General features: G+C 61.4%; 53 protein-coding genes (2 of these 53 cut by a window edge). 22 read left to right on the forward strand and 31 right to left on the reverse strand.

Translation table 11 applies throughout. The features are described 5' to 3' along the window. Together HMPREF9695_RS08125 and HMPREF9695_RS08130 are read left to right on the forward strand one after the other, a co-directional pair. Positions 1-410 carry the 3' portion of an NADPH-dependent FMN reductase gene (locus HMPREF9695_RS08125; RefSeq protein WP_006020353.1) on the forward strand. It extends 181 nt beyond the left edge of the window, so only the last 410 of its 591 coding nucleotides appear in the window; its start codon lies beyond the left edge, outside the window; the stop codon is at positions 408-410. A gap of 42 nt (positions 411-452) precedes the next feature. Next, positions 453-854 (forward strand): hypothetical protein, encoded by a 402-nt coding sequence (locus HMPREF9695_RS08130; RefSeq protein ID WP_006020354.1) that lies wholly within the window; start codon positions 453-455, stop codon positions 852-854. A gap of 95 nt (positions 855-949) precedes the next feature. Here HMPREF9695_RS08130 and HMPREF9695_RS08135 read toward each other — a convergent pair whose 3' ends face one another. Next, positions 950-2368: an MFS transporter gene (locus HMPREF9695_RS08135; protein WP_006020355.1), complete on the reverse strand. Its 1419-nt coding sequence runs from the start codon at positions 2366-2368 to the stop codon at positions 950-952. Between the two features lie 111 nt (positions 2369-2479). On the opposite strand from HMPREF9695_RS08135, the gene HMPREF9695_RS08140 reads away from it, so the two are divergent. Next, on the forward strand, positions 2480-3565 hold the full coding sequence (locus HMPREF9695_RS08140) for a DUF2336 domain-containing protein (protein ID WP_006020356.1): 1086 nt from the start codon (positions 2480-2482) through the stop codon (positions 3563-3565). A gap of 82 nt (positions 3566-3647) precedes the next feature. On the opposite strand, the gene HMPREF9695_RS08145 is transcribed toward HMPREF9695_RS08140, so the two are convergent. Both HMPREF9695_RS08145 and HMPREF9695_RS08150 read right to left on the reverse strand, forming a co-directional pair. Beyond that, a complete protein-coding gene (locus HMPREF9695_RS08145; RefSeq protein WP_006020357.1) occupies positions 3648-3863 on the reverse strand; it encodes a hypothetical protein in 216 nt (71 codons plus the stop codon). Positions 3864-3896: 33 nt separating this feature from the next. Next, positions 3897-4106, reverse strand: coding sequence for a hypothetical protein (locus tag HMPREF9695_RS08150; protein ID WP_006020358.1), 210 nt, complete (start codon positions 4104-4106; stop codon positions 3897-3899). Positions 4107-4364: 258 nt separating this feature from the next. On the opposite strand from HMPREF9695_RS08150, the gene HMPREF9695_RS08155 reads away from it, so the two are divergent. The 3 genes from HMPREF9695_RS08155 to HMPREF9695_RS08165 all read left to right on the forward strand — a co-directional run bounded on the left by HMPREF9695_RS08155 (position 4365) and on the right by HMPREF9695_RS08165 (position 6548). Next, on the forward strand, positions 4365-5021 hold the full coding sequence (locus tag HMPREF9695_RS08155) for a VOC family protein (RefSeq protein ID WP_006020359.1): 657 nt from the start codon (positions 4365-4367) through the stop codon (positions 5019-5021). 161 nt (positions 5022-5182) lie between these two features. Then, positions 5183-6037, forward strand: a complete 855-nt coding sequence (locus HMPREF9695_RS08160; protein ID WP_006020360.1) for a 3-hydroxybutyryl-CoA dehydrogenase — start codon at positions 5183-5185, stop codon at positions 6035-6037. Positions 6038-6044: 7 nt separating this feature from the next. Beyond that, entirely contained in the window at positions 6045-6548 is a 504-nt protein-coding gene (locus HMPREF9695_RS08165; RefSeq protein WP_006020361.1) for an MOSC domain-containing protein, read from the forward strand. Here HMPREF9695_RS08165 and HMPREF9695_RS08170 read toward each other — a convergent pair. Beyond that, complete coding sequence (locus HMPREF9695_RS08170; RefSeq protein ID WP_006020362.1) at positions 6545-6760, reverse strand: hypothetical protein; 216 nt, start codon at positions 6758-6760, stop codon at positions 6545-6547. The two genes, HMPREF9695_RS08165 and HMPREF9695_RS08170, sit on opposite strands and share 4 nt — an antisense overlap. Positions 6761-7101: 341 nt before the next feature. Here HMPREF9695_RS08170 and HMPREF9695_RS08175 point away from each other — a divergent pair, with 341 nt between their 5' ends. Both HMPREF9695_RS08175 and HMPREF9695_RS08180 read left to right on the forward strand, forming a co-directional pair. Beyond that, on the forward strand, positions 7102-7302 hold the full coding sequence (locus tag HMPREF9695_RS08175; protein WP_006020363.1) for a hypothetical protein: 201 nt from the start codon (positions 7102-7104) through the stop codon (positions 7300-7302). A 74-nt stretch (positions 7303-7376) separates the two neighbouring features. Then, on the forward strand, positions 7377-7799 hold the full coding sequence (locus HMPREF9695_RS08180) for a group III truncated hemoglobin (protein ID WP_006020364.1): 423 nt from the start codon (positions 7377-7379) through the stop codon (positions 7797-7799). Positions 7800-7979: 180 nt separating this feature from the next. Here the strand turns inward: HMPREF9695_RS08180 and HMPREF9695_RS08185 are convergent, their stop codons facing one another. Further along, on the reverse strand, positions 7980-8936 hold the full coding sequence (locus tag HMPREF9695_RS08185; protein WP_006020365.1) for a Bug family tripartite tricarboxylate transporter substrate binding protein: 957 nt from the start codon (positions 8934-8936) through the stop codon (positions 7980-7982). 109 nt (positions 8937-9045) lie between these two features. On the opposite strand from HMPREF9695_RS08185, the gene HMPREF9695_RS08190 reads away from it, so the two are divergent. Next, entirely contained in the window at positions 9046-9960 is a 915-nt protein-coding gene (locus HMPREF9695_RS08190; RefSeq protein ID WP_006020366.1) for a LysR substrate-binding domain-containing protein, read from the forward strand. Here the strand turns inward: HMPREF9695_RS08190 and HMPREF9695_RS08195 are convergent, their stop codons facing one another. Then, on the reverse strand, positions 9961-10935 hold the full coding sequence (locus HMPREF9695_RS08195) for a tripartite tricarboxylate transporter substrate binding protein (protein WP_006020367.1): 975 nt from the start codon (positions 10933-10935) through the stop codon (positions 9961-9963). It lies immediately after the preceding gene. A gap of 210 nt (positions 10936-11145) precedes the next feature. Between HMPREF9695_RS08195 and HMPREF9695_RS27145 the strand changes: the two genes are divergently transcribed. Beyond that, positions 11146-11280 (forward strand): GIY-YIG nuclease family protein, encoded by a 135-nt coding sequence (locus tag HMPREF9695_RS27145; protein ID WP_006020368.1) that lies wholly within the window; start codon positions 11146-11148, stop codon positions 11278-11280. A 227-nt stretch (positions 11281-11507) separates the two neighbouring features. Here HMPREF9695_RS27145 and HMPREF9695_RS26605 read toward each other — a convergent pair whose 3' ends face one another. From HMPREF9695_RS26605 to HMPREF9695_RS08220, 9 genes are all read right to left on the reverse strand, one after another. Beyond that, positions 11508-11669 carry a hypothetical protein gene (locus HMPREF9695_RS26605; RefSeq protein ID WP_006020369.1) on the reverse strand — a complete coding sequence of 54 codons (162 nt, stop codon included), beginning with the start codon at positions 11667-11669 and terminating at the stop codon, positions 11508-11510. Between the two features lie 201 nt (positions 11670-11870). Beyond that, positions 11871-12035: a hypothetical protein gene (locus tag HMPREF9695_RS26610; RefSeq protein WP_006020370.1), complete on the reverse strand. Its 165-nt coding sequence runs from the start codon at positions 12033-12035 to the stop codon at positions 11871-11873. 94 nt (positions 12036-12129) lie between these two features. Further along, positions 12130-12330 (reverse strand): hypothetical protein, encoded by a 201-nt coding sequence (locus tag HMPREF9695_RS08205; protein WP_006020371.1) that lies wholly within the window; start codon positions 12328-12330, stop codon positions 12130-12132. A gap of 58 nt (positions 12331-12388) precedes the next feature. Next, complete coding sequence (locus HMPREF9695_RS08210; protein ID WP_006020372.1) at positions 12389-12673, reverse strand: DUF1488 family protein; 285 nt, start codon at positions 12671-12673, stop codon at positions 12389-12391. 185 nt (positions 12674-12858) lie between these two features. Further along, positions 12859-13881 (reverse strand): LLM class flavin-dependent oxidoreductase, encoded by a 1023-nt coding sequence (locus tag HMPREF9695_RS08215; RefSeq protein ID WP_006020373.1) that lies wholly within the window; start codon positions 13879-13881, stop codon positions 12859-12861. A 102-nt stretch (positions 13882-13983) separates the two neighbouring features. Continuing rightward, entirely contained in the window at positions 13984-14346 is a 363-nt protein-coding gene (locus HMPREF9695_RS25690) for a DUF4160 domain-containing protein (protein WP_083875169.1), read from the reverse strand. Between the two features lie 16 nt (positions 14347-14362). Beyond that, positions 14363-15073 (reverse strand): toll/interleukin-1 receptor domain-containing protein, encoded by a 711-nt coding sequence (locus HMPREF9695_RS25695; protein ID WP_006020374.1) that lies wholly within the window; start codon positions 15071-15073, stop codon positions 14363-14365. Between the two features lie 41 nt (positions 15074-15114). Beyond that, the gene (locus tag HMPREF9695_RS26615; RefSeq protein ID WP_006020375.1) at positions 15115-15288 is read right to left on the reverse strand and encodes a hypothetical protein; all 174 of its coding nucleotides are present in this window, start codon (positions 15286-15288) and stop codon (positions 15115-15117) included. Between the two features lie 97 nt (positions 15289-15385). Further along, positions 15386-19135, reverse strand: a complete 3750-nt coding sequence (locus tag HMPREF9695_RS08220) for a vitamin B12-dependent ribonucleotide reductase (protein WP_006020376.1) — start codon at positions 19133-19135, stop codon at positions 15386-15388. Between the two features lie 773 nt (positions 19136-19908). Between HMPREF9695_RS08220 and HMPREF9695_RS08225 the strand changes: the two genes are divergently transcribed. Then, a complete protein-coding gene (locus HMPREF9695_RS08225) occupies positions 19909-20808 on the forward strand; it encodes a DMT family transporter (RefSeq protein WP_041712015.1) in 900 nt (299 codons plus the stop codon). A gap of 153 nt (positions 20809-20961) precedes the next feature. After that, complete coding sequence (locus HMPREF9695_RS08230) at positions 20962-23502, forward strand: autotransporter outer membrane beta-barrel domain-containing protein (protein ID WP_245258730.1); 2541 nt, start codon at positions 20962-20964, stop codon at positions 23500-23502. A gap of 91 nt (positions 23503-23593) precedes the next feature. Here HMPREF9695_RS08230 and HMPREF9695_RS08235 read toward each other — a convergent pair whose 3' ends face one another. The 3 genes from HMPREF9695_RS08235 to HMPREF9695_RS08245 all read right to left on the reverse strand — a co-directional run bounded on the left by HMPREF9695_RS08235 (position 23594) and on the right by HMPREF9695_RS08245 (position 26134). Then, a complete protein-coding gene (locus HMPREF9695_RS08235) occupies positions 23594-24043 on the reverse strand; it encodes a BA14K family protein (protein ID WP_006020379.1) in 450 nt (149 codons plus the stop codon). 164 nt (positions 24044-24207) lie between these two features. After that, a complete protein-coding gene (locus HMPREF9695_RS08240) occupies positions 24208-24849 on the reverse strand; it encodes a BA14K family protein (protein WP_006020380.1) in 642 nt (213 codons plus the stop codon). 139 nt (positions 24850-24988) lie between these two features. Next, positions 24989-26134, reverse strand: coding sequence for a mechanosensitive ion channel family protein (locus HMPREF9695_RS08245; protein ID WP_006020381.1), 1146 nt, complete (start codon positions 26132-26134; stop codon positions 24989-24991). A 162-nt stretch (positions 26135-26296) separates the two neighbouring features. Here HMPREF9695_RS08245 and HMPREF9695_RS08250 point away from each other — a divergent pair, with 162 nt between their 5' ends. Then, a complete protein-coding gene (locus tag HMPREF9695_RS08250) occupies positions 26297-26707 on the forward strand; it encodes an NADH:ubiquinone oxidoreductase subunit NDUFA12 (protein WP_006020382.1) in 411 nt (136 codons plus the stop codon). A gap of 255 nt (positions 26708-26962) precedes the next feature. Then, the gene (locus HMPREF9695_RS08255) at positions 26963-27871 is read left to right on the forward strand and encodes a DUF2155 domain-containing protein (protein ID WP_024919143.1); all 909 of its coding nucleotides are present in this window, start codon (positions 26963-26965) and stop codon (positions 27869-27871) included. A 4-nt stretch (positions 27872-27875) separates the two neighbouring features. On the opposite strand, the gene aat is transcribed toward HMPREF9695_RS08255, so the two are convergent. From aat to HMPREF9695_RS08300, 9 genes are all read right to left on the reverse strand, one after another. Then, a complete protein-coding gene (gene aat, locus HMPREF9695_RS08260) occupies positions 27876-28550 on the reverse strand; it encodes a leucyl/phenylalanyl-tRNA--protein transferase (RefSeq protein ID WP_006020384.1) in 675 nt (224 codons plus the stop codon). Positions 28551-28587: 37 nt separating this feature from the next. Further along, positions 28588-29676, reverse strand: a complete 1089-nt coding sequence (locus HMPREF9695_RS08265) for a sensor histidine kinase (protein WP_006020385.1) — start codon at positions 29674-29676, stop codon at positions 28588-28590. Then, a complete protein-coding gene (locus tag HMPREF9695_RS08270) occupies positions 29673-30113 on the reverse strand; it encodes a response regulator (protein WP_006020386.1) in 441 nt (146 codons plus the stop codon). The genes HMPREF9695_RS08265 and HMPREF9695_RS08270 overlap by 4 nt, the downstream gene beginning before the upstream one ends. Continuing rightward, positions 30110-31648 (reverse strand): sensor histidine kinase, encoded by a 1539-nt coding sequence (locus tag HMPREF9695_RS08275; protein ID WP_006020387.1) that lies wholly within the window; start codon positions 31646-31648, stop codon positions 30110-30112. The genes HMPREF9695_RS08270 and HMPREF9695_RS08275 overlap by 4 nt, the downstream gene beginning before the upstream one ends. Before the next feature lie 147 nt (positions 31649-31795). Next, positions 31796-33151 (reverse strand): acetyl-CoA carboxylase biotin carboxylase subunit, encoded by a 1356-nt coding sequence (gene accC / locus HMPREF9695_RS08280; protein WP_006020388.1) that lies wholly within the window; start codon positions 33149-33151, stop codon positions 31796-31798. Positions 33152-33269: 118 nt separating this feature from the next. Continuing rightward, positions 33270-33767, reverse strand: a complete 498-nt coding sequence (gene accB, locus HMPREF9695_RS08285) for an acetyl-CoA carboxylase biotin carboxyl carrier protein (protein ID WP_006020389.1) — start codon at positions 33765-33767, stop codon at positions 33270-33272. Between the two features lie 41 nt (positions 33768-33808). Then, positions 33809-34264 (reverse strand): type II 3-dehydroquinate dehydratase, encoded by a 456-nt coding sequence (gene aroQ / locus HMPREF9695_RS08290; protein WP_006020390.1) that lies wholly within the window; start codon positions 34262-34264, stop codon positions 33809-33811. A 221-nt stretch (positions 34265-34485) separates the two neighbouring features. Next, a complete protein-coding gene (locus HMPREF9695_RS08295) occupies positions 34486-35250 on the reverse strand; it encodes a DsbA family protein (protein ID WP_006020391.1) in 765 nt (254 codons plus the stop codon). A 41-nt stretch (positions 35251-35291) separates the two neighbouring features. Continuing rightward, on the reverse strand, positions 35292-36710 hold the full coding sequence (locus HMPREF9695_RS08300; protein WP_006020392.1) for a M48 family metalloprotease: 1419 nt from the start codon (positions 36708-36710) through the stop codon (positions 35292-35294). A gap of 317 nt (positions 36711-37027) precedes the next feature. Between HMPREF9695_RS08300 and HMPREF9695_RS08305 the strand changes: the two genes are divergently transcribed. Further along, positions 37028-38209 carry a pyridoxal phosphate-dependent aminotransferase gene (locus tag HMPREF9695_RS08305; protein WP_041712018.1) on the forward strand — a complete coding sequence of 394 codons (1182 nt, stop codon included), beginning with the start codon at positions 37028-37030 and terminating at the stop codon, positions 38207-38209. A gap of 75 nt (positions 38210-38284) precedes the next feature. Here the strand turns inward: HMPREF9695_RS08305 and HMPREF9695_RS08310 are convergent, their stop codons facing one another. Then, a complete protein-coding gene (locus HMPREF9695_RS08310) occupies positions 38285-41266 on the reverse strand; it encodes an Rne/Rng family ribonuclease (protein ID WP_041712020.1) in 2982 nt (993 codons plus the stop codon). Positions 41267-41975: 709 nt separating this feature from the next. Here HMPREF9695_RS08310 and HMPREF9695_RS08315 point away from each other — a divergent pair. From HMPREF9695_RS08315 to HMPREF9695_RS08330, 4 genes are all read left to right on the forward strand, one after another. Beyond that, the gene (locus HMPREF9695_RS08315; protein WP_006020395.1) at positions 41976-43262 is read left to right on the forward strand and encodes an N-acetylmuramoyl-L-alanine amidase; all 1287 of its coding nucleotides are present in this window, start codon (positions 41976-41978) and stop codon (positions 43260-43262) included. 192 nt (positions 43263-43454) lie between these two features. Continuing rightward, positions 43455-45947, forward strand: a complete 2493-nt coding sequence (locus HMPREF9695_RS08320) for a penicillin-binding protein 1A (RefSeq protein WP_006020396.1) — start codon at positions 43455-43457, stop codon at positions 45945-45947. 88 nt (positions 45948-46035) lie between these two features. Continuing rightward, positions 46036-47167 (forward strand): peptide chain release factor 2 gene (gene prfB, locus HMPREF9695_RS08325; RefSeq protein ID WP_152544108.1). Its coding sequence is split into 2 segments (ribosomal slippage): positions 46036-46104 and positions 46106-47167, totalling 1131 coding nucleotides; the frame shifts between segments, so codons are not numbered across the junction. A gap of 168 nt (positions 47168-47335) precedes the next feature. Continuing rightward, on the forward strand, positions 47336-48235 hold the full coding sequence (locus HMPREF9695_RS08330) for a DMT family transporter (protein WP_244434436.1): 900 nt from the start codon (positions 47336-47338) through the stop codon (positions 48233-48235). Here HMPREF9695_RS08330 and HMPREF9695_RS08335 read toward each other — a convergent pair. Both HMPREF9695_RS08335 and HMPREF9695_RS25700 read right to left on the reverse strand, forming a co-directional pair. Then, positions 48232-49590 (reverse strand): peptidoglycan DD-metalloendopeptidase family protein, encoded by a 1359-nt coding sequence (locus HMPREF9695_RS08335; RefSeq protein WP_006020399.1) that lies wholly within the window; start codon positions 49588-49590, stop codon positions 48232-48234. The genes HMPREF9695_RS08330 and HMPREF9695_RS08335 overlap by 4 nt on opposite strands. 97 nt (positions 49591-49687) lie before the next feature. Next, the gene (locus HMPREF9695_RS25700; RefSeq protein WP_006020400.1) at positions 49688-50425 is read right to left on the reverse strand and encodes a peroxiredoxin; all 738 of its coding nucleotides are present in this window, start codon (positions 50423-50425) and stop codon (positions 49688-49690) included. Between the two features lie 287 nt (positions 50426-50712). Here HMPREF9695_RS25700 and HMPREF9695_RS08345 point away from each other — a divergent pair, with 287 nt between their 5' ends. After that, complete coding sequence (locus HMPREF9695_RS08345) at positions 50713-54339, forward strand: YhdP family protein (RefSeq protein WP_006020401.1); 3627 nt, start codon at positions 50713-50715, stop codon at positions 54337-54339. Beyond that, positions 54336-54779, forward strand: a complete 444-nt coding sequence (locus tag HMPREF9695_RS08350; RefSeq protein ID WP_006020402.1) for a PaaI family thioesterase — start codon at positions 54336-54338, stop codon at positions 54777-54779. The genes HMPREF9695_RS08345 and HMPREF9695_RS08350 overlap by 4 nt, the downstream gene beginning before the upstream one ends. A gap of 14 nt (positions 54780-54793) precedes the next feature. Here the strand turns inward: HMPREF9695_RS08350 and tyrS are convergent, their stop codons facing one another. Continuing rightward, complete coding sequence (tyrS, locus tag HMPREF9695_RS08355; RefSeq protein ID WP_006020403.1) at positions 54794-56047, reverse strand: tyrosine--tRNA ligase; 1254 nt, start codon at positions 56045-56047, stop codon at positions 54794-54796. 136 nt (positions 56048-56183) lie between these two features. On the opposite strand from tyrS, the gene HMPREF9695_RS08360 reads away from it, so the two are divergent. Continuing rightward, positions 56184-56476, forward strand: the beginning of a protein-coding gene (locus HMPREF9695_RS08360; RefSeq protein ID WP_006020404.1) for an anhydro-N-acetylmuramic acid kinase. Its footprint extends 805 nt past the window's final position; only the first 293 of its 1098 coding nucleotides appear in the window; the start codon lies at positions 56184-56186; its stop codon lies off the right edge, out of view.

A 56476-nucleotide genomic window follows, 5' to 3' on the forward strand; every position in this document is an offset into this window, starting at 1 on the left:
TGCCTGCGGCACTGGAGGAGCTTGGACAGAAGATCATCGCCGCCGACGGCTTCGTGTTCGTCACCGGCGAATACAACTGGGGACTTCAGCCGGGCCTGAAGAATCTCACCGATCATTTTCTGGAGGAATGGTTCTGGCGGCCTGCCGCCATTGCCAGCTATTCAGCCGGACGGTTCTCCGGCGCGCGAGCTGCGCTGGCGTGGCACGGCACGCTGTCGGAGATGGGCATGGTGGTGACCTCTTCTACCATCGCGGTCGGGCCGATCGGACAATCGCTGTCTGAGACAGGCGAGCCGACAGGGCCGGGCGGCGAGGCGCTCAAAAAATCCTTCCCGCGTTTCGCCGATGACCTGATGTGGTGGGTCGAGGCCGCCAAGACCCAGCGCGCGAAGAAAGCGCCACCGTATTAGGGCGCGGAGGCGGGATCTAACCCATCGAAGGAGTCATCCGCCATGCATATCATTCGAAAACTTCGTGAGTCAGGCGACGCCACCGTGGCTGACTACGAAAAGATTCTCGCCGCAAATGTTGTTTTTCACAGCCCGGTGTTGATACGGACCATTGAAGGTCGTGAGGTCCTTGCAAAGATCTTCGCGACTTCCACCACGCTACGAGAAGGTGCCTATACAGGTGAGTGGAAGCTGGACGACCGAAGAACCTTGCTGAGATGGAAGGGTAAAATTCAGGGTCACGAGCTGGAAAGCTTCGATCTTATCGAAGAAAACGACGAAGGACTCATCGTTGATCGCACCATAGCTTTTCGTCCGATGCCCGCAGCGAAACTTTTCCGGGATGCCATGCGAACCGCTATGGGAGGCTCTATTCCGGACGATTTCTGGGAATATACAAGCTAGAATTTAGTGGACGGCGATGTCGTTCGCTGGGATGTCGGTCGTTTTCAGAGTGAAGCCGAGCTTCCGCGAGCCGTGCCGACAGAACGAGTCCCAGTTTAAGGCTTGGGGTCGCGCGCGATCAGCAGAAACGCCGAGAGTGATGCGCCGATGCAAAGCATCGCGGCGCAAACGCTCGCGATCCCAAACGCGGTGGGGAGCGAGGATCCCATCGTAGCCAGGACTCCGCCGATCAGCGCTGTTGTCACAAGGCCGCCGGTGCGTGCCACCGCGCTGTTGAGTCCGGACGCTGCGCCGACATGATGCTCGTCCACTGACATCAGGACCGCAGTCGTCAACGGGGCAACGGCGCCTGCCATGCCGAGCGCGATGACAATCATTGCCGGCAGCACATCGCGCCAGTAGCTCTGCGCTGCGCCGATCCGCATCGCGAGCAGAAAGCCTAGCGCGACGACAAGAGGTCCGATGATCAACGGCCATCGCGGACCGGTTCTGGCCGCGAATGCGCCCGCGAGCGGCGAGGCCACGGCAATCACCAGAGGCAACGGCAGCAGTGCCGCACCGGCCTGCGTTGCGGAATAGCCGCCGGCCGTGATGAGCACGAACGGCACCAGCACGAACAGACCGCCGAGCGCGCCGTAGAGCAGGAACGTCAGCAGCGTGAGGCCGACGAAGCTCGGCGAGCCGAACAGCACCAGCGGCATCATCGCCCTGTCGCCGCGGCGATGTTCCGCCCACACGAACGCGATCAGGAATACCCAGCCCGCCGCCATCAGCGCCACGGCGAATAGCGACCAGCCATGCGCCGAGCCTTCGGTCAGCCCCCAGGTGGTGAGTCCGAGCCCGAGGGTGGCGAGCAGCGCGCCGGCGCTGTCGAGCGCCTCCGTTTGCTCTTCGCGGTCGATGGGCACGGAAACAGTGGCCAGCCAGATGGCGGCGAACGCCAGCGGCAGGTTGACCAGAAACGCAAAACGCCAGCTCCCGATATCGATCAGCCATCCGCCGAGCACGGGACCGACCGCCCCCGCGGCCGCCCCCGTCGCGGCCCAGATGCCGATGGCGCGCCCTTTGGCTTCGCCGGAAAATGTTTGTCCGAGGATCGCGAGGCTGTTCGGCATCAGCATCGCGGCACTCGCACCCTGGATGAAGCGCGCGGCGAGCAGCCATCCTAGCGTCGGGGCCAATGCACATGCCAGCGAAGCAATTGCGAACAGCGCGACGCCTGCGATCAAGAGCCGCCTGCGGCCATAACGGTCTCCCGCCGCGCCGCCGAGCAGCAACAGTGCGCTGAGCGGCAGGAGATAAGCGTTGACCACCCACTGCAACTGGCTCGAGTCGGCGCGGAAGTCAGCCCCGATCGCGGGCAGTCCGACATTGACCACCGAGCCGTCGATGAAGGCGAGGCTCGACGCCAAAATCGTTGTTGCAATGACGAGGTTCGGACGATCCGCATGATCGATGCATGCCTGCGCCTGGGCGCTGGCGACATCACAGGAAGAATGGAGAGCGTTACTCATCCCGGCCTTTTACGGCAAACGGTATCATTTAACGACCTCGAAACGATCAGGTCGTATGATCGGCTGTTTTTTGAAAGTCATTTTCCCGTCTGCTTTAGCTCAGGATTTGCTGTGCACAATCATTTCATTCAGGAACTGCAGGCCGCCATCGGCAACAGATCGGCCGATCGCCGGGTCACTACGTTGCGGAAGGTGACGGATCTCTTCCTCGATCAGGGAAGCCGCCTCGGTCTGGCGCAGATCGAAATCTTCGACAGTCTGCTTCTTGGTTTTATCGGCGATTGCGACGTCGACGTGCTTGTGGAGCTCAGCCGGAAACTCGCGCCCGTGCCGTTCGCGCCGGTCTCTGTTGTGCGCAAGCTGGCAAGCGATCTCAACGTCACCGTCGCGAGTCCGGTGCTGACGCAGTCGCCCGTGCTGTCCGGCGATGACCTCCTTGAGATCGCGACATCGCGCGGGCAGGGACATCTGCTAGCCATCTCCGGCCGCGCAAAAATCGACACCGCGTTGACACAGGCCCTGATCGATCTCGGTGACAGGGATGTGCTGCGCCGTGTGGCGGGCAACGCGGGCGCGGCGATCTCGCGCGCGGGATTGTTACGGCTTGTTGCAGCCTCCAAGGGCGATCCACTGCTGGCGGAGAAAACCGGGCTGCGCGCCGATCTGCCGGTCCGGCTGCTGCATGAACTGCTGGACAATTGCGCAGGCGCCGTGCACGCGCGGCTCATGGCCAAGGCGCCGACCTCGCTGCGAGGTGAAATTCAAAGCCGTGTCGAGACCATCGCACTGGAATCGAAACGCCAGGCGGAACGTCCGCGCGATCTTCGTTCCGCGCTGGCGCTTGTCGAGCGGCTGGTGGAGAACCGTCAGTTGACGGAAGACAAATTGCTCGAGTTCGCCAAGGACCGGCAGTATGAGACGATTATCGCGGCGCTCGCCGCGATGACAGGCGCGCCGATCCCACTGATCCAGCCATTGATGAGGATTCATCGCCACGACGGATTGATGACGGCGTGCCGCGCCGCCGATCTCTCATGGGAGACGGCAAAGGCGGTGATCCTCAGCCGCCTGTTGTCACTGCCTGCGGCCGAGATCGAGCAGCTCCGCAAGACCTACGAGGAGATTTCGTTCTCCTCAGCCAAACGCGCGCTCTATATCTGGCAGGAGCAGACCATGAAGCCGCGGCGTGCCGGGTAGGGGCCGCTGTACTGAGGGTGAGTGATAGATAAATTCTGGGTCCCCGCTTTCGCGGGGACGAGCGGAGGTGAAAGCGATCCGCCTAGCGCTCGCCCACCGCAGCACCGTCACTGGACCGTTGCTCCCTGGGGTCCGGTCCGCTCAGCCACAATGGCACGTAAGGCTTTTGTCTCGGGGCAGCCTTGTCGATGATGACAGTCATCATGGTCAGCTGCGTGTGGATCAGGGTCGTGTCGTCGGTTTCGGATGCAGCCTTGATCAGCGTACGCAGATGTTTGAAGGCTTGAGCTGACTCCATCGTGGTCTCCCCTGTGCGTTCGGTCCGAATGACTTAACTCCAAGGACTTTCAACAATCTTCTCCGGCGTAGGGCGGCTTCGCTGGCCGATCCGCTCCAGCGCACGTACGACCTGATCGTCGTCCAGCACGGATCGCAGGCTGCTGATCGTTGCCTCGCGGTCCTGCGAACTGGACCCGATGTCACGGCCGAGAATGCGGCGCGCCTTCTGAACAGCCGCAATGACAACTTCCTGATCGTCCATTGTCGTGAACTCCGCTGTCCCCAGCAGCTTACCGTCCGGATGATAAGGTTCAACCGGAACGTCGACAGTTTGGTTCCCCGCAAATCGATTTCAGGACGGCATGAGGTATCCGCCATCCGGGTGATGCCAGTCTGATTGGAGCCGCAGAAATGGGTTCATGGGCGGCCACCGTCCATGTAGGCTGGGTTCCACATCGTGATCTCTTTCCCAGGTTTTTATCGCCCGTCTCAATGGATTAAAGAACCAAGGAGGCCAGACATGAGCAACACCCAAGCGCGCAGTGACATGAAGCTGGAGGTTGTTGTCATCCCCGTGTCGGATGTCGATCGCGCCAAAAGCTTTTATGGCGGATTGGGATGGAGGCTGGACGCCGACTTCGCCGCCGGCGACGAATGGCGCGTGATCCAGTTCACGCCGCCCGGCTCGGAGTGCTCGGTCATCTTTGGAAAAAACGTGACTGCGGCGGCTCCCGGCTCCGCGCAGGGGCTGTACCTGATCGTGTCCGATATCGAGGTCGCCCGCAACGACCTGCTCGGCCGCGGTGTCAAGGTCGGCGAGATCTTTCACGGCGTCGGCGACAGGCATTCCGGCACGGACGAGCCTTTCCTGTCCGGGAGCCACCGGGTCAGCGGCCCGGCGCCCAATCGTGGCAGCTATGGCTCGTACGCCTCGTTCAACGATCCCGACGGCAATGGCTGGCTTTTCCAGGAGATCACCACGCGGTTGCCCGGGCGGGTCGAAGCGGGGGACACGGTCTTCAAGTCATCGACCGAACTTGCGGCAGCATTGACGCGTGCGGCGATCGCGCACGGCGAGCACGAGAAGCAGACCGGCGGCAAACACGACGATAACTGGCCGCAGTGGTACGCCGACTACATGGTGGCGGAGCAGGCAGGGGCGCCCTTGCCGGCATAAGCGCAGGAAGCTCTGGCGTTCTTGCGGGATGTTAGCAGTAGCGCAGCCGGGCAGGGCGGAGTAGATAGCCGAGCCATGGATAAGGCACGACCGGGCCGTATGGCGATGCCATGCGGCGGGTAGGCTTGTTGCCGGATTGAAGCAATGAAAGGACAAGAGACATGATTGAAACGGTTGGCATTATCGGCGCCGGCACCATGGGGAACGGCATCGCGCAGATCAGCGCGGCTGCGGGGCTCCAGGTGGTGATGGTGGACATTTCCGACGCAGCCGTTTCGCGCGGTGTTGCCACCATCAGCGGCAGCCTCGATCGGCTGGTCAAGAAAGAGAAGATGACCGCGGCCGACCGCGACGCCGTGCTGGGGCGGATCAACGCGACCACCGACAAATCGAAACTGTCCTCCTGCGATCTCGTGATCGAAGCCGCCACCGAGAACGAGGAATTGAAGATCAAGATCCTCAAGGATCTCTGCGCCAACCTGCAACCGCGCGCGCTGGTCGCCACCAACACCTCGTCGATCTCGGTCACCCGTCTTGCGGCAGCGACCGATCGTCCGGATCGCTTCATCGGCATGCACTTCTTCAACCCCGTGCCGGTGATGCAACTTCTCGAACTGATCCGTGGCTTGCAGACCTCCGACGACACACACGCCAAGGCGCTCGCGTTCGCCCAGCGCATCGGCAAGGTGGCGGTCACCGCCAAGAACAGCCCGGGCTTCGCGGTTAACCGCATCCTGTGCCCGATGATCAACGAGGCGGTGTTCGCATTGCAGGAAGGCATCGCATCGGCAGAAGAGATCGACGCCGGCATGAAGCTCGGCTGCAATCATCCGATCGGCCCGCTGGCGCTGGCCGACATGATCGGCCTCGACACCATGCTGTCGGTGATGGAGGTGTTCTACACCGGCTTCAACGATCCGAAGTACCGGCCCGCGCCGCTCTTGAAGGAAATGGTCGACGCCGGTCATCTCGGCCGCAAGACCGGCCAGGGATTCTACAGCTACGCCAAGGCGTGAGCAGGTCTTGGCCTTTTCGTCTGACTCACTGCTCGGCCGGTTAACGGCAGCGCCGGTCCGGCCGGGCGAGTTGGTGTGGATTGGTCTGCGTCCCGCGCGCCGCGCGGGCATGGTCACACCCGCATCGGCCAGGCTTGTCGCCCAGCGCGGCATCGAAGGTGACCGCTACAAAACCAGCAGCAACGGCGCTCGGCAGGTAACGCTGATTGCTGCGGAGGACATCGCCGCCATCGCGGCGTTCCTTGGCCGCGATGCTGTCGCGCCAGACCTGCTGCGCCGGAATTTCGTGACGCGCGGTATCAACGTCGCGGCGCTGAAGGGCATGCGTTTTCGTATCGGCCACGCTGTCCTCGAAGGATCGGGTGACTGCGCGCCATGTAGCTGGATGGAGGAGGCGCTCGGTACCGGGGGCTATAATGCGACGCGCGGGCACGGCGGCATCACGGCGCGCATCATTGAGGGCGGCGACGTTCGCCTCGGCGACGCGATCACGCGCCTCGACCCGCCTTAAGGCCGCATGAAGGCGAAGTCCGCATCGGGGTCGCAATTGTCAGCAAGGAAGTGCAGTTCCGACTGCACGTCCGACACGCTCCGCGTTTCGAGATACTTGCCGACCACGAGACCGAGCAGCGCGCGGCACAGGCCGTCGCTGTCGAGGTTCGCGGCTTTCGCCTCGGCCAGCGCCGCCGCGAAATGACGGCTTGCGATTTCAGATGCGGACATGCGTGTCTCCTGTCGCGGTGATACCGGTTTCAGCACGGGAAACTAGACGGCGCCTTGACCCGGATCAAACGGGAAGTGCGCTCGCGCTGTTTGAAACAGCCTGCAGGAAGATTTTGTCCCGGCACATTTTTCTCAGGTTGCCGTGGCGGAATCTTTGCTGCGCCGACATGTGCGAGCTTCTTTTGAATGAAGCTTTTTCCGATAGGCGAGTCTTTTCGGTTACCGGCTCCGGCGGGCGGCGGCGCGGACGGGATATCGTTGCCTGTCTGTTTGGATAGTTCGCAGACGGGCGATCTGATGTAATCTCCATACGGCTCACAGGCTTGGCGCAGGAGGCCGATATGGTGCTTATCAGGTTGCTGGCTGTATCCATTGTCGTGACGTTCTTCACCGGCGCGCCGGATACGGCCCGCGCCGCCGATGCATGGGGCTGCAATTACGACAAGTGCGTTGCCTATTGCACCAAGGTGGGCGGGAAGAACTGCACGATCTATTGCGAGCGTCGGCTCCAGGACAAGCGCCGGGACCAGGTCTGCAAATAGCGCGGGCTCTGCAAATAGCAGGGGTGTGCGTTGCGCCGGTTGCCTGCGTTGGTTCGGCGGCCTAGATCAGCCGCATGACCGAGCAGACAGTTCCCGCCATTCATACCTTCCATCCCGACCTGACCGAAGAGAAGATCGCGCAGCTTGTCGAGACGTTCTACGGCCGCGCCCGTACCGATGACCTGATCGGGCCGATCTTCAATGCGCAGGTAAAGGACTGGAACCATCACATTGCGCAGATCAGCCATTTCTGGTCGTCGATGCTGCTCAAGACCGGCCGCTATGAGGGCCGCCCGATGCGTCCGCATTTGATGCTGCCGATTCGGGGTGAACACTTCGACCGCTGGCTTGCGCTGTTCGAGACCACCGCGCGCGAAATCTTCGAGAGCGATGTGGCCGAGGCCTTCATCGTCCGCGCCCGCCGCATCGCCGACAGCTTCGAGATGGGCATTGCGACCACGCGCGGCGAGATCGCAGTGCCAAGGCATAGCGTGTAATCGAGGTTTGCCGGCTTGCAGAAGCCCGCAAACTGGTGGGCGCGTACCAATCTTTTCCGTGACCAGCACGCGTGCGGCGATTTGTGTGCTCGCAAGCTACGGTTACGATTTCGTTGGTTTAAAGCAAAGGGGAGCTGACTGTTCGTCAACTCCCCCGGATCGTCTCGCAGGGCGCACGCCTTAGTCGATAACTTCAATCCCCGCGGCGGTGACCATCTTGCGATGGATGTCGAGCTGCCGCTTCACCAGGGCGCCGAGTTCTTCCGGGGTTGACGGCGACAGCGAGAAATCCTGTTCGGCCATGCGCTGTTTCACGGCAGGATCGGACATCGCTTCCTTGAATGCGGTATTCAGCACCGTCACAATCTCGCGCGGCATGTTCGGCGGGCCGAACAACGCTGCCCAGGGCTCGATCTTGAAATCGGGAAAGCCGGCTTCCGCGATGGTGGGCACATCCGGCGCGGCCGGACTGCGCTTGTCGAGGATGGTCGCGAGCGCCAGTATCTTTCCGTCCTTGACCTGGGGAAGACCTGTGCCCGAGGTTGCGACCATGGTCTGGATGCGGTTGGTGATCAGGTCGGTGATGGCGGGCGGTTCGCCCTTGTAGGGAACGGGCGTCACGTCGAGACTGTTTGCCGCGACAATGGACGCAAAGGCCAGACGGCCGGTGATGTTGCCGGAACCGTAGGCGAGCTTGCCGGGGTTGGCCTTGGCATAGGCAATCAGCTCCTTCAGGCTTTTGACCGGAACGTCCTTGCTCACATAGAGGAAGAAGTTGTAGCGGCCGATATCGGTGATCGGCGTGAAATCGGTGGTGACATCGTAAGGCGGCGTCTTGCGCGTCGCCGGAACACCGGACATTGCGCTGTTGGTGGCGAGCAGGATGGTATAACCGTCCGCCGCGCTCCGCTTCAGTTCGGTCGCCGCGATCGCGCCGTCCGCGCCGGGCTTGTTGTCGATGATGAACTGCTGGCCCAGCTTTTTCGAAATGGCCTCGCCAAGGGTGCGCGCAATCACGTCAGTGGAAGAACCGGCCGGGAAGTGGACGATCAGCCGGATCGGGCGCGTGGGAAAGTCGGCGGCTGTGGCCTGGCCGATGCCCAAAACCATGGAAATCGCGATCAAAATCTTCCGCAAAACGGTCTCCTCCGCAGGGTTTTCTGTGACTTTTACAGTCACATAGGAGGTGGACCGTCCGATGAGTCAAATGATATATATCGGACAAATTAATCGATGGCATCGATGAATGATTGAGCTTCGGCATCTGCGATATTTTCTGGAGGTTGCGCGGTACGAACACGTCTCGCGCGCGGCCGATGCGCTGCATGTCACGCAGTCCACGCTGTCGCATCAGATCAATCAGCTTGAGACGGTGCTGGGAATCCAGCTCTTCGATCGTATCGGGCGCGGGATTCAACTGACCGACGCCGGGCGCACGTTCTCCGACTATGCGCGGCGCGCGCTGGAAGAGGTGGACGAGGGACGGTTCGCGCTCGACGGCTTGCGTGACCTCGTGCGCGGACGGGTCCGCATCGGTGTGATCCACACCTACAACACCACTCTGCTTCCCGCCGTGATCTCGGAATTTGCGCAGGCCTATCCCGGGATTCGGATTTCTGTCGAGGATTTGCCCGCGCCGGACATCGCGGCGCAGGTTGCGAGCGGCGCGCTGCATCTGGGGCTTTCATTCGTGACGCCGGGGCACACGGATGTTGCTGCGGAGCCGCTGTTCTCCGAGAGGCTGATGCTCGTGGTCCGGGACGATCATCCGCTGGCGCCGCAAAAATCGGTCAGCGCGCGCATGCTGACAGGTCTGCGTCTTGCGGTGCAGACCGAACGGTTTCTGTCGCGGCGTATCATCGACTCCCGGCTCGGTGCATGGGTCGAGGGGAACGTCTGGCTGGAGATGAGTTCGATCGATGCGATCCTTGAGACGCTCCGTTTTCAAGGTCAGACCGCCGCGATCCTGTTCGAGCGCGCCATTCGCGAGGAGAGCGGCCTGCGGCAGATCGAGATCGTCCAGCCCGGCGTGACGAGGACCGCCGCCATCATCTGGCGCAGCGGCCGCGCGCGCAGCCGCGCGGCAACCGAGATCGCGGCAGCCGTCCGGCGGCACTGCAAGGCCGCCGGATTATCAGTGAAACGGGCAGGGCGGCGCTAGCTACTCGACCTTGATGTCGGCGGCGGTGATGACCTGCTTCCAGCGCGCGATCTCTTCGCCGACGAACGCCTTGAACTCCTCAGACGTGGTGCCCATGGCGACGATGCCCTGCTGCTCGAGCTTCTTCTTCAACTCGGGATCGGCGAGGGCCTTCTTCGCCTCAAGCGACATGCGGTCGACGATCTCCTTCGGCACGCCCGCCGGCGCTATGATGCCGGCCCAGGTGCCGGAGGCGAAATCCTTCACGCCTTGCTCGATCAGCGTCGGCGTATCGCCGGCCGCCGGCACGCGCTCCTTCGCGGCGACGCCGAGCGCCTTGGCGTTGCCCGCGCGCACCTGCTCTATCAGGGGACCGATGATGTCGAACATCACGTTGATCTGGCCGCCGACCAGATCCTGCAGCGCGCCTGCGGTGCCCTTGTAGGGTACGTGCTGGAGATTGATGCCCTCGCGGCTCTTGAGCATCTCCATGGTCAGGTGCGCCGCGGAGCCGATGCCGCTGGAGGCGAAATTGAGCTGGCCCGGCTTCGCCTTCGCCAGCGCGATGAATTCCTGCATGTTCTTCGCGGGCAGCGACGGCGTCGCGACAATGATCAGCGGCGCGACGCTCATCAGCGAGACGTAGGTGAAATCCTTTTCCGTGTTGTAGGGCAGGTTGGCCTTGAGCGACGGATTGACCGAATGCGCCGCGATCACGGTGCCGAAGGTGTAGCCGTCGGGCGCGGCCTTGGCGACGGTATCGGTGCCGATGGCGGCGTTGGCGCCGGGCTTGTTCTCGATCACGATGCTCTGTCCGAGCGAGGCGGCAACCTTCTCCGAGACAAGGCGCGCCATCATGTCGGTGTAGCCGCCGGGCGTATAAGGCACGACCATGCGGATCGGCCGGTTCGGCCAGCCCTGGGTTTGGGCCGATGCGCTGCTGGCGGAGGCGGAGATGACGACAAGCGCACCCAGCGCGCGGACGAGGGACTTCATTCAGCGTTTCCTTTCCATATCCGCGATGTCCGGCCGGTGAGCCAGCCGCGGCTTTTGTTATCCGCGAATGCTACACAGGCCGGAAAGGATTGGAAAGGCGCGCGGAAAAGCGGGAAGATCAAGCGGGTGATGCGACAGGTTGTAAAAAAGTGCGAGCAATTCCCCGCTCCGCTCATCCCCGCGAATGCGGGGATCCAGAGGCGACAGTGCATGAGCTTTTTCGTTTATATGCTGGCGAGCCAGCGCAACGGCACGCTCTATGTCGGCATGACTGACGATTTGCTGCGCCGTATCTGGCAGCATCGGACGAACGCGGCGCCGGCTTCACGTCCCGCTATGAGGTGAAGATGCTGGTCTGGTACGAGGTACATGAGAGCCGTGAATCGGCGTTTATACGAGAGCGGCAATTAAAGAAATGGAATCGCGGCTGGAAGCTGAGATTGATCGAAGCGGGCAATCCGGGATGGCGTGATTTGTGGTCTGATCTCTCATCGTGATCTAAAAACTGGGTCCCCGCCTTCGCGGGGACGAGCGGAACCCGGTATCTGCCGCGACGGGACGTGGCGGAGTCGTCAGAGCGGCGAGGCGAGCGGTATACGCGCGACGGTCTGCGTTGCCACTTGCGTGTGTGCACCCATGTACAGGATCGCGGACCCTGTGAGGATCATGATCGCGATCACCAACGCCAGACACACCTGCGTTTCGTGTTTCTCGTCATCGAGATGAAGCCGCATGGCGCGTTCTCCGCTCGCCTCAGGAAACAACAATACCCCCGGGGCCGAAGCGTTCCAGCAGCAGGGCTGACGCATCCGCAGATGTTTATGTGCGGTGCGGGAATTGCTGCGGGGCCGCACGATACGGCATGAAGCGCGGGCACACTACGGACTCTGCGTGGGGGACAGCGCGACCCCGGAATCCGCTTCGCCTCATCCGTGTCAGGCGCGCGATCTGCCGCGCTTCACGATATCGCCGGTGAGTTTATCGATGTTCGGTGCGGAGTCGCCCCGCCACCGTTCGACGAACCAGAACGCCCAGATCGTGGCGAACGCGAGAATGAAGATGGCTGCGCACGACAGGGCTGCTTGAAGGGCTGTGGACATGGCGTCCTCCGGATCACTGCGAGCGTTGCAGGATTGAAGGCTAGACCGCTGCGCGCTTCCCCGAATTGATCTGGCGCAAACCGGAGATAGGACGTTACGGCTTGCCGCCGGCCTCGACGCGGTCGAGGCAGCGATAATAGGCGTTCTGCATTTCCCAGAACGACGATCCCACACCATGGCATGCGGCCTTGGCGCGCGGCGAGGCATTGCGCGTGAACGAGATCTGCTGCCATCCCCACAGCAGCGATGCGGTGATGATGAACGCGATCGCGCCGTAATGCAGGGTCCGCTTCATCCCTAAAGTCTAGCGCCGGATGGTTTCCGGTCAATGAACCGGGCAGCCGGAGCCGCCGTTACCTGCGCGGCGTGAGGTCGATGGAGCGCACGAGGATGCGGGTGGGACCCGCTTCCAGATGGCCGTCGCTGTGTTTCTGCGCGGCGCATGTGGTGATGCGGTTCTGCAGGCGCGCGAACTGATCGCCGCGCTGGCTTTCGCGGACGTTGCGCGCCTTTTCCGCATCGTCCATCGCGGAGTCCGAGACGCCGCACTGAATCTCGGTTGCGCCGTCGGCCATGACGAACAGGAACGTGCCGGTCTGGTAATCGTGACCCTGGGCGCGAAGGAAGGTGAGTGACATGGGGTGGTCCTTTCAGGCATGAGATGCCGGTGCCCGAAAGGAGCATAGCGCAGTTAGATCGCGCAAAGCGGAGTATCTTTCTCCGGATGTCCATTGAATGGTTCCGGAGGACGCTTTGGAGACGGGCCTTGGCGGAATCGGGCGAGGCGCGCGAGGACACCGCCACACCAGAATGCGCGTGCCGTTCAGCGCCAGCCGAGCGCGGGCGCGACATGCTTCAGGATCGATTCAATGACATTGGCATTGTAATCGACGCCGAGCTGGTTCGGCACCGTCAGCAGCAGCGTATCGGCCTCGGCGATGCCTTCGTCCGCCTTCAACTGCTCGATCAGCTTGTCCGGCTCTGCGGTATAGCCGCGCCCGAAGATCGCCTGCATGTCGGCCTCGATGAAGCCGATCTGGTCGCCGGCATCGCTACCGTTTCCGAAATAGTCGCGGTCGCGATCATTCATCAGCGCGAAGATGCTGCGGCTGACAGACACGCGCGGCGTGCGGGTGTGGCCCGCCTCCTTGTACGCCTCGCGATAGAGACGGATCTGCTTGGCTTGCTGCACATGGAACGGCTCGTTGGTCTCGTTCTTCTTCAATGTCGAGCTTTGAAGATTCATACCGAGCTTGCCAGCCCACTGCGCGGTCGCGTTCGAGGCCGCGCCCCACCAGATGCGGTCGCGCAGACCTTCCGAATGCGGCTCGATCCGCAGGAGGCCGGGCGGATTGGGAAACATCGGGCGCGGATTGGGCTGCGCGAAGCCTTTGCCTTTCAGCATGTCGTAGAACACTTCGCCGTGGCGTCGGCCCATGTCGGCGTCGGTTTCGCCCTCGGCTGGCTGATAGCCGAAATAGCGCCAGCCATCGATCACCTGCTCGGGCGAACCGCGGCTGATCCCCAGTTGCAGGCGTCCGCCCGCGATAAGATCGGCCGCGCTCGCGTCCTCCACCATGTAGAGCGGGTTCTCGTAGCGCATGTCGATCACGGCGGTGCCGATCTCGATGGTGCTGGTCTTCGCGCCGACGGCGGCGAGCAGCGGAAAAGGCGAGGCGAGCTGTCGCGCGAAATGATGCACGCGGAAATACGCGCCGTCCGCGCCAAGCTCTTCTGCGGCGACCGCAAGATCGATGGATTGCAGCAGCGTGTCAGCGGCCGAGCGTGTCTGCGAATGCGGCGACGGCGACCAGTGGCCGAAGGAGAGAAAGCCGATTTTTTTCATGAAGGAGGAAGGCTCGTGCGAGTGCGATACGAGCTAGATGGGGATGGTGGGGGTGGGAGGCAAGGCTGCCAGCAGATGTGCATAGCGTTGACTAAGTGTCCGCTACACCGGCCCTACAGGACAATCGCTCGGTCTTGAAGAATTCCAGACTTCAACTAGCGCATCTTTATTTTTAAGCCACCAACTGAAAATAAGATGGTCGTATCGCTCTAACCCGCGAACGCCTTGCAACCTCACGCAATCGGTTATCGTAAAACTGGCATCTTCGCCTTGATATGATACGTGGAAATGAGGTGGCAGATGTTCGTCCGCCCAAATCTTGATCCTAAGACCGTCGACTCTTGCGACAATGTGTAGTTGTGCATTCTTAAATTCTTCGGACGGCGGCCTGTAGTCATTCCAGAATATTTCTTCGCTGAGATCATCATGAAGCTCGCCGTCGATTTTAATTTCAATGCGAGTCATTTGAGCTAACGCATTTCTAGATGCTAACTAACTCAGCGAGCTTAGCTGCGACATTCGTCATCGGATTGTCTGCAGTAGTCAGACCGCTTCGCGAGCCAAGCATGGGACTAACGTCGCGGAGAGCTTCGTATGTCGTGCCGTGCACAATTGGAACGAGTAGATCACGCGCGAGAAGTACCGATAGTTCTTTATCTGCGATGCCCTCTCCCTTAAGGCGGCGCAGCAGTGCGGGAGTTACCAGCACGATCCCGACACGCGACTTCGCTAGTCCCTTATCGATTTCGCGGAGCAGTGATGTGCCGAGGACGACATCCTTTTCACTGAACCAAACAGTAACACCGCGTGCCTCAAGCAGATCATGGAGTTCTTTGGCAGCGCCGTCTCGGTCGTCCCATGCATGGCAAAGAAAAACGTCCCGAAGGTCAGGCTGGGGTGGTCTCTTTTCAACGCTCTCGCGAAACGGCGTAAGTGTCGTTATCTCGGCAGGTGTGTAGATTATAGATGAACCAGGTCGCGACCAGCGCGGCCTTGTACGGCCGGAAGACCCACCACCGCTGCTTCCCGACGAGGAATAAGACGGGGAAGAGTAAGACGGAGACGAATACGATCCGTAGCTGCTGTAACTACTGTAACGGCCGCCATAGCGGCTGCTTCCACGGCATGCAGGGCAATTAGCGGCTGCACTTGATGAGCGATGACCCTCGACTGGTGCTGTGCATCTTGCCATGAGGATTCCTGATGGGTTTGCTAAAGCAAAGCTGATCCTACTTAATCTTCGCGACGAACACCTTTGAATGGCTTGCCGTCAGACTTCACGTCCATAAACTTTCCGGTGTCCGCGTCTCGTTTGACCCACGTTTCGGTCTTCGTGTTGTAGGTTTGCGAACGGTCTTTCACCGCGCCGTTGCGATGACCGTCGCCTTTTGGAGGGTTAGTCGCCATTACGATTCTCCTTCGATAATTCTAGATTGTTCATCGTTTGTTCTATTATGTCAAGGGCGGCGAAAATTCGCCGCCCTGCAACCTGTGGATTAGTGGATCACGAACATCCCGTCGTGCTGCCGCACGTATCGCACTTCATACAAGTCCCGTTACGAACCAGCGTGAAGTTGCTGCACTCGGTGCACATGTCGCCTTCATAGCCGCGAGCCTTTGCTTCCGCTCGGCGCTCGGCCTTGCTCGGTGCAGCTTGCACCGCTGATCCCGCCTTGCTCCATTGCTGCGCTTCCAGCTTTTCGGTCGGCGAAAGTTCGCGCTCGGGCTCGGCGACCTTGAGGGCCACCGCGCCGTCGACATTGTCCTGCCCGTCGTGATGCCGTGCGGTCGCGCCGGCGGACGCAATCGACGTGACATTGCCGGACGCCTGCGCGTCGGCCGCGCCGCCCTGCATGACCACGAGCTTGTCGGTGCGCGAGCGGGTGAGGCCCTTCGACAGGTACTTCGAGGAGTTCGATGCGTCGGGATTGCGGCCTTCCTCGACGCCCTTGCCGAGCGCGTCGAAGTTGGTCTCTGACGGATCGACATGGGCGAGATCGAAGCGCGACTGGTACGATACCGCGAGTTCGCGGAACACGTAGTCGAGGATCGAGGTCGCGAACTTGATCGAGTCGTTGCCCTGTACCGGACCTGCGGGCTCGAAGCGGGTGAAGGTGAAGGCGTCGACATATTCTTCCAGCGGCACGCCGTACTGGAGGCCCAGCGACACCGCGATGGCGAAGTTGTTGATGAAGGAGCGCAGCGCCGCGCCTTCCTTGTGCATGTCGATGAAGATTTCGCCGAGGCGCCCGTCATCGTATTCGCCGGTGCGCAGATACACCTTGTGCCCGCCGACCACGGCCTTCTGGGTGTAGCCCTTGCGGCGATCCGGCATCTTCTCGCGTTCACGCATCACGACGATGCGCTCGACCAGCTTCTCGACGATCTTTTCCGAGACCTGGGTGGTGCGCGCCGCCATCGGCTTGTCGTAGAACGCCTCGATCGCATCGTCCTCTTCGTCATCATCGCTGATGAGCTGCGAGTTCAGCGGCTGCGACAGCTTCGAGCCGTCGCGATAGAGCGCGTTGGCCTTGAGCGCGAGCTTCCACGACAGCAGGTAGGCGGATTTGCAATCCTCCACCGTGGCGTCGTTCGGCATGTTGATGGTCTTGGAGATCGCACCCGAGATGAAGGGCTGCGACGCCGCCATCATGCGGATGTGGCTTTCCACCGAGAGATAACGCTTGCCGATCTTGCCGCAGGGATTGGCGCAATCGAACACCGGGTAATGCTCGGACTTCAGGTGCGGCGCGCCTTCCACGGTCATCGCGCCGCAGATGTGGATGTTGGCGGCTTCGATCTCGCGCTTGGTGAAGCCGAGCGCGGTGAGCAGGTCGAAGCCGGGGGCCGCGATGGCCTCCGGATCGAGCTTGAGCGTGTCGCGCAGGAAGTCCTCGCCGAAGGTCCACTTGTTGAAGGCGAACTTGATGTCGAAGGCGGTCGGCAATGCAGCCTCGGCCTTCTTGATCGCTTCATCGGTGAAGCCCTTGGCACGCAGGGTCGAGGCGTTGATGCCCGGGGCGTTGGAGAGCGAGCCGTGGCCGACGGCATAGGCTTCGATCTCGGCGATTTCGTTTTCGGGATAGCCGAGCGCGCGCAGCGCTTCCGGCACGGCGCGGTTGATGATCTTCCAGTAGCCGCCGCCGGCGAGCTTCTTGAACTTCACCAGCGCGAAGTCCGGCTCGATGCCCGTGGTGTCGCAATCCATCACAAGGCCGATGGTGCCGGTCGGCGCGACCACGGTGGTCTGCGCGTTGCGGTAGCCATGCTGTTCGCCGAGTTCGAGCGCCTGATCCCAGACGAACTTCGCGCGGGTGACGATGTCGCCCTGCGGGCAGCTCGCGTGATCGAGCGGCACGGGATTCACGGCGAGCGCTTCATAGCCGTTGGAGTGGCCATGGGCGGCGCGGCGATGGTTGCGGATCACGCGCAGCATGTGCTGGGCGTTCTTCTTGTAGCCGGGGAAGGGGCCAAGCTCCTTCGCCATTTCGGCGGAGGTGGCGTAGCTGGTGCCGGTCATGACGGCGGTCAGCGCGCCGCACAGTGCGCGACCTTCCTTGGAGTCGTACGACAGACCCATGGTCATCAGGAGGCCGCCGATGTTGGCATAGCCGAGGCCCAGGGTGCGGAACTCGTAGGAGAGTTCGGCGATCGCCTTGGACGGGAACTGCGCCATCATGACGGAGATTTCGAGCACGACGGTCCACAGACGGCACAGATGCTCATAGGCTTCGATGTCGAAGCGGCGGGTCTGCGTGTCGTAGAAGGTCAGCAGGTTGGCGGAGGCGAGGTTGCAGGCCGTGTCGTCGAGGAACATGTATTCCGAGCACGGATTGGACGCGCGGATGTCGCCGCTGGCCTTGCAGGTGTGCCAGTCGTTCATGGTGGTGTTGTAGTGCAGGCCGGGATCGGCCGAGGCCCAGGCGGCGTAGCCGATCTTTTCCCACAGGTCGCGGGCCTTCAGCGTCTTCGTCACCTTCTTGTTGGTGCGGCCGATCAGATTCCAGTCGCCGTCGGTTTCCACCGCGCGCAGGAAGTCGTCCTTCAGCGAAACCGAGTTGTTCGAGTTCTGGCCGGCGACGGTGAGATACGCTTCGCTATCCCAGTCGGTGTCATAGGTGTCGAACGAGATGTCGGTGTAGCCCTGCTTGGCGAACTGCATCACGCGCTTGATCAGATTGTCCTGCACCATGGCGCGGCGCGCGAACTTGATCTCACGGCGCAGCGCCGGGTTCTTCTCGGGATCGAAGCAGTCGTCGCCTGAACCTTCGCAGTTCACGCAGGCCTTCATGATGGCCTTGAGATGCTTCTGGTTGATCTTGGAGCCGGTGACGAGCGCGGCGACCTTCTGCTCCTCTTTCACCTTCCAGTCGATGTAGGTTTCGATATCCGGATGGTCGGCGTCGACCACGACCATCTTGGCCGCGCGGCGCGTGGTGCCGCCCGACTTGATCGCGCCCGCCGCGCGGTCGCCGATCTTGAGGAAAGACATCAGGCCCGATGAGCGGCCGCCGCCGGAGAGCTTTTCGCCTTCGCCGCGCAGGCGCGAGAAGTTGGAGCCGGTGCCGGAGCCGTACTTGAACAGGCGTGCTTCACGGACCCACAGGTCCATGATGCCGCCTTCGTTGACGAGATCGTCGTCCACGCCCTGGATGAAGCAGGCGTGCGGCTGCGGATGCTCGTAGGAGGATTTGGATTTGGTCAGCTTGCCGGTTTTCCAGTCCACATAATAGTGGCCCTGGCCGGGACCATCGACGCCGTAGGCCCAGTGAAGTCCGGTGTTGAACCACTGCGGCGAGTTCGGCGCGACCATCTGCTTTGCGAGCATGAAGCGCAGTTCGTCGTAGAATGCCTTGGCATCTTCTTCCGACGAGAAGTACGAGCCCTTCCAGCCCCAGTAGGTCCAGCAGCCGGCGAGGCGATCGAACACCTGCTTGGCGGAATGCTCGCCGCCGATGCGCTCGGATTCGGGGAGCAGGGCGAGCGCTTCGGTATCCGGCACCGAACGCCACAGCCACGACGGGACGGTTTCTTCCTCGACCTTCTTCAGGCGCGAGGCGACGCCCGCTTTACGGAAATACTTCTGCGCCAGAACGTCGGAGGCAACCTGCGACCAGAACTCCGGCACCTCGACGTTCTCAAGGCGGAACACCACCGAGCCGTCGGGGTTGCGGATCTCGCTTGTCGTCAGCCTGAAATCAATCGCGGCGTAGGGTGACTGATCGGCTTTGGTGTAGCGGCGTTCGATGCGCATTGTAGTGCCCCGTCCTTTTTGCCGGCGCTCCCGTCCCTTGACGGTAAGCCGGAGATTTCAATTTGCGAACCGGTTCGTTCGCAGTGTTTTGCCGTTCACGTCGTCCCGTGTCCGGGTCCGAAGCCGCGGCCTGTTAACTCTGGTGGGCGAGGACCGGTCCCCAAAACCAGTCTTGCCCGAACGCCCCAAACTCGCCTTTTGCGCCGCGGTTTGCCGCGGTTTCGCCATTTCGTTTTGCCGCCCCTGGCGGGCCGTCTTGCCGGCGGCAGGTGACTTCACCCGTCCGTCCTGCGTCGAAAAAAGAGCAGACAAATCCTCGTCCCGTGGCTTTGAGCAGCCTGACGGAGATGTCTGTTTGACCCTTTTCGGGAGGTGCCCGGCGGGACTGGAAACCCCCGCGCCGAACAATCCCAAAGCTAGGCCGACTCCATCCGGCACGTCAAGGATTAGTGTCGAAACCTGAATCAAATACTAAATATGGTGGAAAATGCGGATTTCCAGCGGGATGATGCATCGCCGGAACGGTTCGCATTGCGGGAAGTATCGGTGAGTCCTTGTGGATTCGGAAGCCGAAATCTCACCGTCTTGTGAGTTCCTCCAAGGTTTGTCGCGAGCCTCCAAAATCGCGTCCTTGGTATGCGCGTATTTTGGGGATTTCGGGTGGATCACATGCCGCGCGCGTGGTTTTTCTCCCCGTCATCCACATGGTGTGGAATTCGAGTCGAAGGACCAAACCTGTGGATAGCCGCACACCGCCCGAAGCGCTGACCGAAATGTCGCCGGAAGAACGAGCCGTCGCGCAGCGGCGAACGCGAACGGTCGGCTACCTGTTGCTGGTCGCGACATCCGTCGGCTGGGGATTGAACTGGCCCGTCACCAAACATCTGTTGATGGAATTGCCGCCGCTGTCGGTGCGCGGCCTGTCCGGCATCATCGGCGCCGCGCTGCTTGCGGTGCTGGCATTGGCGTTTCGCCAGCCGCTGCGCGTCCCGCGCGAAACATGGCCTCGGCTTGTGCTGCTGTCATTTCTCAACGTGACGGCATGGATGGCACTGATGGGCCTGGCGCTGGTGTATTTGCCGGCGAGCGAAGCTGCGGTGATGGCTTATACAATGCCGGTCTGGGCCTCGGCGCTGGCGTGGCCGATTCTCGGCGAGCGGATTTCGCTGCTGCGGGTGGTCGCCATGGCGATGGCCATCGCCGGACTCGTCGCGCTGATGGGCGGCGGGGGCATCGCCGCGAGCTACGCCAAACTGCCGGGCATTGCATTGGCGTTGTCCGGCGCGTTCCTGTTCGCGCTGGGCACGGTGTTCGGCAAACGCTGGCCGCTGGGATTGCCGCCGCTGACCTCGGCGGTCTGGCAGATCCTGATCGGCTGTCTGCCGGTGGGGCTGGCGGGCCTCTTGCTTGAACAGCCGCACTTCATGGCGCTGTCGTCACTCGGCTGGACCTTGTTCGGCTATTCGATCGTGGTCCAGTTCTGCGTCGCCTACGCCTGCTGGTTTGCCGCGCTCCAGCGGCTTCCGGCATCTGTCGCTGCGATCGGGACATTGCTTGTGCCGGTGATCGGCGTGCTGGCATCTGCAGCGGCACTCGGCGAGCCGCTCGGCGTGGCCCAGATTGCGGCGCTCGGATTCACCATTGCAGGTGTCGTTCTGGCGTCACGATCCTGAGACGGTGGTGTCTCAATGCGCGCAGAAAGTGCCTGTTATTACTTCATAAATCAGCGCTGTATCCCAAATGTAACAGTGCGTGGAACCCCGGCCTGATAGGTTCCAGGTAGGCTATCGGCGGCTGACCATGCCGCCGGGTAATGGGGTTGGGGCGTGGCGTCGATTGTTGCGGACAGGGCGTTGGAGACGCGCGTGCGGACCGCGCGCGCGATGCAATTCCCAGTGATTGGAATCGTGATCATCGCCGCAGCAACCCTGCCATCGACGGACGCACATGCGCAGTTTGCCTGCGTCGGGACGCTCGGCGCGAGTGACGTCTCCTGTACAAACACCGGCGCGACAGCGGTTCCGTTCCTTCAGGATCAACTCGGCACGTTCAATCTGACGACAACGAGTTCGGGTCTGAGCAACGGCATCACCACGACCAGCGTCGATGGCAATGTCACCGCGACGAACTCCGGCATCAACGCCGGCATGCTCGACACCTCGGCCAGCGGCCTTGGCAACGCGACATCGAACAATTCGGGGATCATCGGGACATACATCAGCACGTTGACCGGCGCGGGCAATGCCACGTCGACCAACTCCGGAACGGTGGCTCAGGATATCACGACATCTGCGCAGGACGGCGGCAAAGCACTGACAAACAATTCAGGGACCGTGTCAGGCTCGATTTTTACATCGACCAGCATCAACTCGGCGCTCGTCAGTGGCTCGGCGACGACCAACAACTCCGGAAATGTTGGAGGCAGCATCGCGACGACCGCTGATGGCGGCGGCAACGCAACGACCAGCAATTCCGGAACGATTGCCGGAATCCTCAATACGCAAACCAGCAACGGCGGCGCTGGATTTGGTGCGGGCACGGCCACATCGATCAATTCCGGGACCGTACAATTCGTCGTCACGCAGACCTCAGATGGCGGAAATGCCGTTACCGTCAATTCAGGAAGTGTACTGAATTTCAACGGTATCCAGACCTTTGCGATCGATGGCGGAAATGCAACGACGATCAATACAGGTTTTGTGAACGGTGGAATTGCAACGTTCACCGGGCTGAGCGGTGGGACGGGAGACGCCACCACGATCAATGCGGGTATGGTCAACGGCAATGTTGTTTCCGCCGCCAATGACATCGGCAACGCATTCTTGACAAATACCGGCACGATTAAAGGCAATGTCGCCGTTGCGACTATCGATGGCAGTGCGGCGGCGTACAACAGCGGCAAGATTTTCGGTGAAGTGGATGTTTTCGCTGGTAACGGAGGAACGGCAACATTCACCAACGCCGGATTGATTGATGCGAGTTCGTCCACCGGCGTCGCCATCGACCTCACGCAGTTCGATTCATCGACGCGGACGACGCTCAACATTATGCCAGGCTCCCGCATTGTCGGAGAAATCATTCTGAATGGCGATACGTCCGATCCATTCGCTGTCGGTACGAAGGTCAATATTCTGAGCGGCCATGACATCTCGTCCGTGCTGACATTTGGTGGCAGCGGTTGCGGATGCACGACCGGTGGCCTCACCGACACCGGCGCGGTTGTGAACGTCACAGGCGGCGCGCCTTATGTCATCAACGGAAACACCGTCGCAATTCTCGACCCGACGTCCTTTGCCAACGCAGATCGCAACGTGGTCGATGTTACGCGCACCATCACCTCGCTGGTCACAAGCCGCCTGACCAATCCAGCGCCGATCGGTGGCAATGTATCGGCGGCTATCGGCTTCGCTCCGTCCGGCAATGTCGCGCGCGATATGGCCAACGACGCCTTCTCGGGTATTCCGGCGCTGGCTTATGCCAGCAACGACCGCCTGCTGCTCAGCAATCCGAGCTTCACCGCGGCCGACGGCACCAGCGTCTGGGCGCAGGGTTTTGGCGGCCAGCGCATCCAGCAGACGGACGCGCCGACGTTGCGCTCGGTCAGCAACTTTTATGGCGGCGTGCTCGGCCTCGACAAGACGGTGCAGCCCGGCCTGCGTCTTGGCGGGTTCATCGGGGGCGGAGCGATCGACTCCAAAATTGATCTGAATTCCGGCGACACCAAAAGCGACATCTTTTTCGGCGGTCTCTACGGCCGCTATGCGATGGGCAGCGCGTTCCTGGATTTCTCGTTGCTTGGTGGTTACAGCAGCAACGATGTGAAGCGCACGATCGCGAATAATCTGGTGCCCGGCGGACTTGAATACGCCGCGGGCAAATACAATGGCTGGTTCATCAGTCCGGAAATCGCCTACGGCCTCAAGCAATCCCTCGGCTATAACCTGACACTGACACCGTCTGCGCGTGTGCGCTATCTCGCTGCCGGTTTCGGCGGTTATCAGGAAAGCGGGTCGAGCACGAATTTAACGGTGGCTTCGCGCACCTCGCACAATTTCGAGGAGCGCGGCGAGTTGAAGCTGACGCACACCACGAACACGACGCCGGCCGAGCAGCTTCAGGTGAGCGGCACTGCAGGTCTGATCGCCTTGCAGCGCGTCGGCGACAGCAACGTCAGCACCATCCTGCTTGGGCAGAGCCTCGCGTTCGCAACGCCGGGCAAGGGCAGCATTGTCGGCTTCTATGCGGGGGCCGGCTTCGACTGGCGTAACGCTACCGGCGTTTCGGTGTTTGGCGCCGCTGAGTTCACCGCGATGTCCGACCAAAGCCAGACCATCACCGGCCGTGGCGGTGTGAAAGTTTCGTTCTAGGCGCGCCGTCGCTCCGGCTCACTCAGCATCGATACAAACAACAACGGCGATGCAATGCATCGCCGTTTTCGAAATCAGATGCTGTTCAAAGTTACGGGCAGGGGTAGCGGTTGCCGTCATAGTTCAGGTACGTGCCTGATGCGGGATCGTAGGACCGGTAGCGCTGCATGCAGTAGGCTTCAGCGTCGCCGCCGCCGTAGCCTGGCGCGACCACCACGGGGGCGGGCGCCGGATAATATGCGGGGCCACCATAGCCGTAACCGTAGCCATATCCCGGACCGTAATATGGATTTGCGCCGGCCGCGATTGCGCCGCCGATAAGTGCGCCGGCAGCAAGCCCGACACCGAGGCCAGCACCGCCATAGTAATATCCCCGCCGCCGCCACTGAACCTGAGTAACCAGCGAATTGTCGGCGCCCGCATGAGCAGCCGCAAGAGGCTGGCTCGGCGCCAGCGGGGCAGCATGGCCGGATGACATCGCAGCCATCGGAAGCGCCAGCGCAACGGCTGCGATCGCGCATCCATTCCTAAAGGTGATCATCTTCCTCACTCCAAAGCCCGCATCGATCACTCTGCATCGGGGGCCGCGCGGAATGCGCGGCTCCATGCAGAAGAGAGCAATGTTGGTGTGGATTCAGGCGCTTCTGGGGCGGTTCCATTCACGGAACATCGCCCCAGAGGCCAGACGTCAGGTTTCACGACCGCTTACGGGCAGGGGTAGCGGTTGCCGTCGTAGTTCAGGTAGGTGCCTGACGCCGGGTCGTAGGACCTGTAGCGCCGGGCGCAGTAAGCAGCGTCGCCCTCAGCCGCAGGAGCGGCAGCATACTGTCCGTCGTCGACGTAGGCGTCCGGCGCGTAAGCGTAGGAGTCACCATAGTAGTACGGGTCATTGTAGTAATACGACGAGCCCAACGCGCCGAGCGCCAAGCCTGCGCCGAAGCCGTACCCCGGACCGCGCCAGTGCCTGCGTCCGTTCCAATGCCGGTTTCCATTCCACTGTCCGCCGCCGCCGAGTTGGGCGACGGGACGACCGGAGATCGCACGATTTCCGAACACGGTTGAGGGCGGCCCCGAGAAACGAACGCCGCTATTGCCGACAGCAGGACCACCGCTGAAACTGGGTCGCGCCACGCCTGCGCCTCCAAAACTTGGGCGCGCTGCGAAGCCGCCGCCACGGAAACCACCACCTCCGCCTCCGCCGCGGAATGCAGCGCCACCGCCACCTCCGCCGCGCGAGAATCCTCCGCCGCCGCCGTGTCCTCCCGGCCGCGCATCTGCGGTCGTTGCGAGGATAACAGGTGCAACTGCCAGAAGTGCGGCAGCGCCGATTACCTTGAGATTGATCATGTGTTCGAACTCCGGGTGAACTCCACGAAAGAACGGAAGCAAACGTGAGATTGTTCCGTGCTTTCCAAAGTTTGAGTTCACGTTCGCACGGGCTAACCCAATGCAGCATGAATGGATTGCGACCAAACGGTGTTGCCGGTCAGCCCGCGCGGTGATGCGATACCATCGTGTGAGGCGATAGCGGCGCTTGATCTGGTTCGTTGCGTGACACAAACTCCTGGCGCTGGCGCGGCAATGCGCCGGGATACTCTTCTTGCAAGTAGGCGATCAGTTTCTCGCGCACCTCACAGCGCAGATCCCACGCCGCAGGGGCGCTTCGCGCGCTCAGCAATGCACGCAGCTCGACCGTGTGATCCTTGGTGGCGTCGCTGACCTGAAGCACCACGACTCGGCCATCCCAAAGGGGAGAGGCGCGCGCCACCTCCATCAGTTTTTCGCGGAGCTTTTCCACCGGCACGGTGTAATCGACATACAGGAACACAGAGCCGATCAGCGCGGAGGTTTCGCGAGTCCAGTTCTGGAATGGCTTTTCGATGAAGTAACTCAGCGGCACCACCATCCGCCGCCAGTCCCAAAGTTTGATGACGACATAGGTGGTGGTGATTTCTTCGATGGTGCCGTACTCGCCCTCGAGGAAGACAACGTCGTCAAGCCGGATCGGCTGCGCCACCGCGATCTGAACGCCCGCAATCAGGTTCGCGAGCAGGGGACGCGCGGCAATACCGATTGCGAGACCGGCGACGCCCGCCGAGGCGAACAGACTGACGCCGTATTGCCTGACCTGCTCGAAACTCATCATCGCGGCCGCGACCGTCATGATGACGATCAGGGTGTCGGCTGCACTCTTCAGGATGCCCACTTGCGTGACGTGCTTGCGCGCGAGCAAGTTATCCTCGGCATCGAGGCTGAAGCGCCGCAGATAGATCTGCGATCCGATTTGAGCCGCGATAAGAGCGGTCCATCCCAGCAACGCGATGAAAGCGACATTGAGGATATTGCCGAACACTGTCGCGGCGCGATCGCCGATGGGAGCGACTCTGACCACAAGCGAGAGCGCCAGGACGATCAACGCCAGCCGAAGCGGTCCCTTGCTGCGGGTGAGCAACGACCGGGTCTTGGGATGACGTACGCCGAGCGTGTTTCTGATCGCATGAACGATCACTGCGTTGAAGATCAGCGCGACGAGAACTCCGCCAATGACGAGCACCGACGCGGTCAGCCAGTCCGGCAGGAGCCAGAGCGTGTTCAGAATCTCGGCATAACTGTATTTGATGACGTCGAGCATCGTCAGAATTCCAGCGGGGATGGTCGGTGAGGGGTGTCAACGCCGAATTCCGCCGGAGGTTCACGCAATGCATCAAGTTGCTGTTAGCGCTGGACAATTGGCGCACCGGATGGCATCAAACAGCCATCGCGCGGCCTTGCGCGCCCACTTCGGATTCTCGCCATGAAGCTGTTTTTCTTACGCTTTTTCACGTGGTGGAACGGCTCGACATTCGGCACGCAGCTCTGGACGCGGCGATTTGGCGAGGTCGTGGGGCAGGACGAGGGTGGCAACACCTACTACCGCACGCGCGGCGGCAAGATCGATCCGACACTCGGATTTGAGCGCCGGTGGGTGATCTACAACGGTTATGCTGAAGCGACACGCGTGCCACCTGCGTGGCACGGATGGCTGCACCACACCGTTGACACGCCGCCGACCGAGATCGATTACAAACCGCGCGAGTGGGAAAAGCCGCACCGCCCCAACATGACCGGTACGCCAGCCGCCTACCGTCCGTCGGGTTCGACGCTCGCTGCCGGTCGCCGGCCGAAGGCCACCGGCGATTATCAATCCTGGACCCCGGGACAGTAACGGCAGGCAAACCGCCCAGGTTGCCAGGCTGCGTGAATTGCCCGCCCTTTCCCCGCCGTATTCGGCGTGTTAACCGATAATCTGCGCGCGGCCCATTTTCTGTAGAATGGCGCGGACACGATTCGGTTGAATCGGATATTGGGGCCGGATCAGTTTATGATCTCGAATGTGATCATTCCGACAGGTGTGGAGCACGATGTTTTCCGCAAATCGCTTCGCACCTTGCGACACCGTGCTCCTGTGAAGCTGCGCAAGATGTTCCGAACCATCACCACTCTTTCCTTTGCGGCGTTGAGCGCCGCCTTGCTGCTGCTGCCGGCGACGCCGGTCCATGCGCAGATCGGCAACATCTTTTCCGACAGACCGCGTCCGCCCGCCAACGTGCAGCAGCGCGGTGAGCCCGTTCAGGAGCCTGAAGAGGAGGAGGTGCCTGATCTTCCTCCGCAGGGCCGTCTGCTGCCGACACCCAATCGTCCGCTGCCGGGACAAGGCGTGCCGCCGCCCGGCAATGTTCAGACCCAGCCGCTGCCGCCACCTCCGGGCACGGCAGCCGCTCCAAACCAGCCCGCGGTGCCCGGACAGGGCACGCCCAACAACGCCGCAGCTAATCCTTTGCCGGGACTGCCGCCGGGGCAGAAGCAACCGCGCAGCGCGCCGCCGACGGCCGCGACGTTGCAGCCAGGCGATGAGGTCGTGACCGAGCCGCCGGCGCAGAAGATCATAAACAAGCAGGCGGTTTTCGCGGGCCTCGACAAGATCACCGGCCGTATCATCAAGTTCGATGCCGACATCGGTGAGACCGTTCAGTTCGGTGCTCTGCGCGTCAAGCCGCAAGCTTGTTACACGCGGCCATCGACAGAAGCGGCCAACACCGACGCCTTTGTCGAGGTCGATGAAATCACCTTGCAGGGCGAAGTGAAGCGGATTTTCTCCGGCTGGATGTTCGCAGCCAGCCCGGGTCTGCACGGCGTCGAGCACCCGATTTACGATATCTGGCTGACCGACTGCAAAGGTCCGTCCGCAACGGTGGCTCAGCAGGAAGCGCCGAAAGCCGCGCCAGCTCCGCCGCCTCAGCAGCAGCCCAAGCGGCCACCGGCGCCCAAGCAGCCCGCCGTGCAGCGGCCACTGCCGCCGCCAAATCCATTCCCGCCATTCCGGCAGTAATTGCTCAGGCTTGGGTCAGGCACGCCAGCGCTTCGGCGCCAGTGACCGGGCGGCTTGCAGGAAGCGCGAAGAAGTCGGCCTGTCCCGTGACCGCATCATCGAGCATGGTGCGGTATCTGCGCCGCGGCACCTCCACCGCACCGAAGGTGCGCAGATGATCCGTCACGAATTGCGTATCGAGCAACACAAAGCCGCCCGCGATCAGACGCGCGACGAGGTGGACCAGCGCCACCTTCGAGGCATCGCGCTCGGTATGGAACATGCTCTCTCCGAAGAATGCGCGGCCGAGGCTAACGCCGTAGAGACCTCCCACCAGCCGATCGCCTTGCCAGGCTTCGACGCTGTGGCAATGCCCGATCTCGTGCAGCGAAGTATAGAGGTCGCGGATGCGGCCATTGATCCAGGTATCATCACGGCCCGGCTGAGGCGCGGCGCATCCGGCGATGGTCTGCTTGAAATCCGTGTTGACGGTGACGCGGAAGGCGTCGGATCGAACCGTGCGCGCGAGACGCGACGTGACGCGAAAACCGTCGAGCGGAATGATGCCGCGTTTCTCAGGTTCGACCCAGAAAATCGTGGGGTCGTCGGCGCTCTCGGACATCGGGAAGATGCCGCAGGCATACGCGCGCAGCAAAACACTCGGCGTAATTTCGGACGATGCGGCGTCGCGCGAACTCATGCGCAATCGTAACAGATTGTGCGGCCTTCGGCGACCGTCAAGCCGTGCTGGCAAACTGCCTGATTTGCGGCTGTGCGGCGCTCTTCAGCCGCAACACGATACGTGTTCCGGTGTGGGATGGATCACGTTCTGCCTTGGTTTCGAGTTTTTGCGCCATGGCGCTCACGATACGCTGGCCCATGCCGGTGGAGCGGGGATCCTGCTTGACCTGCAAGCCGACGCCGTCGTCGGAAATCGACAGTTCGAGGCCTCCGTTGCATGACCGCAATTCGACGTGAATGGGGCCAGCACCGTCTGGATAGGCATATTTGACGGCGTTCATGACCAGTTCGTTGACGATGATGCCGATCGCGACGGCGCGATCAGGGTCGATCTCGACGGGCTCGGCTTTCAGCGTCAGCCGCGACATCCGGTTGCCTTCGGTAGAGCGGCGCAAATCCTCCAGCAAGGCCTCGAGGTACTGGTTCAGCATGACCGTCTTCAGGTCCTGCGATGTATAGAGGCGGCGATGAACCTGCGCGACCGCGGCGACGCGGCCCATGGCATTGGTCAATGCGGCCTTGACGTCGTCATCTGAGCTTGAATTCGCCTGAAGATGCAGCAGTGAAGCGATGATCTGCAAGCTGTTGCCGACGCGGTGGTTCACTTCGCGCAGCAGGACCTCGCGCTCCGCGGCGAGCGCTGCGTAACGGTCACGCGAGGCGTGAACTTCTGCTTCTGCATCGTCGCGGGCCTTGCGCACCAGCGCCTGTTCGATGGCGCCCTTTGCAGCGACGTCGAGCAGGGCGAGAAACTCTCCCTGCGTATCCTTGACCAGATAGTCGGCAGAGCCCGCCTTCAAGGCAGTGACTGCGATCTTGCTGTCCTGCGACGCGGTCACGAAAATGACCGGCGGCGCATCGGGGATCTTCTGGATTTCGGCAAGCGTCTCCAGACCGTCGAGACCGGGCATGTGCTGATCGAGCGCCACCACATCGACCCCGCCTTGCTTGATACGCGCAAGGCCGCTCGCGCCGTCAGCCGCGTGCTCGACGGCAAAACCCTGCCGTTTCAGCCCGCGCTCGACCAGCCGCGCAAGATCGGCATCGTCGTCAATGTACAAAAGGAGAGGCGTTGCAGGTTTCATGTTTTGACAGGTGGAACCTTGATGACTGAAAAAAACAATCCCAGTTGGCGGATCGCGTTGGCAAAGCTTTCGTAATTCACGGGCTTGGTAATGTAGACGTTGCAGCCCAGCTCGTAGCAGCGTTTGATTTCGTGCTCGTCGTCCGTGGTTGTCAGTACGACAACCGGTGCGCATTTGACGTGACTGTTTTCTTTGATCCGCTTGAGGATCTCGATCCCGGTCATGTCGGGCAGATTCAAGTCGAGCAGGATCAGAAGCGCCTGATCCCTATGATCGACGCCTGAGCCGTCCTTGCCGAACAGGTACTTCACCGCATCTGTACCGTTGGTGAACGGCAAGATCTCATTGTTGACACCGGAGCGCCGGATATTGCGCTCAATCAGGCGGGCATGGCCCTCGTCATCTTCGATCATGATGATCTTAACTGGCAAACTCATTCTTCTTTTCCTTGAGTTCCGAAATTCCACTGCGCAGGCAATGTAACCGTGAAAGTACTGCCCTTGTGAAGTTCTGAGGAGACGTTGATGGTGCCACCCATGCGGCGTACCAACGCACGGACGTGGGCGAGACCGATGCCTTGTCCCGGACGATCCTGAAGACCAGCCCGGCGGAACAGGTCGAATATCCTTTGGTGATCTTTCGGATCGATACCACGTCCGTTGTCAGTGATTTCGAAGATCACAAAACCGAGCTTGGGGCGGCCCTTGATCAGGATGTCGCCCGGCACGCCCGGCTTGAGGTATTTGAGAGCATTATCAACGAGGTTGGAGAAGATTTGTTCCAATGCGAGGCGATCGCTGACAATATTCGGCAGCGGCTCGACGCGGATTTGCGCATTGGCCTCAGACGCTTGATGCGCCACGGACGAGATGATTGTCTCGATCAGTTCTCTGGTGTCGATTTCTACAGGGCGAAAATCGCGCCGACCTTCGCGTGTCAGATTGAGTATAGCGGAGATCAGACGATCCATCTTGCCGATCGACGACTTGATGAAGCCAAGTGCTTCCGAAAAGTCCTGCGATAGTTGCTTGTCTTCCGCCTGAAGCTCCGGGGAGACGCCCGGATCCAGGTCATTGATAGCTTCGGGAATTGCGGGCGCTGCTGCGGCGGCGCGGCTGTACTTCGCGATGCGGGTGAAGATGTCGTTGCGCAACTCTTCGAGCTCGCTTGTGAACCCCATAATATTCACAAGCGGCGAGCGCAGGTCGTGGCTTACTATGTAGGCAAAGCGCTGGATTTCTTCATTCGCTTCGCGAAGATCAGCGGTGCGTGTTTCAACAGTCGCTTCGAGGTTGAGATTGTTGTCGCGCAGTTGCCGTTCGGCTTCGTCGCGCGCACGCGTTGATCGCCGCACAAGAAACAGTGAAGCGCCAGCCAAAAGGAGCACGAGGCCTGAACCGGCTGTTGTGACAACCGCTGCGAGAGTCTGGCTGCGGTCGGCTGCGGCGGTTCGTGCCTGGAAAAGACGGTCTTCCTCCGCGCGCATGGCTGTGGCGATCTCAGTGATGCGCTGAACGGCAGTGCCACTACCGTCGCGCAACATTGCCACGCCGCCGGGAATGTCGTTCCTTTTCACGAAGTCAACAGCTTTGGTGAATTCCGCGAGACGCAATTCGATGAATTCGCGGAATTGCTTGCTGTTCTCGATCTGAACCGGGCTGTCGCTGATCTGTCTTATGAGCGTGTCGACGCCCGGCAAGATGCGTTGGATTGCAGTCTCGTGCTCCGCCAGAAATTTGGGTTGCGACGTGAGGAGGTAACCTCGGGCAGCGCTTTCTGCGCGCCTGATATCCAGCAGGACGGTCGATATCTGATTTTCGACTTCGACGGTGTGAACCACCCAGCGGCTGTCGTCGCGCGCCTTGTTCACCAGAACGATGGAAATGACGCTGATCGCGACCAGCACCAGAAAGCCCGCTGATAGCAAGGCAATCTGCCAGAGCGTACGCCGGCGGGCCTTATCCCGTGTCACGTCCGCCCTGCGATGTTGCCGGAATAAATAAATCGCTGAAAATTCAAATTGCTACCCCTGAAGCCTACCCATAGCTTACGTGCGCGACAACGCGCAAATACGAATTTAGTTCCATTTCTGGAACCAGCCCGTCGGGGAAATGGTAGCTCAGGATGACTTGGTGTCGCCGGCGGCCAGGTAATGCTCGAGCCAGTGGATATGGTAGTCGCCGTCGATAATGCTGGGCTCACGCACCAGTCCGCGGAACAGCGGCAGGGTGGTTTCGACGCCGTCCACCACCATCTCGTCCAGAGCGCGTCGCAAGCGCATCAGGCACTCGCCGCGGGTCTTGCCGTGGACGATAAGCTTGCCGACCAGCGAGTCGTAGTAGGGCGGGATGACATAACCCTGATACACGGCTGAATCGATCCGCACCCCCAGCCCGCCGGGCGGATGGTACTGCAGGATCTTGCCGGGCGAGGGCCGGAAGGACACCGGGTTCTCGGCGTTGACGCGGCACTCGATCGCGTGACCGTTGATGACGATATCTTCCTGCGCGCAGGGCAAATCGCCGCCAGCGGCGACGCGGATTTGTTCGATGACCAGATCGATTCCGGTGATCATCTCGGTCACGGGATGTTCGACCTGAATACGCGTGTTCATTTCGATGAAATAGAACTCGCCATCCTCGTAGAGGAATTCGATGGTGCCGACGCCGAGATATTGCATCTCGCGCATCGCCTTGGCACAGGTCTCGCCAATTTTCGCGCGCGCGGCTGCATTCAGAATCGGCGAGGGACCTTCCTCCCACACCTTCTGGTGGCGGCGTTGCAGCGAACAGTCGCGCTCGCCGAGATGGATCGCACCGCCGCGGCCGTCGCCGAGGATCTGGATTTCGATGTGGCGAGGCTTGCCGAGATACTTTTCAAGATAAACCGAGCCGTCGCCGAACGCCGCCTTGGCTTCGTTGCTGGCGGTGGAGAGGGCCAGCAGCAGATCAGCTTCAGTCGGCGCAACCTTCATGCCGCGGCCGCCGCCGCCTGCTGCCGCCTTCACCAGGACCGGAAAGCCGATCTGCTTGGCGATGGCCATGGCGTCGTCGCCGGGGCCAATGCCGCCGTCGGAGCCGGGCACCACAGGAATGCCGAGGCGCTTGGCGGTCTTCTTGGCTTCGATCTTGTCGCCCATCAGACGGATGTGCTCCGCCTTCGGCCCGATGAAATGCAGATTGTGGTCGGCGAGAATTTCGGCGAACCGCGCATTCTCCGAGAGGAAACCGTAGCCGGGATGGACCGCGTCAGCGCCGGTGATCTCACACGCGGCAAGCAACGCCGGTATGTTCAGATAGCTGTCCTTCGCGGGCGGCGGTCCGATGCAGACGCTTTCATCCGCAAGGCGGACATGCATGGCGTTCGCATCGGCGGTCGAGTGAACCGCAACGGTCGCGATGCCGAGCTCCTTGCATGCGCGCAACACGCGCAATGCAATCTCGCCGCGATTGGCAATCAGGATCTTGTCGAACATCGTGCCTGCCTTCTCCCGTCATCCTGAGGCGCGAGCACTTGCGGGCCTCGAAAGGTGACGGCGCCGCATCCTTCGAGGCTCGGGCCTTGCCCTCGCACCTCAGGACGACGGCGCGTTTCTATTCAATAATGACGAGCGGCTCGCCGAACTCGACCGGCTGGCCGTCTTCGACGAGGATTTGCGTAACGGTGCCTGCGCGCGTCGACGGGATCTGATTCATCGTCTTCATCGCTTCGATGATGATCAGCGTGTCGCCGACCTTCACCTTGCTGCCGACATCGATAAACGGCTTCGCGCCGGGCTCTGAGGCACGATAGGCCGTGCCGACCATCGGCGACGGCACTGCGCCGGGGTGCTTTGAAATATCGGCGGGTGCGGCCGCAGCCGCAGCCGGCGCAGGTGCGGACGCCGTGGCAGCAGCCACAGCGGCAGGCTGATAGGAGACGGGTGCCGCGATGCTGATATTGCGCGCGACCCGCAGACGCAATCCGGCACGCTCGATCTCGATTTCCGTGAGATTGGTTTCATCGAGCAGAATTGCCAGTTCGCGAATGAGTTCGCGCTCGTCGGCCGGTTTTTCCTTGGGAGCAGATGGTTCTTTCGGCGAGGAGGCCATGTGTAATCCGAAGCTTTCTTAGTAAATGACAGGCAGGCGTATCAGGCTTTCGCCTTGGCGCCGATCTTCGCGGCAAGGCCGCTGATTGCGAGGCGATAGCCATCGATTCCGAAGCCGCACAGCGTTGCCACGGCAGCCGATGCGACGAAGGAATGGTGACGAAAGCTCTCGCGCGCGTAGATGTTGGAGACGTGGACTTCGACCGTTGGAAGTTTGACAGCAACCAGCGCGTCATGAAGCGCGATCGATGTGTGCGAGTATCCGCCGGCGTTGATGATGATGCCGGCCGCTTTCTTCGCGCCGGCTTCGTGAATGAAATCGATCAGTTCGCCTTCGCGGTTCGACTGGCGGCAGTCGGCCGTCAGGCCATAGCCGGCAGCGCTGTCGTGGCAGAGTTTCTCCACATCAGCGAGCGTGTGATGGCCATAGGTCTCCGGCTCGCGGGTGCCGAGCAGATTGAGGTTCGGCCCGTTGAGCACGTAAATCGTCTTTGCCATCCGAAAATCAAATCCAGCAATGTCGGCGGAATAATGCGGGTGCGCGCAGCTTCGGGCGGTTTATAGGCAACATGGAGCCGGGAGGGAAGCCTGATCGGCTTCGCCATCCCCCGCCAAATCATTCAGAAATCACCTGAAAAGCCCCGGAAAAAGCCTTGAAATCGTTGGTTAACCAATCTTAACGGATGTTCCTGGAGAACCGTTCGGCCAAGGTGCCTGGCCTAGCAGGTTGCCTTTCCGCAGCGGGCTTCGGATATCTTCTTGGCGAGCCCGGCCGCGCCGACCGCGCCAACCACGACGTCCTTTCCGATCACATAGCTGGGCGTGCCGTTCAGGCCCATCTCCTCGGCGAGCTTGAAGTTCTCGTTGAGGGTGGCGTTGACCTCGGGGCTGGCCATGTCCTTCTCGAGCTTGGCCATATCAAGACCAGCTTCCTTCGCCGCCGCCATGGCGCGCGCCTTGTCTGCCTGTCCGCGCCCGTTCAGCAGCTTCTGATGGAAGTCGAGATACTTCTTCCCGCTCGGGTCCTGCATGCGGACCGCGACAGCGACCTGAGCCGCTTCCACCGAGCTCGGTCCGAGAACTGGGAATTCCTTCAGTACGACCCGCAGCTTCGAGTCCGACTTCATCAGGGTGAGCATGTCGGCCATCGCGTGTTTACAATAGCCGCAGTTGTAATCGAAGAACTCGACGAAATTCACGTCGCCGTCCCGGTTACCGACAACGACACCGCGCGGCGAGTTGAAGATCACCTCTGCATTTTTCTGGACAGCGGCGCGGTGCTTTTCCGATTCTGCGGCCGCTTGCCGCTTCTGCAGCTCTGCGGACATTTCCTCGAGCAGTTCGGGATTGGCGATGAGGTAATCCTTGATGATCTTCTGAATCTCGCTCTTCTGCGTGTCGTTGAACGACTGGGCATGCGACACGGCGGGCAGACCCAGCACAAGTGCAAAGGCGAGGGGGGCAAGAGAGCGGAGCGAGAGCATGGATATTCCTTCGGGCTGTGTGCAGCGATGCTACGCCGGGTTTAATTCTTTATCGGCTTCGTATTAACGATGTCGTCGGCCTTGACCCAACCTGGTGTGCCGATCGCAAATCTTGTCTTCGCGCGAGAGGCAAGGTCCCGCGCCGTTTTCTGGTCTCCGCGCAGATAGGCTGCCTGGGCCGAGGCGAGATCGGCTTCCGCATAGTCCCCCTTGCGGCCGTATGCCATCGCAAGCTGCGTATATCCGAGCGCCGCTTCCGGTTCCCGGGAGAGTGCCGTGCGCAGAATCTTGATGGCCTCCTCAGCGTAGGCCTTATTGTCCGATGCCACCAAGGACTGGCCAAGTAACATCTCGATGAGTGGCGCATTGTTGGACAGTTGAACAGCTCTGCGAAGCGGAGCGATGGCCTCGTTGGGCTTGGCTCCTTCCAGCAGCGCCTGACCCTTCAATTCGTAAAAATAAGGGTTATTGGGCTGGACCTTGATCAGGGCGTCAATCTGGGAGAGGGCGCTGCGCAGATCGCCGTGACGATAGGTTGCGATGGCGCGGGCGTAGCGGGCGGGCAGGCTGTCGTTCGAAGGCGGATACCGGCGGTACACCGTGTCCGAGCGCTCCATGAACCCGGACACTTTTGCCCGCATCATGTCGTGACGAAGCTGCAAGGCAGCGTCGTCCTTCTTGTCCCAGTAGGGGCTCGATTTCGCCAGTTCCTCAAGCGCCCTGACGCGTTCAGCCGGCATCGGATGCGACTGATTGTACGGATCGGCGCCGCGGGACGAGTACAGCCCCTGTTCGGAGAACCGCTTGAACGTCTCGTACATTCCCTTGGACGACTGGCCGGTGGCGTTGAGGAATTTCACGCCGGCCTTGTCCGCGTTTTCTTCCTGCTGCCTCTGGTAGGAGAGCATGGTGCGCATGATCGCGGCTTGAGGTGCCGCAACCGCAGCGGCGCCTGCACTTCCGGCTCCTGCACGCGCCCCTGCAACGGCCGCGCCCAGGCCCAGCAGCATGGCGATGATCATCTGGGTCTGGGCGCGGGAAACCTGTTCGCGCAGCTTTGAGAGATGCCCGCCGGCAAGGTGTCCCGTTTCGTGGGCGAGCACGCCGATGATCTGGTTGGGTGTTTCAGATTCTCGCAATGCCCCGTAGTTCACGAAAATGCGGCGTCCGTCCGCGACGAAGGCGTTGAACGTCGGATCGTTGATGATGACGACCTGAATGTTCTGCTTCTCGAGACCGGCGACCCGCAGGATCGGCCGCGTATAGTCGCGTAGAAGTTGCTCGGTTTCGGCATCGCGCAGGAGGGGTGGGCCGCCCTGCTGTGCATGCGCCGGCCACGAGCCGACGAGCAGCGCCGCAGCAGTGACGATCGCCGTCGCACGCCGTGCGAATGACTTTCCGGGCAGCCCTGCGCGAACGCGGGAGGCTTCGGATGGCGGGGTCAAGAGGGCATCTGTCATGGCTTGGTCAGCGAGCTTGGCAATGGAGCGGAGGCCTGTAGGGTGCTAAAATCACGGTCTAACAAGACGCCGAATGCGGCGGTACAACGGCACATTGCCGCATGCTTTCCTTGCATGCCGCGGTTCCAGGGAATAGCAGATTTCATGCTAGTGTGGTGGTTCGCAAGTCCGCATTACTTCCACAGCGCGCACATTTGCGGACTTGCGAACCAAAACCACACTAGAATTGTAATTTTCCAGTGTCCTTTTGAATCCGAAGTTCGCTATGGAGATTGATGCAAAACGAGGCGAACTTCGGATTCAGGACACTGGATGTGATGCTCACAGACAAGGCAAAAGGCCTTTTAACGCCCTCCGCCCGCGGCAATGTTCCGCCGTTCATGGTGATGGATGTGATGGCGGCTGCCGCCAGGATCGAGGCCCAGGGCGGTCACGTGATTCACATGGAGGTGGGGCAGCCTGCTGCTCCCGCGCCGCAGACGGCCATCGCCGCCGCGCGCGCCGCGCTCGATATAGGCAAGATCGATTATACGGCTGCGATCGGCATTCCATCGCTGCGTCAGCGGATTTCGCGCCATTACCGAGAAACCTACGGACAGGATGTCAATCCTGCGCGCATTGTCATTACCACAGGCTCCTCGGGCGCTTTTGTTCTCGCGTTCCTGTCAGCGTTTGAGCCCGGCGACCGTGTTGCAATCGCGTCCCCGGGTTATCCGCCGTATCGTCATATTCTGCGCGCGCTCGGATGTGAGCCCGTCCTGATCGAAACCACCAGCGCCACACGGCATGCACTGACAGGCGAGATGCTGCTTGAGGCTCATCGGAAGACGCCGCTCAAGGGCGTACTGGTCGCCAGTCCTGCGAATCCGACCGGCACCATGATGACGCGCGAGGCGATGGCGGATCTGATCGCCGCCGCGGATAGCGCGGGTATTCGCTTTATCTCGGATGAGATCTATCACGGGCTCGACTACGCGTTTCCGGCGGTGACGGCCGCCGAGCTTTCGTCCGAGGCGATCATCATCAATTCGTTTTCGAAGTACTTCTGCATGACCGGCTGGCGCGTGGGCTGGATCGTCGTTCCGGAGGCGCTGGTGCGCTCGGTCGAGACGTTGCAGCAGAACCTGTCGATTTCCGTGCCGACCCTGTCGCAGATCGCGGCAGAAGCCGCATTCGACGGATGTGCCGAAATGGATGTCATCAAGCACGGCTATGAGGAGAATCGGCGCATCCTGATCGAAGGGCTGCCGAAAGTCGGGCTGACGGAATTCCTGCCTGTGGATGGCGCGTTCTATCTTTATGCGGATGTCTCCAAGTTCAACGCCGACAGCTTCGAGTTCGCCAAGACCATGTTGCAGCAGGCGCATGTCGCGGCGACGCCCGGTGTGGACTTCGACCCATTCCACGGAAAGTCTTTCGTGCGTTTTTCCTACTCGCGCTCGACGCAGGAAATCACCGAAGCGGTGGCGCGCATCACGCGCTGGCTCACCAAAGGCTGATTGCAGATTTCGAGGGCCCAAACGCAAACCGCCCGCTGTGAAGCGGGCGGTTTATTCGTGACCAGTACTCGGATGTTACTCGCCGCGGCGCGACCACCAGCCCGCACGGCGCGGCTGGGCGGTCTCGGTCTGCGGCTGTGGAGAAGACTCTGGTTCAGTTGGAGTTTGTGTCTGAACCGGAGTGGGCTGAGACTCCTGTTTCGGCGCCTCACCGAAGAAGAAGCTGACCTTCTCGCGAACAGTCGAGCGCTTGCGCGGAGCTTCGGTCTCTTCCGGGGTTGAGATGTGATGCGTCACTGGTTCCGGCTGCGGAGCCGGAGCGGGATGTTCCTCGCGGACCGGCTCCGCCGGCGCTGCCAGATCGGCTACCGCTTCGGCGGATTCGGACTCGGGCGGCGTTCCCAAATCGTCGGCAATCGTCGAAACGATTCCCTCGCCGGGTTGACCGCCTTCTGCTCCGCTCAGGTCGTTGCCACCACGCCGGCGACGGCCGCCGCGGCGCCCACGGCGGCGCGGACGGCGTTCGCCATTCGCGTTCTGCTCGGCGCGCGGTTCGCCATTCTGATCGTCCTGCTCGTCGTCACCTTCATCGCCGTCATCGCTGGCGGTGTCGTCTTGTAACGCGATGGCGGGTGCGTCGCCCCGATCGGCTGCCTGTACTCCCTCACGCGCTTCTCCGCCACGGCCACGCCTGCGGCGCCGGCGCTTGCGGCGCGGGCCTTCTTCGCCTTCCGAGACAGGAACTGCGTCGGCGGATTGCGTCTCGGCATTGTCCTCGTCGTCGCCTTCGAATTCCATTTCGGCTTCGAACGTTTCGTCATCCTCGTAGTCGTAGGTGTCCTCGACCGGAGCCGGGGATGCCGCAAGCTGCGCTGCAAGGATGGCCTTGGCGGCTTCGAGGGTATGAACGGCTTCGCCGCGGTCGATCACGTAGGACTGCTGCCCGCTGATCGTCGCATCGGCGATGACCGCCAGCGTGACCTTGAAGCTGCTTTCGAGATCGCGCAGGTGACCGCGCTTGTGGTTGAGCACATAGAGCGCAACGTCGGTGCGCGTGCGCACCGTCAGATTGTGCGTCGGTCCCTTCATCAGGGTTTCTTCGAGGCCGCGCAGCAGTTGCAGCGCGACGGACGAGACCGAGCGGACGTGACCGGAGCCGCCGCAATGCGGGCACGGCTCGGTGGAGCTTTCGAGCACGCTGGCGCGGATACGCTGGCGCGACATCTCGAGCAGGCCGAAATGCGAGATGCGTCCCACCTGGATGCGGGCGCGATCCTGCCGCAGGCAGTCGCTGAGTTTGCGCTCGACCGCACGGTTGTTGCGCTTCTCATCCATGTCGATGAAGTCGATCACAATGAGACCCGCAAGATCGCGCAGCCGCAACTGGCGCGCGACTTCCTCGGCGGCTTCGAGATTGGTCTTGAGCGCTGTATCCTCGATGTGGTGCTCGCGGGTCGAACGCCCCGAGTTGACGTCGATCGAGACCAGCGCTTCGGTCTGGTTGATGACGATGTAACCGCCGGACCTCAGCGTTACCGTGGGCGAGAACATCGCGTCCAGCTGGCTCTCCACGCCCATGCGCGAGAACAGCGGCTGGCCGTCGCGGTACTGCTTCACCGCGCGAACGTTGCTCGGCATCAGCATCTTCATGAAATCGCGGGCTTCGTTGAAACCGGCTTCACCGGCAACGAGGACTTCGTCGATTTCCTTGTTGTAGAGGTCGCGCAGCGAACGCTTGATCAGCGAGCCTTCCTCGTAAACGAGAGTAGGGGCCTGCGATTTCAGAGTGGTGTCGCGGACGGTTTCCCACATCCGGATCAGGTATTCGAAGTCGCGCTTGATCTCCGGCTTGGTGCGCGAGGCACCGGCGGTACGCAGGATGATCCCCATGCCTTCCGGCACATCGAGATCCTGCACCACGTCCTTCAGGCGCGAACGATCCTGCGCCGAGGTGATCTTGCGGCTGATACCGCCGCCGCGTGCGGTGTTCGGCATCAGCACGGCATAACGGCCGGCGAGCGAGAGGTAGGTTGTCAGCGCAGCGCCCTTGTTGCCGCGCTCTTCCTTGACGACCTGAACCAGCATCACCTGGCGGCGCTTGATGACTTCCTGAATCTTGTACTGGCGGCGCGGACGGAAGGCGCGCTCCGGCACTTCTTCCAGCACGTCGTCACCGCCAACCGACTCGACGACTTCCTCTTCGGCGTCGTCACCGTCCTCGTCGTCGTCGCCATCCGCATCGTCGGCGTGGTGTTCGTCTTGATGGTCGCCGTGAGGAACGATGGGCGCATCGTGAGCCTCGTCGTGCGCATGCGATTCATGCTGATGATCGAGGTGCTCATGATCATCATGCCCATGGTCATGGAAATGATCGTCATGTGCATGGTCATCGTGCGCAGCTACCGGCGCTGGCGCTTCTTCGGATGCCGCGACTGGCGTAGCGTCATCGGCATGATGTTCCTGATGGTGATCGTCGCCGGCGGGGAGGGCAGCAACGTCATGAGCTTCACCATGCTGGTGATCATGTTCGCCATGATGTGGGTCATCATGCGGGTGGTCATGGTCGTAATGGGCATCGTCATGGCCGTAATCTGGCGCGTGGTCGCCGACCTGGGCAGCGTCCGTCAACTGCGCGGCTTCCGCCTCCTGGCTTGCGCCTTCGATAACCTCGCTCTGCACGCGCTCGCCGCTGTTACGGCGTCGTGAACTCCGATGGCGGGACCGGCGGCGGTTGGAGCGGTTTTCCGATTCTTCCTCGGCTTCGCGATGTGCGCGCTCGTCGGCCTCGATCAAGGCCTGACGATCGGCAACCGGGATCTGATAGTAATCGGGATGAATTTCGCTGAAGGCCAGAAAGCCATGGCGATTGCCGCCGTATTCGATGAAGGCGGCTTGCAGCGACGGCTCGACGCGCGTGACTTTGGCGAGATAGATGTTGCCGCGCAGTTGCTTGCGCTGGGCAGACTCGAAATCAAATTCCTCGACGCGATTGCCGCGGACCACAACCACCCGGGTCTCTTCCGGATGGGTGGCATCGATCAACATTTTGTTGGGCATTTTTGAGCTCTTGACGGCGAACGGTGCGTTCGGCGGCCAGCGCGTTGCGCGTAGCCGGGTCACGTGACGGTCCACCTGATTCGGGGGTGAGGGGAAGGCCAAAACGCCGCCCGAGGCACCGTGCCGATCGCAACGTCAGCGAAACGCGACGCGGAAAAGATTCGCGTCGTATCGATGCTGGCGTCGATGGGATTTTCTGACCAATCCCGTTCGGCAATAGAGTCTGGCGCATCAAGCGTCGGCCCGTCTAATTCAATGTGGCGGCAAAGTGCCGCCGTATCCTGCCGCCGACGTTGCCAGCGGATTCGCTGCTGGCAGTGCTAACGCGGCGCAAGACGCGCGCGCTGGCTCTCGATGGTCCGCTGCCTTGCGGCAACGGTCGCCGGTCATGAAGGTGGCCGCTCGGGCTGGTAACCGCCGCTCCGTATCAGCCGCGTGCTGCGCTGGCTGTGGAGGGTCGGAAGGTACGCTGGAACCTCTTATTGAATGTGAGGAACTGGCGCTGCACCGGGAAGCTGAACGCGACACAACCGCAAGTTTAAACCGTCAGCCCCTCCTACATACGTCGAATGGCCGTTTCTGGCAAGGGAAGCGTCACAGCGCTGCAACACACTCGGCTAATCGTCGCAGGCGTGGTAAGGGGCCGTTAACTGCGCGGTTCTATTGCGGTATGAGGTCTCCGGAGGCTGCGGATTCATTGACGAGTCACATGAATTATCGCACATTTTGGGTTGTCGCGCAGGTGTGCGCCGCAGCATTTCTGTGCCTGCCGATTCCCCGGGCTCTCGCGGTCGAATCTCAGCCGCCGCAGCCGGTGGTTGCGGTAGCGTTTCCAGTCGCCTCCGACGTGCGCGTGGCGGGCGATGGTAAGCAGACCCGTTTCATTCTCGACCTCGACCGCAAGATCGATGCCCGGGCGTTTGTACTCGCAGATCCGTATCGCGTCGTGGTCGATATCCCGCAAGTCACCTTCAATCTTCCCCCCGGCGTGGGGAAGGAAGGGCGCGGTTTGATTCGCGCCTTTCGCTACGGCCTCGTCATGCCCGGCGGATCGCGAGTGGTTTTCGACCTGACCGGTCCGGCCAAGATTGAGAAGACCTACGTCATCGACCCGGCGAACGGGCAGCCGGCGCGCCTCGTGGTCGAACTGGCCGCGGTTGAAGGATCGGCGTTCAAGGCGTCGTCTCCGGGCGAGGACAAAGTGCAGTTACGTCCGGCAATCGTTGCCGACGCCAGCGGCGCCGCAGTTGAAACCACGGGCACAACCCGGACAGCGAAGACGACGGATTCCCGTCCGGTCATCGTTATCGACCCCGGTCATGGCGGCGTCGACAACGGCACGCAGGCGGCCACCGGCGAAAGCGAAAAGATGCTGGTGCTGGATTTCGCCAAAGCGCTGCGGGATCGAATCGAGAAAAGTGGCAAGTTCCGCGTTGTCATGACGCGCGACGACGACACCTTCGTCCCGCTCGGAGAGCGGCTGAGGATCGCCCGCTCCAATACGGCTGCGTTATTTGTTTCCATTCACGCCGATGCCTTGCCCAAGCGGGAGGGCGATGCCCAGGGCGCGACCGTCTATACGCTGTCGGAACGCGCCTCCGACGCCGAAGCTGAGAAACTCGCCGAGGCCGAGAACAAGGCCGATGCCATTGCCGGCATCAATCTGACCGAGGAACCGGCGGAGGTTGCCGACATCCTGATCGAGCTGACCCAGCGCGAGACCCGAACGTTTTCAAATCGTTTCGCCCGCACTCTCGTCAATGAGATGAAGGGTGTCGCGCGCATGCACAAGCATCCGCTGAAATCCGCAGGCTTCAAGGTCCTGAAGGCGCACGACGTTCCGTCGGTGCTGGTCGAACTCGGCTACGTGTCCAACAAGGATGATCTTCAGCATCTGGTCTCTGAAAGCTGGCGCTCCCGCACCGTCGGTTCAGTCGCCCAGGCGGTGGATGCCTTCCTCGGAAAACGCGTGGTTTCCACTGGTCCTTCGAATTAAGCCCCTTGGGGTTGAATTTGCAGGGCAATTGGTCGCCGAGGCCCTAGTTTGGCCACAGCAGCGGCTCTATAGAAATTTGGGCTGGTAAGAGACCAGAATCGATCCACGCGCGGATAGCGAATGGTATAGTTCGGTTCGAAATCCCTGAAGTGCGCCGTGATCGCGCCCAGACGCTAAGGACGGATACTGACAATGCGCTTGCTGTTGCGGTTCATGGGCTTCCTGTTCGCGGCCGGAACGATCGTGTTCCTTGTCGGCGTCGCCGCAGTTGCCGGAGCGATCTGGCACTTCTCGAAGGATCTGCCGGACTATTCCCAGTTACAGGATTACGAGCCGGCGGTGATGACTCGCGTTCACGCCGCAGACGGTTCGCTGCTCGGCGAGTATTCCAAGGAGCGCCGGCTTTATCTGCCGATCCAGGCGATTCCGAAACCCGTGATCAATGCGTTCCTCGCGGCAGAGGACAAGAATTTCTATGAGCACGGCGGCATCGACTTCACCGGCATGGCGCGCGCCGCGGTTCTCTACGCACAGAATTACGGTTCCAACCGTCGCCCGCAGGGTGCGTCCACCATCACACAGCAGGTCGCGAAGAACTTCCTTCTGACCAACGAAGTCTCGTTCAACCGCAAGATCAAGGAAGCCTTGCTGGCGATGCGCATCGAGCGCACCTACACCAAGGACAAGATCCTCGAGTTGTATCTGAACGAAATCTATCTCGGTCTCAGCGCCTACGGCATCGCGGCTGCATCGCTTGTCTATTTCGACAAGTCGGTCAACGAACTCACCATTGCGGAAGCCGCCTATCTGGCAGCGTTGCCAAAGGCGCCCTCGAGCCTGCATCCTGTACGTAACCGCGACCGCGCCATCGAGCGCCGCAACTACGTGATCGACCGGTTGGCCGAAAACGGCTGGATCAAGCAGGCCGATGCTGTTGCAGCTCGCAAGGAACCCCTTGTGGTGACGTCGCGCTCCAATGCGGCGCATATTTTCGCGGGTGAATACTTCGCCGAAGAAGTCCGCCGCGACATCTTCGAGCGTTACGGCGAGAAGAAGCTTTATGAGGGCGGTCTCTCGGTGCGCACCTCGCTCGATCCCAAGCTTCAGATGATGGCGCGCAAGGCGATGGTGGCCGGGCTGGTCAAGTTCGACGAAGCCCAGGGCTGGCGCGGCGCGCCGCACAAGATCGATCTTGGCGGCGACTGGGGCGTGAAGCTCGCGGAGGTCAAATCGCTCTCCGACATTTCGCCTTGGCGGATGGCCGTGGTGCTTGAGACCAGCGACCAGTCGGCGCGGATCGGTTTTCAGCCCGGCCGGGAGCTTGGCGGCGCGATCTCAAAGACTCGCGAAACAGGATTGATCTCGCTGGAAGGTGTGAGGTGGGCGAAGGCGGCCGCCGGTCCGACGCGTTTCAAAACGCCGACCGCGGTGACACAGGTGCTTGCACCGGGCGACGCGGTCTATGTCGATCCGCTGCTGGACAAGGATGGCAACAAGGTCGAGGGACAGTACCGGCTGCGTCAGATCCCTGAAGTTTCCGGCGCGATGGTTGCGATGGATCCGTGGACCGGGCGCGTCGTGGCCATGGTCGGCGGCTTCTCGTTTGACCAGAGCCAGTTCAATCGCGCAACGCAGGCCTATCGTCAGCCGGGTTCGTCCTTCAAGCCGATCGTCTATTCGACTGCGATGGATAATGGCTACACGCCCTCGACGGTTGTGGTGGACGCACCGATTGAAATCGATCAGGGGCAGGGCGCAGGCGTGTGGCGTCCGGAAAACTATTCGACCGGAAAGTATTACGGACCGACCACGCTGCGGAACGCGCTCATCAGGTCGCTGAACACGGTGACGGTGCGCCTCGCGCAGGACGTCGGTATGCCGTTGATCGGCGAGTACGCCAAGCGCTTCGGCATCTACGACGAGTTGCCGAACTATCTGTCCTACGCGCTCGGCGCCGGCGAGACGACCGTGATGCGCATGGTGACCGCCTATTCGATGTTCGCCAATGGCGGCAAGCGGGTGAAGCCGACACTGATCGATCGTATTCAGGACCGCTATGGCCACACCATCTTCAAGCACGATCAGCGCGAATGCCGCGGCTGCGATGCTGGCGATGTCTGGAAGAACCAGCCAGAACCTTCGCTGGTTGACCGCCGCGAACAGGTGCTGGATTCCATGACCGCCTACCAGATCACGTCGATGATGGAAGGTGTCGTGCAGAGCGGCACCGCGACCGTCTTGCGTGAAGTTGGCAAACCGATCGCCGGCAAGACCGGCACGACCAACGACGAGAAGGACGCCTGGTTCATCGGCTTCTCGCCCGATCTCGTGGTCGGCGTCTACATCGGCTACGACAAGCCGCGAAATCTCGGCCGAGGCGGCACCGGCGGCCACCTCGCTGCGCCGGTGGTGAAGGACTTCATGAAGCTTGCGCTGGCTGACAAGCCTGCGGTGCCCTTCAAGGTTCCTGCCGGCATCAAACTAATCCGTGTCGATGCCAAGAGCGGCATGCGGGCAGGGCCGGGTGACAGTGGCCGGACAATCCTCGAAGCCTTCAAGCCCGGGACTGCACCACCCGACAACTACTCGGTTATCGGCGTGGCTGACGCTGACGGGCGCTCACCCGGCGTTTCGCCGGATGCGGACCGCGCCATTTTCCGGCCGGGTACCGGCGGCCTGTACTAGCGCAACGCGCCACGTTGCGCTGACAGCCGTCAGCCGCTACATCCCTCACGTCATTTGAATCGCAGCGTTGCTGCAAGCTGGAATTGTCATGCGCCCCGAAATCGAACGCCTTGTTGAAGAGATCAAGCAGTCAGTCGGGCTGCTGAGGAGGCATCTTTGACGTCGATGCTGCCACGGCACGCCTCGCCGAACTGAACGCTCTCGCCGAAGATCCCAATCTCTGGAACGACCCGCAGAAGGCCCAGAAGCTGATGCAGGAGCGGACGTCGCTCGAGAATCAGCTTACCGGCATCGGCAAGATCGAGCGCGAGCTCGAAGACCAGACTGGCATGATCGAGCTTGGCGAGTCCGAGAAGGACGAGAGCGTCGTTCTTGAAGCTGAGAGCGCGCTCAAGGCTCTGAAAAAAGACGTCGCGAAGCAGGAGCTGGAAGCGCTGTTGTCGGGTGAGGCCGACAGATTCAATACGTACCTCGAAGTCCACGCCGGTGCCGGCGGCACCGAGAGCCAGGACTGGGCTTCGATGCTGCTGCGTATGTACACGCGCTGGGCGGAGAAGCATGGGTTCAAGGTCGAATACCTTGAAGAGACCGAAGGCGAAGAAGCCGGTATCAAATCCGCGACAATCCAGATCAGCGGCCACAATGCCTATGGCTGGCTAAAGACCGAGGCGGGCGTGCACCGGCTTGTGCGGATATCGCCGTTCGATTCCAACGCCCGGCGGCACACGTCATTCTCGAGTGTTGCGATTTTCCCGGTGGTCGATGACAGCATCAAGATCGACATCAAGGAATCCGATGTGCGCACCGATACGATGCGTTCAGGCGGTGCAGGCGGCCAGCATGTCAACAAGACGGAATCGGCTGTGCGTCTGACACATATTCCGACCGGCGTTGCGGTTGTCTGTCAGGCCGGCCGTTCACAGCACAAGAACAGGGCGCAGGCCTGGGACATGCTGCGCGCGCGGCTTTACGAAATCGAACTGAAGAAGCGCGAGGAAAAAGCCGCCGCCGATCAGGCCGCCAAGACCGATATCGGCTGGGGTCATCAGATCCGGTCATACGTGTTGCAGCCGTATCAGATGGTGAAGGACCTGCGCACCGGGGTGCAGACCTCCGACACGTCCGGCGTGCTCGATGGCGATCTCGATGAATTCATGGCAGCGACGCTGGCACAGAAGGCGTTCGGCACCACGCCCGGCGCCATTGAGGACGTGGATTAGAGTCTTGCTATCGCGTTTTCTTAACGCGAACCGGCGCCCACTTCGCTTGAAAACGCGCCAGACGCAGAACCGGGTTGTCGGGAAGCGGGTGGTTCTGTGCAGTGCCACCGCGTATCCCTCTGGGCCATGGCTGTCGTCCAAGAGAGACTTCCCGAAACTGAACTGCGTATGGATGAGCGCGACTGGTCGCGGCTGGTCTTCCTGTCGGTTCTCTGGGGCGGCACGTTCTTCTTCACCGGTGTGGCGCTGAAAGAATTGCCGCCGCTGACGCTGGTCTTCCTGCGTCTGTCGATTGCGGCGCTGATCCTGCTGCCGATGCTCTGGATCAACCGCATCCCGTTTCCGGTCGGTATCGCGGGATGGCGCCCTTACGCCATCATGGCGCTGATCAACAATGTGATGCCCTTTTCGCTCATCGTGATGGGGCAAACCTACATCCCGGGCGGGACGGCCTCCGTCGTGAATGCCACGACGCCGGTTTTTACCGTTCTGGTGGCGGCGGCTTTCGGAGAAGAGAAACTCATTCTGCGGCGTGTTGCCGGAGTGCTGCTCGGTCTGTGCGGCGTCGTCATCCTGAAGGGTTATGATTTTGATCTCGGCTCGCGGCAAAGCATTGGTATCGCGCTCTGCCTCGGCGCAACGATCTGCTTCGGATTTTCCGCTCTATGGGCGACACGCAAGCTGGCCGGCTCGCCGCCGATTGGGACCGCAGCGTTTCAGTTGATCTCGGCGAGCGTGATGATGCTCGTTCTGGCCGCGGTCTTCGATCGTCCCTGGCAACTGCAAGTGCCGGGACACGTGACGTGGCTGGCGGTTCTCGGCCTCGCGTCGCTCTCGACCGCGCTGGCCTTCATCATTTTCTTCCAGATCGTCATTCGATCCGGTGCAAGCAACGTGATGTTGGTGACGCTGCTCGTTCCGGTCAGCGCGATCCTGCTCGGATACTTCATACTGGACGAGAGGATCGAAGGCCGCGAGATCATCGGCGCGCTCGTCATTGGAAGCGCGCTGCTGGTCATGGACGGAAGGGTGTTTCGGCTGTTCAGTCGCTCAGGAGTTGGAACTTAACCCTGGCTGAGGCGAACGCCGGCGCGGAGGAACTTCTGCGGGTCCACGGCATCGCCATCGATCCGCGTTTCATAGTGCAGGTGAGGGCCGGTCGAGCGGCCTGTCGAGCCGACTTCGCCAATCACCTGACCGATGGTGACTTGCTGGCCAATCTTGACGTTGATGGCCGACAGATGCCCGTAGCGCGTCGACAGGCCGTTGCCGTGATCGATCTCCACCAAGCGGCCATAGCCGCCGCTCCATCCGGCATTGATGACCTTGCCGTGGGCAGTTGCGCGAACCGGATCGCCGGTAGAGGCGCGAAAATCCAGCCCACTGTGCATCGCGGGGCGGCCAAGGAAGGGATCGCTGCGCACGCCGAAACCGGAGGAGAATTCGACATTGCCGACGACCGGCTTGCGGTACGGCACAAGCGACAGGGTGCGTGTGAGTTTGTCGACCTGTGCACGGCTTAGATTGATCCGGTACAACTGGCGGTCGAACGTGCTGGCATCGGACGATGGCCTGGTGACCGGTATGAACGGCCCGCCCACGCCGCCCTTGGGCGTCGCGGCTTCGAGCTGCGCCATATCAAGACCGAGGTCCGTAATCACACTGCGCATCCGGCGCATACGCGACTCATAACTCTCTTCGACCGAATTGAGTGCGGCGGTCTGGCGGCCTTCGACCTTGTCGAGCGCGCTTTGCAGGTTGGTCAGGACGCTGTCGACACCACTGGCCTTTGCGAATTCCGTGCGCGGGCGAGCGGCCGGAGGCGTGCGGGATTCAAGCCGCGCTTCGCGGTCGGGCGGTGTCACGAAGATCACGGTGTCGTTGATCGGTGATGGTTTCGGCACGCCTGTAGCCGCGCCGGCGTCGGTCGACTGCGGTCCGCGTGCCGTCGGCTTGATCGAGCCGGTAGGGGCGGTATCCGGCATGGCATTGAGGGCCGCGGCACGTGATTCAAGCAGCGCTTGCCGCCGCATGATCTGGTTGAGCTTCTGGTCGTACTGCTCCTGATCCAGCAATTGACGGCTGGTGGTGCGATCGACACGCGCGCGCAGCTCGGCGATGCGGTCCTCGTAGGCGTACTGCATCTCCGCCTGACGCGCGATGAGGCGGGTCAGCACGTCGTCTCGGAAGGCAAAATAGGTGGCCGTCGCCGCCGACCACGCGCCCATGATGACGATAGATCCCGCCACGATCCAGAACACCACCGGTCCGAACCGTACCGCCTTGCCGTGATGGACGATGGTGTAGCCATTGCGGTCGGGACGATGATGACCATGCGGAGGGCGCCGCTGGGGCGCTCTCGCATGGTCATGCGCGTGGTGATGTTGCGGATGTTCGGGGTAGTGGGCGGAACGGTTCGACATCGGTACTCCCGCACCGTCCGAAAGCGCCCGGACGGCTCAATTACAGGCGCCGATTTGAACCTTTCATGGTTAATTTTCGGAAAACGGAATGGAATTCTCAGGTACTTTGGGCCGCGGCGAGCACCTCGTCGGCATGTCCATCGACCTTCACGTTGCGCCAGATTCTGACGATCTTGCCTTCGGGGTCGATCAAAACCGTTGTCCGAGAGATTCCCATGAAGGTCTTGCCGTACATCGATTTTTCGCCCCAGACGCCATAGGCCGTCAACATTCCAAGCTCTTCATCGGAAACGAGCGGAACCGTCAGCCCGTGCTTGTCGCGAAACTTCTCCTGCGCAGCGATCGGGTCAGCCGAAACGCCGAGAACGGCAGTCCGTGCTTCCGCAAAGGCGTCAGCGAGCCGGCTGAAGGCGACGGCCTCAAGGGTGCATCCCGGCGTGTCGGCGCGTGGATAGAAGAAGATCACCAGATTACGGCCGGCGTAATCCGCAAGCGAGACCGACTGTCCGCCATCACGCGGTAGCGCAAATGCCGGTGCGGATTGCCCTTCGGTAAGGGGTTCGGCCTTGCGAACTGGGGTAAGTGCTGCTGGTTTCCTGGCAGGTACAGCCTTCGTACCGGAGCGCCTTGAGGTGGTTGCGGCGCTCTTCTTTTTTGTCGCGTTTTTTGTCGCGGTGCTTTTCGTGGCCCCGGTTTTAGCTTTGGCTTTCTTCGCGACTTTACGGGTAACGGTACCGCTCGGCTTTTTAGCGGCGGCCCGCTTGGCGGGCTTGGCTTTTGCGCCCTTGGCCTTTGATGTCGATTTGGTCGATTTCTTACGCGTTTTCTTGGACATACGCCTTCCTTTCGTCGCTTTCAGCGGGGTATTTTGGGATTCGAAAGACTCGCAACCGGACCATTAAAGCTGCCTTCTTCGGCTGGGCAAATCTGACGTCCCCGAGGTATGGTGAATAGCCAACAGAATGAATTTACGACTTTCCCACGCGGACGGTCGAATAACGGGCGATACAGAAAACTAAGACCGGGCTTTTAGTCTGGCGACACTCCGACGGAGCGAGTCTCCAAATTTGACGCTTTGACGCCCGGCGGCTCGACCAGGCTGACGATCAATACCGAGAGGCAATGCCGAGATCAGAGCCCCAGAAAGCCTTCGCGAAGGCTGCAGACGAGCACCGGCATTGGGATGATTCCGGCTGGAATCACCATGACGATGCGGCGTGTGACCGGGCGATCAAGCTGCTCAATCGGCCAAGCATCGGAATTCATCGGGTCACGGACTGGTTTCGCGGGCGCCGCCGCCGAATCGCCGGCAGTCCATGGATCGGGCGGACCGTCGTCGTCCTGATGTCGCTCGGCATTATCTTCGCCGGATGTTTTGGCGCGTTGTGGCTGCGGCTTGGCGCTGGCCCGGTCAATCTCGATGTCGTGACGCCGTGGCTGGCATCGGCGATCGAGGAGAACCTCGGGCACGATCACACCGTTCAAGTCGGCGGCACGCAGATCGAGCGCGCCGGCCGGATCAGGATTGCGGTCCGGCTGCGTGATATCGTTGTGCGGGACAAGGCGAGCAACATTGTCGCAAGCGCGCCGAAGGCGGAAGTGAGACTATCAGGCACGGCCCTGATCATGGGGCGTCTGCGTGCCGAGACGCTTCGCCTTGTCGGCGCCGAGCTCGCCGTCCGGATCACGCCCGACGGACGCGTGATTGTTTCGACCGGTCAAAGCAACAGCCCGCTCGCGACCGGCAAGGTTCCCGTCAAGCCGGAGCCACAGACTGTTTCAGGCCCTCCGCCGCTGCCGTTTCAGGCATCGCCGACGCCGCCAGTTCCGGCCACGTCGGCCGCAGCTTCGAACGGAACGAGCGGACTGCTCGCCGCACTGGAATGGCTCGATGGTCTCAGCGCCAAAGGGCTCGACGGTCAGAGCCTGAATGAAATCGGATTGCGCAACGGCGTGCTGACGGTTGAGGACCAGCGCAATGGCGGTGTTATCAACTTCAACAACATCAGCCTCAGCCTGCGGCGTCCGCTGGGTGGCGGCGCCGCTTTTAGCGTCGGCGAGGAAGGCAAGAACGGCTGGGAACTGAAAGTGGCCGTGGGTGCGCCGTCGAATGGCGTGCGCTCGATCGATATCAGCGCGTACAAGGTCCCGACCAACAACCTGCTGCTCGCAGCGCGTTTGAAGGATTTTACCTACGCCGCGGACATGCCGCTCAGCGGCGAGTTCAAGGGCGAGATCGGCCGCGACGGGCTTCCAACCTATTTCCGGGGCGAGATCGTCGCCGGCAAGGGCACAATCGTCGACCTCAATGTGCCGGACTATCCGATGGTGATCGACCACGCCGATGCGCGTGTCGAATGGGATGCCGGACGCCGGGTCATGGTGGCGCCATTTCATGTTAACGCAGGCGCCAATCGCATCACTTTGCTGGCGCATCTCGAACCGCCTAATGACAGCATACCGAACTGGCAGCTCGGTTTGAGCGGCGGAACCATTCTGCTTGCCGGCAATGACGGAGAGGCGCCCTCGATCTTCAACCGCATCGCGGTCCGTGTGCGGTTTGATACGGAAAACCGGCGCGTGCTTTTGACCCAATGCGATATCAGCAACGGCGAGATCGGTATCGCGGGTTCGGGAAGCATCGATTATTCAGGCGAGGCACGTTTGCGGCTTGGAATGGCCGCGACGCCGATGCCGATCGCCGTGTTAAAGCGCATCTGGCCTGTGCTGATCGTGCCTGAAGTGCGCGAATGGATCACGGAGCGGGTGGATCGCGGCACGGTCCAGCGGCTCGACATTGCCGTCAATGCGCCGGTTCATACGCTTGTGCGCGGCGGCCCGCCGATTCCAGACGATGGCTTGTCTGTGAATTTTCTGGCGAATGGCCTGACCGTGCGGCCCGTCGATGACATGCCTCTGGTTCGTGATGCCGACATGAAGGGGCGTGTGAGCGGGCGGACCGTCAACATCAACGTGGGGCAGGGAGCGGTCGATACACCGGCCGGCCGACGACTTGCCATCTCTGATCTGACGTTTGAAGTGCCGGATCTCGCACCGAAGCCTGCGCCCACCAAAGTGCGCTTCCGGATCGATGGCCCGGTTCCCGCGGCCGCCGAAGTCCTGCAATCGGAACGGCTGCGCGAAGCCGGCGACACGGTGATCGATCCCAATTCGAGCAAGGGCACGGTGTCCGCGATCGTCACGCTTGCGATGCCTTTGAAGAATGCGCTGACGAAAGCCGACACCACCTATTCGATCAGTCTCGACCTTGGCGCGCTGGCCGTCGACAAGCTCGCGATGAATCAGAAGCTCGAAGCGAATTCGCTCAAGGTGGTCGCGGACAATCAGGGTTATCGGGTCAGGGGCGACGTCAAGATTGGCGGACAGCCCGCGGCGCTTGACTACCGCAAGACGAGCGATGGAGACGCCGACGTGCGCGTGTCGGCGACGCTCGACGATGCAGCCCGGGCGCGCCTTGGTGTGGATCTTGGACAAAGCCTGAGCGGCGCCATTCCGATCAAACTGACCGGCAAGATTGCCGGCGGCGAAGGCGACAATCGTGACAATCGCTTCGGCGTCGAAGCCGATCTGACCGCGGCGCGTATCGATAACCTGTTGCCGGGCTGGACCAAGGTCGCGGGCAAAGCGACCAAGATGACTTTTAACGTCATTCAAAAGCCTCAAGGCACACGCTTCGAGGATATCGTCATCGACGGCAACGGCACGTCCATCAAGGGCTCGCTGGAAATCGACGACAAGAATGATCTCGTCAATGCATCGTTTCCGACGTTTGCGCCATCTGAAGGCGACAAGGCCAACCTGAAGGCCGAGCGGCAGCCGGACGGAATGCTCAAGGTCACGATGCGGGGTGAGGTGTTCGACGGCCGCGGCTTCATCAAGAGCGCGATGTCGGGCAGGGATCCGAATACCAAGGAAAAATCCAAGAATTTCGACATCGATATCGATGCCAAGCTCGGCGCGCTTGCCGGCTTTTATGGCGAGGCGGTTCGCAGCATAGACCTGAAACTCACGCGCCGTGCCGGAGCGATCCGATCGTTCTCGCTCAGTGGCAAGCTGGGACGCGATACGCCGGTGATCGGCGATCTGCGCGGGAGAGGCCAAGGACAAGGCCAGGGGCGTGACGTGATGTATCTCGAGACGGGCGACGCAGGTGCGTTTTTCCGTTTCACCGATACCTACGCGAAAATGAACGGCGGCAAGATGTGGATCGCGGTCGATCCGCCGACGTCCGACACGTCGCCGCAGGAAGGACTGTTGAACGTCCGCGACTTCACGATCAAAGGCGAAGCCGCGCTTGACCGCGCGGTGGCGAACGCACCGGGAGCGAATTCACAGGGCGTCGGGTTCTCCGGCATGCGCGCGGAATTCACCCGCCAGAGCGGTCAGTTGCGGGTCAAGGACGGGGTTCTTCGCGGCCCGACGATAGGCGCGACCATCGAAGGGGTGATCGATTATCCCGTCAATCAGGTGAAGATGAGCGGCACTTTCGTTCCGCTCTACGGTCTGAACAATATGTTCGGGCAAATTCCAATTGTCGGACTGTTCCTGGGCGGTGGCAGCAACGAAGGCTTGATCGGCATCACCTACGAAGTCGTCGGAACCCCCGGTGCGCCGGTTCTCAGGGTCAATCCGATTTCGGCGATGGCGCCCGGCGTGTTCCGCAAGATCTTCGACTTCAACACCGGCCGGCAAAGCGTCCCCACCGACTTCCCCACGCCCCAGCAGTGACAGCATTTCAGGTTCAGGATCCGGATTTCGAGGCGCGCGTCCGAAAGACATTCGCCGGCCAACCGGCATTGGGTACGCTTGGAATAACGCTGGCGAAGGTCGGGCCGGGAACGCTTGAGCTGCGGATGCCGTATGATGCGAAGTTCTCGCAGCAGAACGGTTTCCTGCACGGCGGCGTGGTGTCGGCCGGGCTCGATACTGCGTGCGGGCTGGCGTCTTACACGCTGATGCCGGCAACGGCGGACATTCTGACCGTCGAGTTCAAGATCAATTTATTGGCGCCGGCCAAGGGGCAGACGTTCCGTTTCGTCGGCAGAGTCGTGAAGCCGGGCCGTACGCTTGTCGTCTCGGAAGGCCATGCCTATGCCAGCGACGACGGCCGCGAGAAACTGATCGCTACCATGTCGGCGACCATGATGACGATGCTGCGCCAGAGCTAGCCTGCCGCCGTATTTTATACCGGCTTGAGCAGGACGTGCTTCTTGCGGCCCATCGACAGCTTGATGACGCCTTCCGGCGTCAGGTTCTTCGGTGTCAGGACCATCTTCTCATCGGCAATCGCAACGTCATTGACGCGCAGGCCGCCGCCTTTGATCTGACGCCGCGCTTCGCCATTGGAGGCCACAAGACCTGCCTTGACGAACAACCCGAGCACCGGCGCGCTGGCGTCCAGTTCGGTGCGGGAAATCTCGAGCGTCGGCAGATCGCTGGCGATAGCGCCTTCCTCGAACGTCTTGCGCGCGGTCTCCGAGGCTGCATCCGCCGCTTCGCGGCCGCGAATGAGTGCGGTGGCTTCGGTCGCGAGCACTTTCTTCGCCTCGTTGATCTCCTGGCCCTTCAGCGCGGCGAGCTTTGCAATCTCGTCCATCGGCAGGAGAGTGAACAGCTTCAGGAAACGCTCGACGTCACCGTCCTCGGTGTTGCGCCAGAACTGCCAGTAGTCGTAGTCGCTGAGCAGATCGCCATTGAGCCACACGGCACCAGCGGCGGTCTTGCCCATCTTGGCGCCAGAGGATGTCGTCAGCAGCGGACAGGTCAGCGCGTAGAGCTGGTGCGTGCCCATGCGGCGGCCGAGGTCGATGCCGTTGACGATGTTGCCCCACTGGTCGGAGCCGCCCATCTGCAGGTTGCAGCCGTAGCGCCGCGACAGCTCGACGAAATCGTAGGATTGCAGGATCATGTAGTTGAATTCGATAAACGACAGCTCCTGCTCGCGCTCGAGCCGCATCTTTACCGAGTCCATGGTCAGCATGCGATTGATCGAGAAGTGCCGTCCAACGTCACGAAGCATCTCGATGTAATTGAGCGCCGTCAGCCACTCTGCGTTGTCGGCCATCGCAGCATCGGTTTTGTCCGCGCCGAACTTGATCAGCTTGGTGAAGGTTCCCTTGATGCTCTCCTTGTTGGCATCGATCTGCTCGTAGGTCAGAAGTTTGCGCGTCTCGTCGCGGCCGGAGGGATCGCCCACGCGGGTGGTGCCACCGCCCATCAGGACGATGGGCTTGTTGCCGGTTTGCTGAAGCCAGTGCAGCATCATGATCGAAAGCAGGTGCCCGACGTGCAGGGACGATGCCGTGCAGTCGTATCCGATGTAGGCCGTCACATCGCCCTTGGCTGCAAGTGCATCGAGCCCGGCCGCATCCGAGATCTGATGGATGAAGCCCCGGCTCTGAAGGACGTTGAGGAAATCGGACTTGTAGGCGCTCATGGCGGCACTCTTTAACGATTCAGATATTTAGCGTTTATTTGGGCCTGTGGTGTATCAGGTCCGGCGTCGGATTCAACCAAGCGGTTGGGATCGGAATGCGCGCAAATGAGGGCATTTCTGCCCGAGGGAGAGGCCCTTGCTGAAGGCGATCGGGCTGATGAGCGGGACGTCCCTTGACGGGGTCGATGTTGCGCTGATTGAAACGGACGGTGAGCATATCGGTGCATTCGGCCCGACGGGCTATCGCGCCTACGCCGACAATGAACGGGAACTCCTGAGGCGGGCGCTTGCCGATGCGGCATCCGTTACCCAGCGCGACGCGCGGCCGGGCATATTGGCAGACGCCGAGAGATTGGTGACGCGTGCGCACGCCGATGCCGTCGAGAATTTTTTTCAGACGAACAACTTGTCTCGCGACGCAGTCGATGT

Source organism: Afipia broomeae ATCC 49717 (genome assembly GCF_000314675.2).
Classification (GTDB): Bacteria; Pseudomonadota; Alphaproteobacteria; order Rhizobiales; family Xanthobacteraceae; genus Afipia; species Afipia broomeae.

Bases quoted from the DNA above. Each gene is read 5' to 3' on its own strand.
- HMPREF9695_RS08130 (WP_006020354.1), top strand. From the start codon at position 453: ATGCATATCATTCGAAAACTTCGTGAGTCAGGCGACGCCACCGTGGCT.
- HMPREF9695_RS08135 (WP_006020355.1), bottom strand. From the start codon at position 2,368: ATGAGTAACGCTCTCCATTCTTCCTGTGATGTCGCCAGCGCCCAGGCG.
- HMPREF9695_RS08145 (WP_006020357.1), bottom strand. From the start codon at position 3,863: ATGGAGTCAGCTCAAGCCTTCAAACATCTGCGTACGCTGATCAAGGCT.
- HMPREF9695_RS08150 (WP_006020358.1), bottom strand. From the start codon at position 4,106: ATGGACGATCAGGAAGTTGTCATTGCGGCTGTTCAGAAGGCGCGCCGC.
- HMPREF9695_RS08155 (WP_006020359.1), top strand. From the start codon at position 4,365: ATGAGCAACACCCAAGCGCGCAGTGACATGAAGCTGGAGGTTGTTGTC.
- HMPREF9695_RS08160 (WP_006020360.1), top strand. From the start codon at position 5,183: ATGATTGAAACGGTTGGCATTATCGGCGCCGGCACCATGGGGAACGGC.
- HMPREF9695_RS08170 (WP_006020362.1), bottom strand. From the start codon at position 6,760: ATGTCCGCATCTGAAATCGCAAGCCGTCATTTCGCGGCGGCGCTGGCC.
- HMPREF9695_RS08175 (WP_006020363.1), top strand. From the start codon at position 7,102: ATGGTGCTTATCAGGTTGCTGGCTGTATCCATTGTCGTGACGTTCTTC.
- HMPREF9695_RS08180 (WP_006020364.1), top strand. From the start codon at position 7,377: ATGACCGAGCAGACAGTTCCCGCCATTCATACCTTCCATCCCGACCTG.
- HMPREF9695_RS08190 (WP_006020366.1), top strand. From the start codon at position 9,046: ATGATTGAGCTTCGGCATCTGCGATATTTTCTGGAGGTTGCGCGGTAC.
- HMPREF9695_RS08195 (WP_006020367.1), bottom strand. From the start codon at position 10,935: ATGAAGTCCCTCGTCCGCGCGCTGGGTGCGCTTGTCGTCATCTCCGCC.
- HMPREF9695_RS27145 (WP_006020368.1), top strand. From the start codon at position 11,146: ATGAGCTTTTTCGTTTATATGCTGGCGAGCCAGCGCAACGGCACGCTC.
- HMPREF9695_RS26605 (WP_006020369.1), bottom strand. From the start codon at position 11,669: ATGCGGCTTCATCTCGATGACGAGAAACACGAAACGCAGGTGTGTCTG.
- HMPREF9695_RS26610 (WP_006020370.1), bottom strand. From the start codon at position 12,035: ATGTCCACAGCCCTTCAAGCAGCCCTGTCGTGCGCAGCCATCTTCATT.
- HMPREF9695_RS08205 (WP_006020371.1), bottom strand. From the start codon at position 12,330: ATGAAGCGGACCCTGCATTACGGCGCGATCGCGTTCATCATCACCGCA.
- HMPREF9695_RS08210 (WP_006020372.1), bottom strand. From the start codon at position 12,673: ATGTCACTCACCTTCCTTCGCGCCCAGGGTCACGATTACCAGACCGGC.
- HMPREF9695_RS08215 (WP_006020373.1), bottom strand. From the start codon at position 13,881: ATGAAAAAAATCGGCTTTCTCTCCTTCGGCCACTGGTCGCCGTCGCCG.
- HMPREF9695_RS25690 (WP_083875169.1), bottom strand. From the start codon at position 14,346: ATGACTCGCATTGAAATTAAAATCGACGGCGAGCTTCATGATGATCTC.
- HMPREF9695_RS25695 (WP_006020374.1), bottom strand. From the start codon at position 15,073: ATGGCAAGATGCACAGCACCAGTCGAGGGTCATCGCTCATCAAGTGCA.
- HMPREF9695_RS26615 (WP_006020375.1), bottom strand. From the start codon at position 15,288: ATGGCGACTAACCCTCCAAAAGGCGACGGTCATCGCAACGGCGCGGTG.
- HMPREF9695_RS08220 (WP_006020376.1), bottom strand. From the start codon at position 19,135: ATGCGCATCGAACGCCGCTACACCAAAGCCGATCAGTCACCCTACGCC.
- HMPREF9695_RS08225 (WP_041712015.1), top strand. From the start codon at position 19,909: ATGTCGCCGGAAGAACGAGCCGTCGCGCAGCGGCGAACGCGAACGGTC.
- HMPREF9695_RS08235 (WP_006020379.1), bottom strand. From the start codon at position 24,043: ATGATCACCTTTAGGAATGGATGCGCGATCGCAGCCGTTGCGCTGGCG.
- HMPREF9695_RS08240 (WP_006020380.1), bottom strand. From the start codon at position 24,849: ATGATCAATCTCAAGGTAATCGGCGCTGCCGCACTTCTGGCAGTTGCA.
- HMPREF9695_RS08245 (WP_006020381.1), bottom strand. From the start codon at position 26,134: ATGCTCGACGTCATCAAATACAGTTATGCCGAGATTCTGAACACGCTC.
- HMPREF9695_RS08250 (WP_006020382.1), top strand. From the start codon at position 26,297: ATGAAGCTGTTTTTCTTACGCTTTTTCACGTGGTGGAACGGCTCGACA.
- HMPREF9695_RS08255 (WP_024919143.1), top strand. From the start codon at position 26,963: ATGTTCCGAACCATCACCACTCTTTCCTTTGCGGCGTTGAGCGCCGCC.
- aat (WP_006020384.1), bottom strand. From the start codon at position 28,550: ATGAGTTCGCGCGACGCCGCATCGTCCGAAATTACGCCGAGTGTTTTG.
- HMPREF9695_RS08265 (WP_006020385.1), bottom strand. From the start codon at position 29,676: ATGAAACCTGCAACGCCTCTCCTTTTGTACATTGACGACGATGCCGAT.
- HMPREF9695_RS08270 (WP_006020386.1), bottom strand. From the start codon at position 30,113: ATGAGTTTGCCAGTTAAGATCATCATGATCGAAGATGACGAGGGCCAT.
- accC (WP_006020388.1), bottom strand. From the start codon at position 33,151: ATGTTCGACAAGATCCTGATTGCCAATCGCGGCGAGATTGCATTGCGC.
- accB (WP_006020389.1), bottom strand. From the start codon at position 33,767: ATGGCCTCCTCGCCGAAAGAACCATCTGCTCCCAAGGAAAAACCGGCC.
- aroQ (WP_006020390.1), bottom strand. From the start codon at position 34,264: ATGGCAAAGACGATTTACGTGCTCAACGGGCCGAACCTCAATCTGCTC.
- HMPREF9695_RS08295 (WP_006020391.1), bottom strand. From the start codon at position 35,250: ATGCTCTCGCTCCGCTCTCTTGCCCCCCTCGCCTTTGCACTTGTGCTG.
- HMPREF9695_RS08300 (WP_006020392.1), bottom strand. From the start codon at position 36,710: ATGACAGATGCCCTCTTGACCCCGCCATCCGAAGCCTCCCGCGTTCGC.
- HMPREF9695_RS08305 (WP_041712018.1), top strand. From the start codon at position 37,028: ATGCTCACAGACAAGGCAAAAGGCCTTTTAACGCCCTCCGCCCGCGGC.
- HMPREF9695_RS08310 (WP_041712020.1), bottom strand. From the start codon at position 41,266: ATGCCCAACAAAATGTTGATCGATGCCACCCATCCGGAAGAGACCCGG.
- HMPREF9695_RS08315 (WP_006020395.1), top strand. From the start codon at position 41,976: ATGAATTATCGCACATTTTGGGTTGTCGCGCAGGTGTGCGCCGCAGCA.
- HMPREF9695_RS08320 (WP_006020396.1), top strand. From the start codon at position 43,455: ATGCGCTTGCTGTTGCGGTTCATGGGCTTCCTGTTCGCGGCCGGAACG.
- HMPREF9695_RS08330 (WP_244434436.1), top strand. From the start codon at position 47,336: ATGGATGAGCGCGACTGGTCGCGGCTGGTCTTCCTGTCGGTTCTCTGG.
- HMPREF9695_RS08335 (WP_006020399.1), bottom strand. From the start codon at position 49,590: ATGTCGAACCGTTCCGCCCACTACCCCGAACATCCGCAACATCACCAC.
- HMPREF9695_RS25700 (WP_006020400.1), bottom strand. From the start codon at position 50,425: ATGTCCAAGAAAACGCGTAAGAAATCGACCAAATCGACATCAAAGGCC.
- HMPREF9695_RS08345 (WP_006020401.1), top strand. From the start codon at position 50,713: ATGCCGAGATCAGAGCCCCAGAAAGCCTTCGCGAAGGCTGCAGACGAG.
- tyrS (WP_006020403.1), bottom strand. From the start codon at position 56,047: ATGAGCGCCTACAAGTCCGATTTCCTCAACGTCCTTCAGAGCCGGGGC.